The organism is Amycolatopsis azurea DSM 43854 (assembly GCF_001995215.1).
Taxonomy (GTDB): domain Bacteria; phylum Actinomycetota; class Actinomycetes; order Mycobacteriales; family Pseudonocardiaceae; genus Amycolatopsis; species Amycolatopsis azurea.
On the sequence record NZ_MUXN01000014.1, the window covers coordinates 1 to 56,906 of the forward strand.

General features: G+C 69.3%; 50 protein-coding genes. 15 read left to right on the plus strand and 35 right to left on the minus strand.

Annotated features, from left to right (window positions below; genetic code table 11):
* Nucleotides 1–432: 432 nt before the first annotated feature.
* From B0293_RS18570 to B0293_RS18580, 3 genes are all read right to left on the minus strand, one after another.
* Nucleotides 433–1,029, minus strand: coding sequence for a response regulator transcription factor (locus B0293_RS18570; RefSeq protein WP_003073605.1), 597 nt, complete (start codon nt 1,027–1,029; stop codon nt 433–435).
* Between the two features lie 130 nt (nt 1,030–1,159).
* Entirely contained in the window at nt 1,160–2,008 is an 849-nt protein-coding gene (locus B0293_RS18575; protein WP_005153827.1) for a hypothetical protein, read from the minus strand.
* A gap of 9 nt (nt 2,009–2,017) precedes the next feature.
* Nucleotides 2,018–2,932, minus strand: coding sequence for a MerR family transcriptional regulator (locus tag B0293_RS18580; RefSeq protein WP_209437257.1), 915 nt, complete (start codon nt 2,930–2,932; stop codon nt 2,018–2,020).
* A 230-nt stretch (nt 2,933–3,162) separates the two neighbouring features.
* Between B0293_RS18580 and B0293_RS18585 the strand changes: the two genes are divergently transcribed.
* A complete protein-coding gene (locus tag B0293_RS18585) occupies nt 3,163–3,483 on the plus strand; it encodes a WhiB family transcriptional regulator (protein ID WP_007031108.1) in 321 nt (106 codons plus the stop codon).
* Nucleotides 3,484–3,923: 440 nt separating this feature from the next.
* On the opposite strand, the gene groL is transcribed toward B0293_RS18585, so the two are convergent.
* Both groL and groES read right to left on the minus strand, forming a co-directional pair.
* A complete protein-coding gene (gene groL, locus B0293_RS18590) occupies nt 3,924–5,537 on the minus strand; it encodes a chaperonin GroEL (protein WP_005153800.1) in 1,614 nt (537 codons plus the stop codon).
* A 100-nt stretch (nt 5,538–5,637) separates the two neighbouring features.
* A complete protein-coding gene (gene groES / locus B0293_RS18595) occupies nt 5,638–5,931 on the minus strand; it encodes a co-chaperone GroES (RefSeq protein WP_007031106.1) in 294 nt (97 codons plus the stop codon).
* A gap of 314 nt (nt 5,932–6,245) precedes the next feature.
* Here groES and ubiA point away from each other — a divergent pair, with 314 nt between their 5' ends.
* Complete coding sequence (gene ubiA / locus B0293_RS18600) at nt 6,246–7,109, plus strand: 4-hydroxybenzoate octaprenyltransferase (RefSeq protein ID WP_005153796.1); 864 nt, start codon at nt 6,246–6,248, stop codon at nt 7,107–7,109.
* 34 nt (nt 7,110–7,143) lie between these two features.
* On the opposite strand, the gene B0293_RS18605 is transcribed toward ubiA, so the two are convergent.
* The gene (locus B0293_RS18605; protein WP_005153795.1) at nt 7,144–7,806 is read right to left on the minus strand and encodes an HAD family hydrolase; all 663 of its coding nucleotides are present in this window, start codon (nt 7,804–7,806) and stop codon (nt 7,144–7,146) included.
* 141 nt (nt 7,807–7,947) lie between these two features.
* On the opposite strand from B0293_RS18605, the gene B0293_RS18610 reads away from it, so the two are divergent.
* A complete protein-coding gene (locus B0293_RS18610) occupies nt 7,948–9,843 on the plus strand; it encodes an N-acetylmuramoyl-L-alanine amidase (RefSeq protein WP_005153793.1) in 1,896 nt (631 codons plus the stop codon).
* A 69-nt stretch (nt 9,844–9,912) separates the two neighbouring features.
* Here the strand turns inward: B0293_RS18610 and B0293_RS18615 are convergent, their stop codons facing one another.
* Together B0293_RS18615 and xrtP are read right to left on the minus strand one after the other, a co-directional pair.
* Complete coding sequence (locus tag B0293_RS18615; RefSeq protein WP_005153791.1) at nt 9,913–11,301, minus strand: glycosyltransferase; 1,389 nt, start codon at nt 11,299–11,301, stop codon at nt 9,913–9,915.
* A complete protein-coding gene (gene xrtP / locus B0293_RS18620; protein ID WP_039916378.1) occupies nt 11,301–11,804 on the minus strand; it encodes an exosortase P in 504 nt (167 codons plus the stop codon). Before xrtP ends, B0293_RS18615 begins: the two co-directional genes overlap by 1 nt.
* A gap of 427 nt (nt 11,805–12,231) precedes the next feature.
* On the opposite strand from xrtP, the gene B0293_RS18625 reads away from it, so the two are divergent.
* The 3 genes from B0293_RS18625 to wecB all read left to right on the plus strand — a co-directional run bounded on the left by B0293_RS18625 (nt 12,232) and on the right by wecB (nt 14,455).
* Entirely contained in the window at nt 12,232–13,008 is a 777-nt protein-coding gene (locus tag B0293_RS18625) for a choice-of-anchor P family protein (protein WP_039916377.1), read from the plus strand.
* A 21-nt stretch (nt 13,009–13,029) separates the two neighbouring features.
* Nucleotides 13,030–13,209, plus strand: a complete 180-nt coding sequence (locus B0293_RS18630) for an LPXTG cell wall anchor domain-containing protein (protein ID WP_005153783.1) — start codon at nt 13,030–13,032, stop codon at nt 13,207–13,209.
* A 94-nt stretch (nt 13,210–13,303) separates the two neighbouring features.
* Nucleotides 13,304–14,455, plus strand: coding sequence for a non-hydrolyzing UDP-N-acetylglucosamine 2-epimerase (wecB, locus tag B0293_RS18635; protein ID WP_005153781.1), 1,152 nt, complete (start codon nt 13,304–13,306; stop codon nt 14,453–14,455).
* Here wecB and tsaD read toward each other — a convergent pair.
* The 3 genes from tsaD to tsaB are packed head-to-tail and all read right to left on the minus strand — an operon-like array spanning nt 14,452 to nt 16,639.
* Nucleotides 14,452–15,498 (minus strand): tRNA (adenosine(37)-N6)-threonylcarbamoyltransferase complex transferase subunit TsaD, encoded by a 1,047-nt coding sequence (tsaD, locus tag B0293_RS18640; RefSeq protein WP_005153780.1) that lies wholly within the window; start codon nt 15,496–15,498, stop codon nt 14,452–14,454. The genes wecB and tsaD overlap by 4 nt on opposite strands.
* The gene (rimI, locus tag B0293_RS18645) at nt 15,498–15,977 is read right to left on the minus strand and encodes a ribosomal protein S18-alanine N-acetyltransferase (protein ID WP_039916374.1); all 480 of its coding nucleotides are present in this window, start codon (nt 15,975–15,977) and stop codon (nt 15,498–15,500) included. Before rimI ends, tsaD begins: the two co-directional genes overlap by 1 nt.
* Nucleotides 15,974–16,639 carry a tRNA (adenosine(37)-N6)-threonylcarbamoyltransferase complex dimerization subunit type 1 TsaB gene (gene tsaB / locus B0293_RS18650; RefSeq protein WP_005153775.1) on the minus strand — a complete coding sequence of 222 codons (666 nt, stop codon included), beginning with the start codon at nt 16,637–16,639 and terminating at the stop codon, nt 15,974–15,976. Before tsaB ends, rimI begins: the two co-directional genes overlap by 4 nt.
* Nucleotides 16,640–17,036: 397 nt before the next feature.
* On the opposite strand from tsaB, the gene B0293_RS18655 reads away from it, so the two are divergent.
* From B0293_RS18655 to B0293_RS43095, 3 genes are all read left to right on the plus strand, one after another.
* On the plus strand, nt 17,037–18,458 hold the full coding sequence (locus B0293_RS18655; RefSeq protein ID WP_005153774.1) for an acyl-CoA synthetase: 1,422 nt from the start codon (nt 17,037–17,039) through the stop codon (nt 18,456–18,458).
* Nucleotides 18,455–19,786 (plus strand): carboxyl transferase domain-containing protein, encoded by a 1,332-nt coding sequence (locus B0293_RS18660; RefSeq protein WP_005153771.1) that lies wholly within the window; start codon nt 18,455–18,457, stop codon nt 19,784–19,786. Before B0293_RS18655 ends, B0293_RS18660 begins: the two co-directional genes overlap by 4 nt.
* A gap of 464 nt (nt 19,787–20,250) precedes the next feature.
* Nucleotides 20,251–20,673, plus strand: a complete 423-nt coding sequence (locus tag B0293_RS43095; RefSeq protein ID WP_143254599.1) for a hypothetical protein — start codon at nt 20,251–20,253, stop codon at nt 20,671–20,673.
* Between the two features lie 155 nt (nt 20,674–20,828).
* On the opposite strand, the gene tsaE is transcribed toward B0293_RS43095, so the two are convergent.
* The 8 genes from tsaE to glmS all read right to left on the minus strand — a co-directional run bounded on the left by tsaE (nt 20,829) and on the right by glmS (nt 30,435).
* Nucleotides 20,829–21,293: a tRNA (adenosine(37)-N6)-threonylcarbamoyltransferase complex ATPase subunit type 1 TsaE gene (gene tsaE, locus B0293_RS18665; protein ID WP_005153767.1), complete on the minus strand. Its 465-nt coding sequence runs from the start codon at nt 21,291–21,293 to the stop codon at nt 20,829–20,831.
* Nucleotides 21,293–22,390: an alpha/beta fold hydrolase gene (locus tag B0293_RS18670; protein WP_005153765.1), complete on the minus strand. Its 1,098-nt coding sequence runs from the start codon at nt 22,388–22,390 to the stop codon at nt 21,293–21,295. The genes tsaE and B0293_RS18670 overlap by 1 nt, the downstream gene beginning before the upstream one ends.
* Nucleotides 22,387–23,526 carry an alanine racemase gene (alr, locus tag B0293_RS18675; RefSeq protein ID WP_005153763.1) on the minus strand — a complete coding sequence of 380 codons (1,140 nt, stop codon included), beginning with the start codon at nt 23,524–23,526 and terminating at the stop codon, nt 22,387–22,389. Before alr ends, B0293_RS18670 begins: the two co-directional genes overlap by 4 nt.
* A gap of 28 nt (nt 23,527–23,554) precedes the next feature.
* The gene (locus B0293_RS18680; protein ID WP_005153761.1) at nt 23,555–24,646 is read right to left on the minus strand and encodes an ABC transporter ATP-binding protein; all 1,092 of its coding nucleotides are present in this window, start codon (nt 24,644–24,646) and stop codon (nt 23,555–23,557) included.
* 4 nt (nt 24,647–24,650) lie between these two features.
* Nucleotides 24,651–26,078, minus strand: a complete 1,428-nt coding sequence (xylB, locus tag B0293_RS18685; protein WP_005153759.1) for a xylulokinase — start codon at nt 26,076–26,078, stop codon at nt 24,651–24,653.
* Nucleotides 26,068–26,883, minus strand: a complete 816-nt coding sequence (locus B0293_RS18690; protein ID WP_005153757.1) for a DeoR/GlpR family DNA-binding transcription regulator — start codon at nt 26,881–26,883, stop codon at nt 26,068–26,070. Before B0293_RS18690 ends, xylB begins: the two co-directional genes overlap by 11 nt.
* Before the next feature lie 234 nt (nt 26,884–27,117).
* A complete protein-coding gene (locus B0293_RS18695; RefSeq protein WP_077241335.1) occupies nt 27,118–28,557 on the minus strand; it encodes a bifunctional ADP-dependent NAD(P)H-hydrate dehydratase/NAD(P)H-hydrate epimerase in 1,440 nt (479 codons plus the stop codon).
* A 15-nt stretch (nt 28,558–28,572) separates the two neighbouring features.
* Entirely contained in the window at nt 28,573–30,435 is a 1,863-nt protein-coding gene (gene glmS / locus B0293_RS18700; protein ID WP_039919713.1) for a glutamine--fructose-6-phosphate transaminase (isomerizing), read from the minus strand.
* A gap of 129 nt (nt 30,436–30,564) precedes the next feature.
* Between glmS and B0293_RS18705 the strand changes: the two genes are divergently transcribed.
* Nucleotides 30,565–31,389: a dienelactone hydrolase family protein gene (locus tag B0293_RS18705; protein WP_005166852.1), complete on the plus strand. Its 825-nt coding sequence runs from the start codon at nt 30,565–30,567 to the stop codon at nt 31,387–31,389.
* A gap of 206 nt (nt 31,390–31,595) precedes the next feature.
* On the opposite strand, the gene B0293_RS18710 is transcribed toward B0293_RS18705, so the two are convergent.
* The 5 genes from B0293_RS18710 to B0293_RS18730 form a co-directional block, all read right to left on the minus strand.
* Nucleotides 31,596–32,153, minus strand: coding sequence for a hypothetical protein (locus tag B0293_RS18710; RefSeq protein WP_005166849.1), 558 nt, complete (start codon nt 32,151–32,153; stop codon nt 31,596–31,598).
* 28 nt (nt 32,154–32,181) lie between these two features.
* The gene (locus B0293_RS18715; RefSeq protein WP_005166847.1) at nt 32,182–34,587 is read right to left on the minus strand and encodes a collagen-like domain-containing protein; all 2,406 of its coding nucleotides are present in this window, start codon (nt 34,585–34,587) and stop codon (nt 32,182–32,184) included.
* Complete coding sequence (locus B0293_RS18720) at nt 34,587–34,901, minus strand: hypothetical protein (protein WP_005166844.1); 315 nt, start codon at nt 34,899–34,901, stop codon at nt 34,587–34,589. Before B0293_RS18720 ends, B0293_RS18715 begins: the two co-directional genes overlap by 1 nt.
* A 138-nt stretch (nt 34,902–35,039) precedes the next feature.
* The gene (locus B0293_RS18725) at nt 35,040–35,345 is read right to left on the minus strand and encodes an acyl carrier protein (protein ID WP_039919711.1); all 306 of its coding nucleotides are present in this window, start codon (nt 35,343–35,345) and stop codon (nt 35,040–35,042) included.
* Nucleotides 35,335–37,035 (minus strand): fatty acyl-AMP ligase, encoded by a 1,701-nt coding sequence (locus B0293_RS18730; protein WP_052014621.1) that lies wholly within the window; start codon nt 37,033–37,035, stop codon nt 35,335–35,337. Before B0293_RS18730 ends, B0293_RS18725 begins: the two co-directional genes overlap by 11 nt.
* A 15-nt stretch (nt 37,036–37,050) precedes the next feature.
* On the opposite strand from B0293_RS18730, the gene B0293_RS18735 reads away from it, so the two are divergent.
* Nucleotides 37,051–37,983 (plus strand): cytochrome P450 family protein, encoded by a 933-nt coding sequence (locus tag B0293_RS18735; protein WP_005166839.1) that lies wholly within the window; start codon nt 37,051–37,053, stop codon nt 37,981–37,983.
* A 4-nt stretch (nt 37,984–37,987) separates the two neighbouring features.
* Here the strand turns inward: B0293_RS18735 and B0293_RS18740 are convergent, their stop codons facing one another.
* The 6 genes from B0293_RS18740 to rplM form a co-directional block, all read right to left on the minus strand.
* Nucleotides 37,988–38,470: a hypothetical protein gene (locus tag B0293_RS18740; protein WP_005166838.1), complete on the minus strand. Its 483-nt coding sequence runs from the start codon at nt 38,468–38,470 to the stop codon at nt 37,988–37,990.
* 29 nt (nt 38,471–38,499) lie between these two features.
* Nucleotides 38,500–41,004, minus strand: coding sequence for a WXG100 family type VII secretion target (locus B0293_RS18745; protein WP_005166837.1), 2,505 nt, complete (start codon nt 41,002–41,004; stop codon nt 38,500–38,502).
* A complete protein-coding gene (locus B0293_RS18750) occupies nt 41,001–41,312 on the minus strand; it encodes a hypothetical protein (RefSeq protein ID WP_005166836.1) in 312 nt (103 codons plus the stop codon). Before B0293_RS18750 ends, B0293_RS18745 begins: the two co-directional genes overlap by 4 nt.
* Nucleotides 41,313–41,448: 136 nt before the next feature.
* Nucleotides 41,449–42,783 (minus strand): phosphoglucosamine mutase, encoded by a 1,335-nt coding sequence (gene glmM / locus B0293_RS18755; RefSeq protein WP_005166835.1) that lies wholly within the window; start codon nt 42,781–42,783, stop codon nt 41,449–41,451.
* A gap of 257 nt (nt 42,784–43,040) precedes the next feature.
* Nucleotides 43,041–43,544 carry a 30S ribosomal protein S9 gene (gene rpsI / locus B0293_RS18760; RefSeq protein WP_005166834.1) on the minus strand — a complete coding sequence of 168 codons (504 nt, stop codon included), beginning with the start codon at nt 43,542–43,544 and terminating at the stop codon, nt 43,041–43,043.
* A 14-nt stretch (nt 43,545–43,558) separates the two neighbouring features.
* The gene (gene rplM, locus B0293_RS18765) at nt 43,559–44,011 is read right to left on the minus strand and encodes a 50S ribosomal protein L13 (protein WP_005166833.1); all 453 of its coding nucleotides are present in this window, start codon (nt 44,009–44,011) and stop codon (nt 43,559–43,561) included.
* Nucleotides 44,012–44,286: 275 nt separating this feature from the next.
* Between rplM and B0293_RS18770 the strand changes: the two genes are divergently transcribed.
* Nucleotides 44,287–45,177 carry a hypothetical protein gene (locus B0293_RS18770; protein ID WP_005166832.1) on the plus strand — a complete coding sequence of 297 codons (891 nt, stop codon included), beginning with the start codon at nt 44,287–44,289 and terminating at the stop codon, nt 45,175–45,177.
* 2 nt (nt 45,178–45,179) lie between these two features.
* Nucleotides 45,180–45,935, plus strand: a complete 756-nt coding sequence (locus B0293_RS18775; protein WP_005166830.1) for a DUF4333 domain-containing protein — start codon at nt 45,180–45,182, stop codon at nt 45,933–45,935.
* A 121-nt stretch (nt 45,936–46,056) separates the two neighbouring features.
* Here B0293_RS18775 and B0293_RS18780 read toward each other — a convergent pair whose 3' ends face one another.
* From B0293_RS18780 to B0293_RS18800, 5 genes are all read right to left on the minus strand, one after another.
* Complete coding sequence (locus tag B0293_RS18780; RefSeq protein WP_005166829.1) at nt 46,057–46,341, minus strand: WXG100 family type VII secretion target; 285 nt, start codon at nt 46,339–46,341, stop codon at nt 46,057–46,059.
* A gap of 54 nt (nt 46,342–46,395) precedes the next feature.
* Nucleotides 46,396–46,716, minus strand: coding sequence for a WXG100 family type VII secretion target (locus B0293_RS18785; RefSeq protein WP_005166828.1), 321 nt, complete (start codon nt 46,714–46,716; stop codon nt 46,396–46,398).
* A gap of 232 nt (nt 46,717–46,948) precedes the next feature.
* Nucleotides 46,949–47,311 (minus strand): hypothetical protein, encoded by a 363-nt coding sequence (locus B0293_RS18790; RefSeq protein ID WP_005166827.1) that lies wholly within the window; start codon nt 47,309–47,311, stop codon nt 46,949–46,951.
* Nucleotides 47,312–47,323: 12 nt separating this feature from the next.
* Complete coding sequence (locus B0293_RS18795) at nt 47,324–49,279, minus strand: type VII secretion-associated protein (protein WP_005166826.1); 1,956 nt, start codon at nt 49,277–49,279, stop codon at nt 47,324–47,326.
* 68 nt (nt 49,280–49,347) lie between these two features.
* On the minus strand, nt 49,348–53,355 hold the full coding sequence (locus B0293_RS18800) for a type VII secretion protein EccC (protein WP_005166825.1): 4,008 nt from the start codon (nt 53,353–53,355) through the stop codon (nt 49,348–49,350).
* A 470-nt stretch (nt 53,356–53,825) separates the two neighbouring features.
* Here B0293_RS18800 and eccD point away from each other — a divergent pair, with 470 nt between their 5' ends.
* Both eccD and B0293_RS18810 read left to right on the plus strand, forming a co-directional pair.
* Nucleotides 53,826–55,190, plus strand: coding sequence for a type VII secretion integral membrane protein EccD (gene eccD / locus B0293_RS18805; RefSeq protein ID WP_005166823.1), 1,365 nt, complete (start codon nt 53,826–53,828; stop codon nt 55,188–55,190).
* Between the two features lie 23 nt (nt 55,191–55,213).
* The gene (locus B0293_RS18810) at nt 55,214–56,872 is read left to right on the plus strand and encodes a S8 family serine peptidase (protein ID WP_005166822.1); all 1,659 of its coding nucleotides are present in this window, start codon (nt 55,214–55,216) and stop codon (nt 56,870–56,872) included.
* Nucleotides 56,873–56,906: the final 34 nt, after the last annotated feature.

A 56,906-nucleotide genomic window follows, 5' to 3' on the forward strand; every position in this document is an offset into this window, starting at 1 on the left:
CAACAGCAGCGGCGACCGGCTCATCCAGTCCGTCCCCCACATTGGCCATCGCAGACAACAGTCCCAGTGTTACGTATAGGCGTGCAAAGAGTCCGGCGTGTGACTTCGGGGGCCACTACCGGTGACAGCTACCGTACCGCTCAGACCCGCCGTCTTTGTCGACGGCCTTCATCGGCGTGCCGCCTCGACGGCGAGCACGCTGAAACCCGGGTCTTCACCGGTTCCCTTCGCTCTTGGTCGAAATCTCGACGAGCCGGAACACAGCGGGGTACGACGATCCGCCCGGAGGCGGACGCGCTCGGGCAAGAGTGCCCGAGCGGTGAGCATAAAAGCGCGAAGCGTGACGGGAAACACAGGTACGGGCCAGGGGTACTCCCCCGGCCCGTTCGTCACCCGTCGTGCAATCCAGCCAGCGAAATCAAGAATGCGTTGTCAGGAAACAAGTCCACGGCGGAATCCGTGGGCGACCGCCTGTGCGCGGTCTCGAACGCCGAGCTTGCGGAACAAGCGGCGCGCGTGGGTCTTCACGGTGTCCTCGGACAGATACAGCTCGCGGCCGATCTGCCCGTTGCTCTTGCCCTGGCTCATCCCGCGGAGCACCTGGAGCTCGCGCTCGGTGAGCTGGACGCCGGGGTCGGACGGCTGCCGCGGCGCCGGCACCGAGGTGCTGGCGAGCGTGTGCGCCAGTGCGGCGACCAGCTCGGGACGCGAGGCGTCCCAGCGCAGGTAGCCGCGGGCTCCACCGGCGATGGCGGCGGCGATGCTGCCGGCGTCGTCCGGTGCTCCGAACACGATCACGTTCGCTTGGGGGTTCGCCGAGACGAGCCGCCGGGTGGCTTCGACGCCGGTCGGGACAGCGCGCTGGGTACCGACCAGCACGACGTCGACCGGCTGACGGGAGTACCGGGCCAGCAGCTCGTCACCGTGCGCTACGCAGTCGATGCGACTGACCCCTGGGACCGCGGACATCACTCGAGTGAGCCCTTCGCGGACACTGCGTCGGTCGTCGCAGATCAAGACCGTCGTCACGGGGTTTCCTTCCTGCAGCCGGGTGACATTCCACTTCCCCTATCGGACGCTTTAGCCCGAACCTTGACACGATCCGGTGGCTTTTTTTGAAGTTTCTTAGCCCGGTTGCCGGAATGGGCCCTCCAACAGGCTAGACGCCCTCGGAGGGGACCCATGGAGATTCCCGGGCGAGCCACCTCCCGCAAGGATCTGCGCGCCGTAACACTGCGTGCAACAGTTCGGCACCTCTGAATCGATACTCATCGGCGTGTCCTGCCTCGAAGTCGGCCGCGACCAGCCACGCCACCCACAGAAGTGAATTGAATTCGTATTTCTCGGCGGTTTCGCGCGCGCTCTCCACCAGCGCTTTCGCCGTGTTCCGGTCATCGGAACTTCGATTCGCGATGGTCACGCCGAGTACCAGCTGCGATTTGACGACATGGCGGCACGCGCCTCGGGCCCGCGCCGTTTCCAGCGCCATTTCCGCAGGTGCGATCGCCGCGCCGGAAAGGTTACCCGCCAGTTCGATTTCCGCGCCCACCCAACCGGCCCTGGTCCGGCTACGCCAGTTGCCGGTGTGCGCCTCCGCACGCGCCAGCAGCCGCCGGGCGGCGGTCAGCCTGCCGCGCCCGAGGTTGTCGGCGGCGAGACCGAGGAGGGCGTCCGCCCGCGCGCCCTCCGCGTCCAGGCCGTCGGGGTCGGGCTCGCCTCGCGGTACCGCGATCGCCAGCGCGAGCGCCTCGCCGTCGAGGACGAGGGCCGCCGCGTGACCGCCCAACTGGCGCCGATGCGACGCCAGTGTGCTCGCGGCCAGCGACGCGAGCACCGGGTCTTCAGACGTGCGCAAACCGGTCAGCAGGGTGGCCGCCGCCGCGTACCTGCCGCGGGCGCCGAGCCCGATCGCGGCGAGCAGCCGCCCGCGAGGCGACGCGGGCACCGCGAAGGGGTTCGGGGGCGGCAAGCCGTCGCCGAACGCGGCGGACCGCAAGGACTCTTCCATCGGTCCTTTCTATCGCCTCGCACCGACAAGAACGTGCTCGATCCGGTCGGCGGCCGTCGTCAGTTCGCCGAGCAGTTCGATCTTGTCCGGGAGCGTGGCAGGATCCCAGCCCGGGCCACAGGCGAACAGCCTGCTGCGCTGGCGGCCGCGGGACACCCTGGCGAACAGGCGCGGGTCCGCGGTCGCGCGCCGTCCCGACCACAGCACCACCGCCGCCGGGACACTGCGGCGGACCGTCACCGCGAGCACCTCGGCCGGCAGCGAGGCGCCGAACAGCTGCGCGCCGATCCGGCGACCCCCGAGCGCCGCGGCGAGCGCGTACATCGGCAGGTTGTCGCGCTCGTCCGGGACGCAGGTCAGCAGGACCGGCCGCTGGTTGCGCGGTTCGCGAAGCACCGGTGTCGCGCGGACCAGGGCGGCATAGACGCATTCGGCGAGCAAGTACTCGACCTCCGCGCCGGCGCTGACGCCGCGCCAGCGGGCGCCCAATGCGGTCAAGACCGGAGACACGACACCGGACCAGGCGGGCAGGACACCGAGTTCGCGGATCGTGTCGGCGAGCATGCGCTGGACCGCGCCGAAGTCCATCGCGAGCGCGGCCGTGCTCAGGCGTCTGGCGAGGCGCGACGGGACGTCGTGTTCGTCGGCGGGCGGCGCGACGGCCCGCTCGTCCACTTGGACCACGGAGGTTTCCGGGGTCTCGGTGGCCGTCCGGGGCATCTGCTCGAGCGCGTACTTCGCCGCTTCAGCCGTCGAGGCGCCGCGGAGCAACGCGCGCTGCATCAGTTCGAGACGGCCGATGTCGGAGCTGCCGTAGCGGCGGTGACGGCCGTTGGTGTGGCGGCTCGGTCCTACGCCGTATCTACGGTCCCAGGTGCGCAGGGTGGACGGTGCGACCCCGAGCCGGCGAGCGACCGAGGCCACCGGCAGGGTGGGTTCTTCACTGCTGATCCGAGATCCCACTCGACCCAATATCCAGGCAGGCCGGGACGGGGGCAACCGGAACGGAAAGTACCGCTCACACATCCGGGGGATGCCTAACGGCTGAATCGTCTTGAATCCCTTGAACAAGTATTGGCGCGCTTCTAACGTTACCGCCGTTGCACCGAATGGAGTATCCGCAGCGCAGCAGAGCAGGTAAACGCTTCGACCGGATGACGGAGGCGGTCAGGATGGCGGACACACGCAGGCTCCCGGGACCCAACGCTGATGTGTGGGACTGGCAGCTCGAAGGGTCGTGCCGAGGCATGGACAGCGCGTCCTTCTTTCACCCTGACGGCGAGCGCGGGCCGGCCAGAGCCCGCCGCGAGGCGAGGGCCAAAGCCGTGTGCCTGGCCTGCCCGGTGCTGGCTATGTGCCGGAACCACGCGCTCGCCGTGCACGAGCCGTACGGGATCTGGGGCGGGCTGTCGGAATCGGAACGCGAGCACATCATCAAGGCGGACAAGCGCACATTGAGCATGTCGAACGGCTGAACCGGCCGAGTCGGCAACGCGGAAGGGCGGCATCCGGGTGGGGTGCCGCCCTTCCGCATGTCCACCCCCTTGCTTCGCCCCCCTTTGCTCCGCCCCTTGCTCCGCCCCGCTCCGCCGCCGCGCGTCGCGATTAGCCCGCGAAAGTCGCCCTGCCCGGCCCCGGGTCTCACAGGTCGCCGACCTGCGTTTAGCCCCCTAATCGCGACGCGCGCCGGGCCCAGCTCGCCCGCCCGCCGGATCGCGATTAGCCCGCGAAAGTCGAGTCCGCCCACTCGCGCTCTCCGGCGCCCGGGATCGCGATTAGCCCGCTAAACGCAGGTCGGCGTGGGAAACCGAGGCGTCGCGATTAGCCCGCGAAAGTCGCTCCGGCGAGGGCAGGGGTCGAGACAGCAAAGCGGGGCGGCACTCCGGGTGGAGTGCCGCCCCGCTTCGGGGTGGAACTAGTGCGCGTGGCCGTGACCGGCCGCGGCGGGCTCCTCTTCGGCCGGCTTCTCGACGACGGAGCTCTCCGTCGTGAGCACGAGCCGGGCGATGGAAGCGGCGTTCGCCACCGCGGACCGGGTCACCTTGACCGGGTCGACGATGCCGGCGGCCAGCAGGTCGGTGAGCTCACCGGTGGCGGCGTTGAAGCCGTGCCCCCAGTTCTGCTCCTGGACCTTGTTCACGATGACCGCGCCCTCGTGGCCCGCGTTGGTCGCGATCCAGAACAGCGGGGCGGACAGCGCGTCGCGGACGATGCGCACACCGGTCGCTTCGTCGCCTTCGAGGCCGAGGCCGCCCTCGAGCTCCTTGACCGCGTGCACGAGCGCCGAGCCACCACCGGGCAGGATGCCCTCTTCGACGGCCGCCTTGGTCGAAGCCACGGCGTCCTCGATGCGGTGCTTACGCTCGTTCAGCTCGGTCTCGGTGGCCGCGCCGACCTTGATCACCGCGACACCGCCGCCGAGCTTCGCCAGCCGCTCCTGCAGCTTCTCGCGGTCCCAGTCGGAGTCGGTGTTCTCGATCTCCTTGCGGATCTGCGAAACGCGCCCGGCGATGTCGTCCTTGGTGCCGGCACCGTCGACGAGCGTGGTGTCGTCCTTGGTGACGACGATCCGGCGCGCGTTGCCCAGCTGGGCCAGCGTGGTCTCGGACAGCTTGTGCCCGATCTCGGCCGAGATGACCTCGCCACCGGTGACGACCGCGAGGTCGTCCAGGAACGCCTTGCGGCGGTCACCGAAGAACGGTGCCTTGACCGCGACGGCGGTGATCGTCTTGCGCAGCGAGTTCACGACGAGGGTCGACAGCGCCTCACCGTCGACGTCCTCGGCGATGATCAGCAGCGGCTTCTTCGCCTCGACGACCTTCTCCAGCACCGGGAGCAGGTCGGCCAGGGCCGAGATCTTCTCGCGGACCAGCAGGATGTAGGCGTCCTCGAGGATCGCCTTCTGCTCTTCCGGGTTGGTCGCGAAGTGCGCCGACAGGAAACCCTTGTCGAACTGCACACCCTCGGTGATCACGAGCTCGGTCGCCAGCGTGGACGACTCCTCGATCGTGATGACGCCGTCTTCGCCGACCCGCTCGACGGCCTCGCCGAGCAGCGCGCCGATGGCCGCGTCACGCGAGGTGACGGTGCCGACCTGGGCGATGTTGTCGCGGCCCTTGACCGGGGTCGCCTTCTCCTTGAGAACCGCGATGACCTTCTCCGCGGCGGCCTCGATGCCACGGCCGACGGCGGTCGGGTTGGCACCGGCGGCGACGTTGCGCAGGCCGACCTTCACCAGCGACTGCGCGAGCACGGTCGCGGTCGTGGTGCCGTCACCGGCGACGTCGTTGGTCTTGGTGGCGACGCTCTTGGCGAGCTGGGCGCCGAGGTTCTCGAACGGGTCGTCGAGCTCGATCTCGCGAGCGACGGTGACGCCGTCGAGGGTGATGGTCGGGCCACCGAACTTCTTGTCGAGCACGACGTGGCGACCGCGCGGGCCGAGGGTGACCTTGACCGCGTCGGCGAGCTTGTTCACCCCGCGCTCGAGCGCGCGACGAGCGTCCTCGTCGAAACTGATCTGCTTGGGCATGGCCTGTTCCGCTTACCTTCCAGTTCTAAAGCACGGAAAACACGAACGCCCCGTCCCCCGGCAATGCGGGGCCCGGGGCGTCATGCGCTGAGAGCGGACGTCAGTTGATGACGGCCAGCACGTCGCGAGCGGAAAGGATCAAGTAGTCCTCACCGTTGTACTTCACTTCGGTGCCGCCGTACTTGGAGTAGATGACGACGTCGCCGACGGAAACGTCGAGCGGGACGCGGTTGCCCTTGTCGTCGATGCGGCCCGGGCCAACGGCCAGAACCTTGCCCTCCTGGGGCTTCTCCTTGGCGGTGTCGGGGATGACGAGGCCGGAAGCGGTCGTCTCCTCGGCCTCACTCGTCTGGACAACGATCTTGTCCTCGAGCGGCTTGATGTTCACGCTCACCGGGTTGACCTCCACGGTCGTCGAAAGCGTTGGCAGGATGAGTTACGGCTCCTACCACCCCCGCCGTCGCGGGTGCCGGGGCGTGTTCGGGCCGTGCAATTAGCACTCTAGCCATGTGAGTGCCAGCTTCGCAAGGAGGGTCCGCTCACCCTGTCGAAACTTGGCCTCCGAGCGCCTGACCGGCCGTTTTCCCGCGACTGTCTCGCCGGGCGTGCCCGTCTGATTACAGCGCCTTGCCCTCGAGGGTCGAGTTCGGACCTCGCACGCGGAGGTGCCCCTACCTTCGGATCGACGCACGCCGAAGGGGAGGAACGATGTCGCTGCTCCTCGCGCGGAACAAGGTGCCGGTTTACCTGCGCCTGATGCGGGCGGACAAGCCGATCGGCGCGCTGCTTCTCCTGTGGCCGACGCTGTGGGCGCTGTGGATCGCCGGCCCTCCGTCGCCATGGATTCTCGCCGCCTTCGTGGCAGGGGTCTGGCTGATGCGCGCGGCGGGTTGTGTGGTGAACGACTACGCGGACCGCGGGTTCGACGGTCACGTCAAGCGCACCGCGAATCGTCCACTGCCCAGCGGCGCGGCGACGGGCAGGGAGGCGCGCGGTCTGTTCGGCGTCCTGGTGCTGCTTTCCTTCCTGGTGGCCATGACGCTCAACCCGCTGACCGTCGCGCTCTCGGTGGTGGCGCTGGTGCTGGCGTGCGCGTATCCCTTCGCGAAGCGGTACACACATCTGCCGCAGGTGGTGCTGGGCGCGGCGTTCGGCTGGTCGATTCCGATGGCTTTCGCCGCCACAAGCGGATCCCTGCCGCCGGTTTGCTGGCTCCTGTTCCTCGCCAATCTCTTGTGGGTCGTCGCGTACGACACGCAGTACGCCGCCGTCGACCGGGACGACGATCTGAAGATCGGCGTGAAGTCCACGGCGATCCTGTTCGGCCGCCACGACAGGCTGGCCGTCGGCGTCCTGCAGGGCGCGATGCTGGTGCTCATGGTCGTGATCGGCCGGGTGAGCTCGCTCGGCTGGGAGTTCCACCTCGCCGTCGTGGTCGCGGGCGCGTTGTTCATCCACCAGGGCAGGCTGACCGCGCGTCGCGAGCGGGATGGCTACTTCCGGGCGTTCATGAACAACAACCTGGTCGGCATGGCGCTCTTCCTGGGCCTGCTGCTGTCAGATCGCGTTTAGGGGGCTAAACGCGAGTGGGGCGGCCGGATCGCGATTAGGGGGCTAAACGCAGGTCGGTGAGGGCGCTCACCAGGGCATCGGGGTGGAGGGCGGCGAGGGTCCGGCGTTTGGCGGGCGTCGTCGCGAGAGCGACCGAAGCGACTCCGGCGGCGCGAGCGGCCACGACGTCCGCGGCCGAGTCGCCGACCATGACGCACTGCCGAGGCGAAGTACCGAGCGCCTTCACCGCGGCGTCGATGAGCGCTGGATGAGGCTTCAGGTGCGCGGGATCGCTCGTCGTCCGGGCGCTGATCCGGCGGAGGTCCTCCGCGAGTTCGTGCAGCCCCAGGAAGGACCTGATCGCGTCGACGGAGTTGTTGCTGACGATCGTCACCGTGAACCCCTGCGCGACCCACTCGCGAAGCACCTCCACGACACCGGGAGCCGGCGAAACCTGCGCGACGGCCTCCCCTTCGAACCGGCTGAGCTGCCGCTCGACGACGTACGCGGCGTTCGGACCGCACGAGGCCGCATACCGGAGCACGTCGAACGGATCGGCGGAAGTACTCACGTCCGCGGGCAGATCGGGTTCGACGAGCCGCTTGAGCCTGTCCGCCACCTCGCCCGCCGCCAGCTCGGCGAACACGTCGCACACGGGACCGTCGAAGTCGAGGAAGATGTGGTCCTTCGCCTGCAGAAGCTCCTTCACCCCGGTCATGCCTCCACCTTGCCACCGACTTGCGTTTAGCCCCCTAATCGCGATCCGGAGGGACCTTACGAAGGAGGCCTGTTTCTGGTTAGGTTCCGACCATTGGGGTCGGTCCTGTTCAGCAGACCTAGTCACTGGGGGTATACGCCCATGCCGCGTCCCTTCCGTCCCGTCGCCCTCGAGCCGCTCCGGCGCCGGTCCAAACGGACCGCCGGGCTCGCGGTCCTCGCTCTCGCCGCCGGTCTCCTCGCCGCCGTCCCCGCCGAAGCCGCCCCGGCGGATCAGCAGCGGCAACGGGACTTCGCGTCCGCCGCGAAGGAGTTCGGCGTCCCTGAACACGTCCTGCTCGGCGTCTCCTTCCTGGAGTCGCGCTGGGACTTCAACGCCGGAACCCCGAGCACGTCCGCCGGTTACGGCCCGATGCACCTGACCGACCTGCGCGAAGCGGGCACCGGCACGCATCACGACGAAGGCGGGGAGGACCCTCGCGGCGACGACGCCCGCCGTCCGAAACTGCCTGTGACACCGGCACCGAAGCCTCCCCCGCCCGGTCTCCAGACCATCGACGAGGCCTCCTCGCTGATCGGCCAGGACGTCGCGACGCTGCGCACGAACCCCACGCAGAACATCCGCGGTGGCGCCGCTCTCCTGGCGAAGTACCAACGCGAAGCCGGTGACTGGTACGCCGCCGTCGCGCGCTACAGCGGCGCGAAGGACGAAACGGGAGCAAGGTCCTTCGCCGACGAAGTCTTCGACACCATCTCCAAGGGCGTCAGCCGCAAGACCGACGACGGCCAGAGCGTCAGCCTCGCCGCCACGCCGGTGAGCCCCGCGCGCGCTCAGGCGGAAGACCCGAAGACCGAGTGTCCGAAGAAGGTCTCGTGTCTTTCGGTGCCGGCGCCGTACCAGGAGTTGCCGAACAACGACTACGGCAACCACGACAAGGCGGACCGGCCGAAGAGCCAGAAGGTCGAATACATCGTCATCCACGACACCGAGGGCTACTGGAACACGGCGATGGACCTGGTCCGGGACCCGACGTACGTGAGCTGGCACTACACGATCCGCTCGTCCGACGGGCAGATCGCGCAGCACGTGCCGACCAAGGACGTCGCCTGGCACGCGGGCAACTGGTACGTCAACGCGAAGTCCGTCGGCATCGAGCACGAGGGCTTCGCCGCGAAGGGCACTTGGTACACGGAGGCGATGTACCGCACTTCCGCGAAGCTCGTCGGCTATCTCGCGCGGAAGTACGACGTCCCGCTCGACCGCGCGCACATCATCGGCCACGACAACGTCCCGGGCACGATCCCCTCGACCATCAAGGGGATGCACTGGGACCCGGGCCCGTACTGGGACTGGTCGCACTACTTCGACCTGATGGGCGCTCCGCTGGCGGGCTTCGGCCGCCCCGGTTCGCCGCTGGTGACCATCACGCCGGACTTCGCCACGAACCAGCCCGCGTTCACCGGCTGCGAGGGCGGCGGAAAACCTTGCCCGGCAAGGGGTTCCGGTTCGGTCGTGCTGCGCAGCGAGCCGAACGACTCGGCGCCGCTACTCAAGGACATCGGCCTCCGCCCGGACGGTTCGGCGAGCACGATGGACGTCTCCGACGTCGGCAGCCGGGCCGAGACCGGCCAGCGGTACGTGGTCGCCGAGCGGCGTGACGGCTGGACGGCGATCTGGTACCTCGGCCAGAAGGGCTGGTTCCGCGACGCGCGCACGACCAGCCCGGCGTTCGGCCTGGTCGTCACGCCGAAGCCCGGTCTCGCGACCGTCCCGGTGTTCGGGCGCGCGTATCCCGAGGCGGAGGCCTACCCGGCGAACGTGCCGGTGCAGCAGGTCGTCCCGCTGCCGTACACGTTCTCGGCCGGACAGCGGTACTCGCTCGGCAACGTGGTCGGCTCCGAGTACTTCTCGGCGACGACGTTCGACCCGGCGAACCACGTGGTCGTGAAGGGCAAGACGCGGTACGTGCAGATCCAGTTCGGACACCGCATCGCCTTCGTGAAGGCGGACGACGTCCGGATCGTGCCCGCCTTCTGACCCAGCTCGCTCCCCGCGCCCGGATCGCGTTTAGCCCGCTGCTAAACGCGATCCGGGCGCGGGAGCGGGTCAGGAGTCCAGGGCGACCTTGACGCCGGGGGCGTGTTCGGTGTTCCGCCGCGTCTTCGCCCAGCCGTTCCGGCCGCGGACCAGACGGAACAGCGCGCGCCACGACGTGATGTAGAACGTGTAGATGTAGAGCGCGTAGGCGAAGCCCATCCCGAGCCCGCGCAGCAGATTGCGGCTCTTCAGGCATTTGAACTGATAGATCGGGCCCCAGACGATGAACGGCAGCAGCCCGAACGAGCCGTAGATCGCGAACAGGATCCACGCGCCGTCGTCGGCGAACCACGTCCAGACCTGCGCCGGATCCCCAGCCGTGCTGAAGAGCAGCAGGATGAACGGGATCGGGTACAGCAGCGAGCCGAGCAGCTGCATCCACGGCTGCGCGAGGTAGTACATCATCTCCGCCGCGCCCAGCGTGCTCACATGCGGCGAGTCCCAGATCCGCCGCAGATACCGCGAACACTGCATCGTGCCCTGGCCCCAGCGCGTGCGCTGCACCAGGAATCGCCGCAGGCTGTACAGACCTTCTTGCTTCACATGGGAATCCGGGGTGTACCCGGTCCGCCAGCCCGCCGTCAGCAGGTGCACGCCGAGTTCGAAATCCTCCAGCAGCGAACCGCGCCACGGCTGTTCGTCGTCCCCGGCGATCGAGTCCAAAGCGGACAGCCGGGTGAACTGACCGTTGCCGCCCATGGAGATCGTGCCGGTGAACCCACGCGAGGTCTGGATCGCCGCGATGGCCGTGCGGAACTCGAGATCCTGCATCTGCGCCAGCTTCAGCCCGAAAGCGCGTGAGAACCAGTTCTTGCCCGGCGGACGGCTGTCGGCGTTGCCCATCCAGACATCGAGTTGCACAGCGCCGACGCTCTCGTCGCCGAACAGATGGTCGGCGGCGCACACTTCGAGACAGTTCTCCGCCGGGCGGCCGTCCGCGTCGACGACCACGACGACCACATCGTCACGGCTCGCGTCCGAACCCATCCAGAAGTTGAGTGCCTGATAGGCGGCGTTGAGCGCGTCGCCCTTGCCCGTCCGCGCCTCCGGACGGCGCCGCGGAACGAGGTGCAGATACGGGTCGTAGCCGCCGTTGCGCCGCCAGATCGACTTGACGACCCGGGCCGTGCGGTCCTCGGAGTCGTCGTCGACGACCCAGACGTGCGCGTGCCGGAACGTCGAACGCAGGTACCGCACCGTTTCGCGGATGACGGTCTGCTCGTCCCGGCACGGGACGAAGAAATGCCAGGTGAAGTCGGCGGCGTCGCCGACGGGCGCGGGTTTGCGCCGGAGGTACGGCACGACGATCACGACCACGTACACGATGAACGCGACGCTCATGGTGAGCGCGAACGCCTGGGTGATCGCGAGCAGGATCTTGACCGAACCGGCGCCCATCAGACGGCCTCGCGCTCGGCCCGCGGCTTGCGGGTGCCCAGCCAGACGAACAGCACGAGAGCGACCGCGCCACCGAGGACGCTGACCATCGAACCGAGCAGGGTGTGACCCCAGTAATAACCTTCGTCGATACCCATCACGTGCACGAGGCCGACGATCGCCAAAACCCTCATCTGATTGACAAGAATGACCACCGCCGCCGATATGGCCAACGAGACGAACAGCCTCTTCGCATTCCGCGGGCGGAAATACAACATGACGGCGGTCACCAACAACAAGGGCAGCAACATGAATGCCGAAGAGCATTCCGGCGTCATTCTTAACCCGAGTGGAGTATCGCCGGACAACCCAAAGTAGACAGTCTCACGTTCACTGGCGACGTAGACACCCGATGAGGTGATAACCCTCAGTATCAGTCCCGAAAGCTGCACTTCGAACACCCGATACAGGCGCTCGGCCAGCACCAGACCGACCGCGACGGCGATCACCGCCAGCACCGCCATACGCAGCGGAAACCGGCTGGAACCAGGCAAAGGGGCGCTCGCAACGGCCACGGTGACCCTCTCAGGAAAGGCGCAGCAGACGACGGGATCGGCGAAGCGGACAGGGACCTCGCCGACGAGAGTAAGTCAGCGGGAACCGGCCCTTTCGACCGGGGTTCGCATTAACAACGTGATCATGGGCCCTTTCGGCACGATCGTGGAGAAACTGACTAGGCCGAAGGAGTGACGTCTTCGTCGACCTGCGGCGAAGCCTTGTAAGACCACCTGATCCGGTGATCCTCGCAGTTTTTCGTTCAATTTGAGAAACACTCGGCGATAGACGATCCGCGAGCCGAGTCAGGCCAGCTGAGGATTCGTCCGCGACGGTTGCGCCCTCCTGCCGACCGAAGATGAAAGAAAACCCCCACGAATCAATTCGGAGGACCAGTTGAAGAACACGCACCTCTTGCGACGAGGCGGACTGCTCGCCGCTGTGGTGGCGAGCGTGGCTCTCGCCGGTGCGGCGCCCGCCTCGGCGGCCCCCGGTGACGGCTCCGCGTATGGCGTCAAGGTCGATGTGAAGCTCCTCGGCCTCGACGCGGTGAAGGCCGGGCCGCTCGCCGAAGCGAAGACCGCCGGACCGACCACCAACAGCCTCGCGAAGGCCAATCTCACCGGCATACTCACCGCCGGCGCGATCAACACCGAAGCCAAACGCGACGACAACTCCGGTGCCGTGACGGCCAAGGCCAGCACCGCCGATGTCGGTCTGCCGCTGCTCAAGGGCGCCCTTGGCGACGTCGGCGTCAAGGTCGTCGAAGCCACCTGCACCGCGACCCAGAAGGGAGTGCAGGGCGCGACGAACCTGGTCGGGGCGAACCTCGGCAGCGCGGGCGCGGTCGACGCGACACCGGCGCCGAACACCCAGGTCAAGGTCGGTCTCGGCAACGCCAACGTCGCGACGATCATCCTGAACGAGCAGATCAAGAACGGCGATGGCAGCCTCACGGTCAACGCGATCCACGTGAAGCTGCTCGGCGACGCGCTCGCCCCGCTCGGTTCCGGCGACGTGATCGTCTCGTCGGCCACCTGCGGCCCGGCCGGTCTGCCCGTGCCGCTCGCCTCGGGCGCGGGACTGTGGATCGGTCTCGGCCTGCTCGGTGCCGTCGCCGTTCCGGTCGGTATCCGCGTCGTTCGCCGCCGTCGTCCGGCGACCACCGCCTGACCAGGGTGAAGTGAGGTCGAGATGTACAAGTTGCCTGGCGCCGGAGTCGGCGTCGCCGGTGGCGGGGTGGGTGCCCTCGCCGCCACCGGTGCCGATGTCGGCTGGTGGCTGGCGGTCGGCGTGATCCTGCTGGTTCTCGGAACCATCGCGGTCGTCGCCGGCTACCGCCGCACGAAACGGCTCGGCCAGACCGGGAGCTGACTCCAGCGGCCGCCGGCGTGGGCCCCTTGCACGCCGGCGGCCGCCACCCGCGTTTTGCGGGACACTCGAAATCGTGGACGAGGAGCGCGAACGCGTGGATGTGATGTTGCTGGCCGGGACCCGGCCGGAGGCGGTCAAACTCGCTCCGCTGGCATCGGCGCTGGCGGAGCATCCGAACCTGCGGCCCTTCTTCGTCCATAGTGGACAGCATCAGGGAATGGTCGAGCAGGCGCTGATCCCGTTCGGCCTGCCGGTCGACGCCTGGCTCGACACCCCGCCCAGGACCACCGGCACCCAGGCGGAACTGGTTTCCGGGCTGCTCCCCGCGCTCGACCAGGTGCTACGCCGGGTCGCGCCCGCGGCGGTCGTCGTCCAAGGCGACACGACGACGGGACTGGCGGGCGCGCTCGCCGCGTTCTGGCTGGGCATCCCGGTGGTGCACCTGGAAGCGGGTCTGCGCACGCACGATCTCGCCGCGCCGTTCCCCGAAGAGGGAACCCGGCAGATGATCTCGCGCATCGCCGCCCTGCACCTCGCGCCGACACCGGGCGCCGCGGCCGCGCTGCGCACGGAAGGTGTTCCACGCCAACGGATCGCGGTCACCGGCAACACCGTCGTCGACGCCGTGATCGCGATCGCCGAGCGTGATCTCCCGGCGCGGGACACCGCGCTCGCGTTGCTGGAGATGGAGATCTCCGAAGCCGGCGAACGCCTCGTTCTAGTGACGTCGCACCGGCGGGAGTCCTGGGGCGAGCCGCTGAGCCGCACGCTCGCGGCCATCGAACTGATCGTCGCGGAGCACAGCGACGTCCAGGTGCTGTTCCCGGTGCACCCCAATCCGGCCGTGCGGGAGCAGGTCATGACCGCGCTCGGCGGGACACCGCGGGTGACGGTCACCGAGCCGCTCGAATATCCCGATCTCGTGCGCGCGCTGCGGCTGGCCGAGCTCGTCCTGACTGATTCCGGTGGTATCCAAGAGGAAGCGCCGACCTTCGGCACACCCGTCCTCGTGCTCCGCGACGTCACCGAACGACGCGAAGCGATCGAGGCGGGTTGCGCGTGGCTGGTCGGGACGGACACCGGTCTCATCGCCGACACCGCGGCGAAGATCCTGCGCGGCGATCTTCATCCGGCGCACGCCGGAAACCCTTACGGCGACGGCAATGCCGCCGCACTCTCGGTGGCGGCGCTGGAGGAACTGCTCAACCTCGCCCCGGCGCCGCGCACCACCGTCGAACTGCGCTAGATCGAGACGATCTGGACCGGCAGCGCCGGATTCGCGGAGAAGTCGAGCGACGCCCGCGGACGTCCTGCGGCGACCACGTGCGCGCCGAGCGCGGCGATCATCGCGCCGTTGTCCGTGCACAGCCGCGGCCGCGGGACCCGCAAGGTGATCCCGGCTTCCGCACAGCGCTCGGCGGCGAGTTCGGACAACCGTGAATTCGCCGCCACGCCACCGGAGATCACCAGCGTGTCCACGCCGTGTTCCTTGGCCGCCCGGATCGCCTTCATCGTGAGAACGTCGGCGACGGCTTCCTGGAACGACGCGGCGACGTCGTCGACGGGGATCTCCTCGCCGCGGCGCTCCGCGCCCTCGACCCAGCGCGCGACGGCGGTTTTCAAGCCGGAGAAGGAGAAATCGAACTTGGCGTCCCGCGGTCCGGTCATGCCGCGGGGGAACGCGATGGCCGCGCCGTCGCCGTTCTTGGCGGCCTTGTCGATGGGCGGGCCGCCGGGATATGGGAGGCCGAGAACGCGGGCGACCTTGTCGTAGGCTTCGCCGGCCGCGTCGTCCACAGTGGACCCGAGTTCGGTGATCTCGGACGCGATGTCGTCCACCAGCAGCAATTGCGTGTGCCCGCCCGAGACGAGCAGGGCGAGGCAGCGCTCCGGCAACGGTCCGTGCTGGAGCGTGTCGACGGCGATGTGCCCGGCCAGGTGATTGACGCCGTAGAGCGGGATGTCGAGTGCGGCGGCGTACGCCTTGGCGGCGGCGACGCCGACCAGGAGCGCGCCGGCGAGACCGGGTCCGGCGGTCACCGCGATGGCGTCCACATCGGACAGTTTCAGCCCGGCCTTTTCGAAGGCCCGCTCGACCGTCGGGACCATCGCCTCCAGGTGGGCGCGGCTGGCGACCTCGGGTACGACGCCGCCGAAGCGGGCGTGCTGGTCGACGCTGGAGGCGACCTCGTCGGCGAGGAGTTCGACCGTGTCGTCGTCGTGCAGGCGGACGAGACCGACGCCGGTCTCGTCGCACGAACTCTCGATGCCCATGATGATGCGCGGCATCAGCCCGCCACCTCGTCTCGGACCTGGGCCCGCGGGCGGGCCATCGTGTAGGCGTCGGCGCCGGAGGGCTGGTAGTAGCGCTTCCGGAGGCCGATGCGTTCGAAACCGTGCCGCTCGTAGAGCGTGATCGCCGCGTCGTTGTCGGTGCGGACTTCGAGGAAGACCGGCGCGGCGAGTTCGTCCGCGCGGGTGAGGAGCGCCTTGAGCAGGACGGTGCCGATGCCGTTGCGCTGGTGGCCGGGATCGACGCCGATCGTGTGGACGCTCGCCTCGTAGTCGCCGCGGCGGCCGACGACGGCGAGCCCGGCGTAGCCGATGACCTCGTCGCTTTCGTCCGGACGGGCGACCAGGTAGTAACCGCCGCCGTCGAGTTCCGCGTGGAAAGCGTAGGCGGTCCACGGCGAATCGCCGGGGAAGAGGATCTTCTCTATCTCCACACAGCGGGGGATATCCTTGCGGCGTAAGGGTTCCAGCCTCACGGCGTGGTCACCTTCTTGCGCGCGGCCGGTTCGACGGCGTCCGGGCGGCGGAGGTAGAGCGGGGTGAGCGGGGCGGGCTCTTCGCCGCTCTGGATCGCTTCCCGGGCGGCTTTGACCAGCCCGACGGGTGACGGGAAGCGCGGCTCGATCGGCTGGACGCCGAGGGCGTCCGCGTAGAGGAGGGCGCCGTCGCCCGCCGCGACCTTGATGGTCGTCTCGAGGTCGGCAGGTCGCTGGACGTGCGGGCCGTCGGCGCGGGAACCGTCGGCGGCGTACGCGGCCCAGTAGACCTCGCGGCGCCTCGCGTCGGTGAGGACGAGGAAGGGCGCTTCGCCGGGGGCGACGTCGGCGGCGATCGCGTCGAGGCTGCAGACCGGGTAGGCGGGGATGCCGAGCGCGTGGGCGAGCGACGCGACGGTGGCCATGCCGGCGCGGAGGCCGGTGAAGGGGCCGGGGCCGACGCCGCAGACGATGGCGTCGAGGTCGCGAAGCGTGACGCCCGCGGCCTTGACGGCTTCGAGGGCGTGGGGCGTGATCAGCTCGCCGTGCGCGCGCGGGTCGACCGTGACGCGGTCTCCGCGTGGCTCGAGGGCGTCGCCGTCCAGGGCGACGAGGCCCGCGGTGACCGCCGGGGTCGAGGTGTCGATGGCCAGTACCAGCACGGTTACCCAGCCTACGACCAGCGCCCCGGATCGCGTTTAGCGGGCTAATCGCGATCCGGTGCCGGGCCCGCTCCCCCAGCGCCGGAGCGACTTTAGCCCCCTAATCGCGATCTGTCGGGCCCCTCCCGCCAGCCCCGCGACCCCGGCACCGGATCGCGATTAGGGGGCTAAAGTCGCTCCCCTCGCTCAGCCCGCCGGATCGCGATTAGGGGGCAAAACGCGATCTGTGAGGCCGGAGGGCCGAGGGCCGCCGGAGCGCGGTTAGCCCGCGAAAGTCGCTCCCGGCGCTGGGTGTGAAGCAGGTCGCAGGGGTCAGGGAGGGGAGGGCGGTACGGTCCGGTGAGGGGCCCCTCGGCTCCACGCGCCCCGGCCGTCGGAGTCGAGCAGGAGGTCACACGTGCCCGATCGGTTGTTCCCCACGCTGGCGAGCGGCTCCGACAAGGAGGCCCTCCGCTTCGGCGACGCCTCCCTGACCCACGCCGACGTCGCGGCCGTCGCCGGCACACTCGCCCGCGACCTGCCGAGCGGCCGTATCGCCATCTGGGCGACACCGACGGTGCACACCAGCGTCGCCGTGATCGCCGCGCTGCTCGCCGGAGTCCCCGCCATCCCGCTGAACCCGAAGATCGGCGAGCGCGAACTCACCCACATCCTCGCCGACAGCGAGCCCGTCCTCGTCCTCGCCGCACCTGGCGCCGACCTCCCCGCGGGTCTCGCCGATCTCCCCCGCCTCGATATCGCCCTCGAAGGCACACCCGGCGATCTCCCCGCGGAACCGGACGCCGAAGCCCCGGCGCTGATCGTCTACACCTCCGGGACGACCGGCCCGCCCAAGGGTGTCGTCCTCCCCCGCCGCGCGATCTCGACCACTCTCGACGCGCTCGAAGACGCCTGGGAATGGACCGCCGACGACGTCCTCGTCCACGGCCTCCCGCTCTTCCACGTCCACGGCCTGATCCTCGGCATCCTCGGGCCGCTCCGGCGCGGTGGATCGGTCCGGCATCTCGGCCGCTTCTCGACCGAAGGCGTCGCGAGCGAACTCGCCAACGGGGCGACGATGATGTTCGGCGTCCCGACCATGTATCACCGCATCGCGGGCGAGGTCGGCGACGACCGGGCGCTCGCCGACGCGTTGCGGGGCGCCCGGCTGCTCGTCTCCGGATCGGCCGCGCTGCCCGTCCACGACCACCAGCGCATCACCGCCGCGACCGGCCAGCGCGTGATCGAGCGCTACGGGATGACCGAGACCCTCATGAACACCAGCGTCCGCGCCGACGGCGAGCGTGTCCCCGGCACCGTCGGCGTCCCCTTGAGCGGCGTCGAGCTGCGGCTGGTGGACGAGGCGGGCGAGCCGGTCGAGGAACTGGAGACCGTCGGCGAGATCCAGGTCCGCGGGCCGAATCTGTTCACCGAGTACCTCAACCGTCCTGACGCCACCGAGGCCGCCTTCGACGACGGCTGGTTCCGGACCGGCGACATGGCGACCCGCGACGCGGCCGGTTATGTGAAGATCGTCGGCCGGAAGGCGACGGATCTGATCAAGAGCGGCGGCTACAAGATCGGCGCGGGTGAGATCGAGAACGCGCTCATGGAGCACCCCGGCGTCGCGGAGGTCGCGGTGACCGGCGAGCCCGACGACGACCTCGGCGAGCGCATCGTGGCCTGGGTGGTGCCCGCCGGGGAACGCCCGGAGGAGGCGGAACTCGCCGACCACGTCTCGCGGTTGTTGTCGCCGCACAAGCGTCCTCGGGTGGTCCGCTATCTGGAGGCGTTGCCGCGCAACGACATGGGCAAGGTCATGAAGCGGGCGCTCGGATGAGCAGGGCCTCCGCGCGGGCGGTCGTCGAAGAGGTCGCGACCGGTTTCGAGGACTTGGACGTTCCACGGTCCGCTGAGCCGGACGACGGGCCGATCGAGTGGCCGGGCTATCGCGCGGCGCGCGAAGCCGCCGAAGAGCGGACTGGCGAAGACGAGTCCGTGCTTTGCGGAACAGCCAAGATCGGTGATGTCGAAGCGGTCGTGATCGCCTTCGAGTTCGGCTTTCTGGGTGGGTCGATCGGTCAGCGGACCGGTGATCGCGTCGAGGCGGCGTTCGCGCGGGCGGTGGAGTCTCGATTGCCGGTGGTGTCGCTGATCGCGACCGGCGGCAGCCGCATGCAGCACGGGATGCGCGCGCTTTCGCAGTTGCAGCGCATCGCGCGGGCGGCCGCCGGCGCCCGGTCGGTGCCGCAGATCTCGGTGCTGCGCGATCCGACCACGGGCGGCGGCTGGGCGACACTCGGCGCGAGCGCAGACGTCGTTCTCGCTCTGCCCGAAGCACAGGTCGGTTTCGCCGGTTCCCGGGTACGCCCTGCCGACGCGCCCGCGGAGGCGTACACGGCTGAAGCGAAACTCGCGTGGGGCCAGGTCGACAGGATCGTGCCACCCGCGGACCTTCCCGCGACGCTGGAACGGTGGCTGCGCTTGCTGACCTCTCCGACGGCGGAGGCCGCTGAGCCTCCGGGCGCTCTCGGATCGGCGCGCTTGCCCCAAAGCGGATGGGCCGCGGTTCAGGCGGCGCGCGCCGCCGATCGGCCGAGAGCGGCGGAGTACCTCGACGCGTACTTCGACTGGCGTGAGGATGTCTCGGGCGATAGGTGCGGCGGAGTCGACTCAGGCGTCCTGTGCGGCTTCGGCTGGCGAGACGGTCGCGCGATCGCGTACGCGGCGCAGTGCGGGACGCCGACGTTGCCCGCGGGATTCCGTACGGCGGCGCGCCTCGTACGGCTCGCGTCGAGGCTCGGGATCCCGGTGCTCACCCTCGTCGACACCCCTGGTGCGGCGAACGACGCGGAGGCCGAGCGGGCCGGGGCCGGTGCGGCGATCGCGGAACTGTTCGAGGCCGTGGCGAGCGCGGCCGTACCGATCACGACGTTGGTGATCGGGGAAGGCGGATCCGGGGGTGCGCTCGCGTTCGCGGCGCCGGGGTCGACCTGGGTGACGCCCGGCGCGTACTTCTCGGTCACCTCGCCCGAGGCGGCAGCGGCGATCCTCAAGCTGCCCGCCGACGAAGTCCCCGCTCTCGCGGACCGGCTGCGGCTACGCCCCCAGGACCTGGTCGCCCTGGGCATCGCACGCTCCGTCGTCGGCCCCGCGGATCGCGTTTAGCCCGCTAAACGCGATCCGTGGGAAGCGACAAACGGTCGGAGATCGGCGTTGAGCGGGCCCGCCATTTCGAGCGGGGTCATCTGGGTGTGTAAGTGCGGCCGCCGAACATCCGGTACCGAACATTTCTTTTCTCATGAACAACACCAGAACACTCGATAGCGCGAAAGCGGAACACTCTGCGTATCCCTATTCGAGCAATGAGACGAAGTGGCGTGCCCGCAACTACTCTTTCGGGTGGCGGTAGCACAACCCGATGACCTGGGGTGAATTACGCTGACCGCTCAGCGCAGGATTCAGCAACCTTTCACCTACCGCCCCGTAGGTCCGGGAAATTCGTCCACAATGGCTTGTGTTGCGGATCGGCAACGACCGAATGCCGCACCAAAAGGAAGCGGCTCCCCGTGCCGGGGGAGCCGCTTTGAAGTTCAACAGCTCCATCTACCAGTTCTATGGAGGCGTCAAACATGCCCAGCGTAGCGCCGTGTTCCGGCGGTATGCCAGAGGAGCCACCCCAGCCGCAGGCGATGAACCCGGATACGAACCAGGATCACCACGGCGGGTGTCACCCGGCAGAAGTCAGTCTCGACGAATTGCTCGATTTGGCGAGTGAACCGGTCGGCATGGTCACCGACCCCGCGTGTCGTCGAGTCCATTTGCGTCCGGCCGCCCAGTGGCCCGATTTCTGGCGAAGCACGTTCTTCGGCAGCCGGGAAAACACCGGCCGCGTCCTGCTCTATTGGTTCGCGTTGATCACCGCGCTCGTCGCGTTGACAGCTGTGGCCACACCGGCCGCGCAAACCAGCGTGATCGGCTTGTGCGGATTGTGGTGGCTTCACCATCGGCGCGGACGAGGCGGCCCACAGGCTGAACCGGCCCCCACCGTCTAGACAGGGTGCGCATGCCGCTGTGGGACCCAGCGGCATGCGCACCCCCAAGCCCTCTTGGGGCATGGAGGGGACGCTTCGCCGGCACGGCCCTGACGCGGCATCCGGGTGAGATCGCGTTTAGGGGGCTAAACGCAAGTCGGCGGCCCAGGTCGCGATTAGCCCGCTAAACGCAGGTCGGGCGTGCGGGTCGCCCAGGTGCCGTGCGGCTCCAGGGTGACCTCGCGGACGTCGTCCTCGCGGCGGTCCAGGCGCACGACGAGGTAGTCGTCCGAAAGCCGCTCCGCCGCCCCTTCGCCCCATTCGACGACCAGGGCGGACCGCTCCAGTTCGGTGTCGAGGTCCAGGTCGTCCAGCTGCGAGAGATCCCCACCGAGCCGGTAGGCGTCGACGTGCACCAAAGCGACCCCGGCCTCGCCCGCCGGATGCACCCTGGCGATCACGAACGTCGGCGAACTGACGCGCCCGCCGACCCCGAGACCGTCCGCGATCCCGCGGGTCAACGTCGTCTTGCCCGCTCCGAGCGGCCCGGCGAGCAGCACCAGATCGCCCGCGCGCAGCGAACGTCCGAGCTCCCGCCCGAAGGCAATCGTCGACTCGGGAGTCGGGAAAGCGAAATTCATCAGCGTTGCCACCACCACGTTCGCAGTTCGGAAGTCTCACCATCGGTGCCCGTGCATCGTTGCACCAAGTCGATCAGGTGGCTGTTCACCAGTTCGGGTTGTTCCAGCTGCACCATGTGCCCCGCGCCGCGCACGCGCACCAGCTCCGCGTCCGGCAGCTCCGCCGCGATCCGCTCGGCGTGCGCGATCGGCGTGAACCGGTCGGAATCCCCGCCGACGACCAGTACGTGCGCGTGCTTCAGCCCGGCGAGCGCCGCGTACCGGTTGTGACTGCCGAGCGTGTCGACGAAGTTCACGAGTCCGCGCACCGGCGTCACTTCGAGCATTTCCAGCATGAAGTCGACGAGCCGCGGCGACACGTCCCGGCTGCCGAAGGCCAGCCTGCGCACCGCCTGCCGGGTCAGCTGACCGCCTGCCGCGCGCACGAACTCGACGAGCCCGGGCTGCCAGCCGGCCAGCCCGCCAACGCCTCGCGTGAGCGGGTTGTACTTCGAGAGCAGTGATCTCGGAAGTCCCCGGGCACCGACCTCGCCCGCCGCGGTCGCGATGAACGCGACACCGCCGACGCGGTCGTCGAACAGCTCGGGATGCTCCGCGGCGAGTTCCATGATCACCATGCCGCCCATCGAGTGCCCCATGAGCACGATGGGCCCGTCCGGCACCACCGAGCGCAGGACCATGTCGAGGTCGCGCGCCAGCTGTTCGATGGTGCTGGTCTCGGCGGTCGCGGCGCCGGATTGCCCGTGCCCGCGATGGTCGTAGTAGACCTGACGCACCCGCGGCAGCTTCAGCGACGCGAGGTCTCGCCGCTGGAAATGCCAGCAGCGCTTCGACAACGCGAAACCGTGCACGCCGACGACGGTCAGCTCCGGTTCTCCCCCATCGGCCGGGTCGATCTCTTCGACCGCGAGCGGCGTGCCGTCCTCCGCCGCCACTGTCGACGTCCGATCCGGTTCAAGATCCCCCAACGGCTCGTCCACGAACGGATCCTCACTCTGCCGCCGCTGCTGTGCGGCGACGGCGATCGCGGCGGCGGTGCCGGTGGCCACGGCTCCGACACCGCCGACGATGGCCAGCAGTCGTCGTGAAGGTGTCACGAGCCCGCCTCCAGATACGTCCGGTGGATCCGCGGCCGGTACATCGAGGTCACGATCTCGTAGTCGATCGTCCCCAGCTTGTCGGCCCATTCCCGGGCCGTCGGCTCGCCGGAATCGCCCTGGCCGAAGAGGGTCACTTCGCTGCCGACGGCCGGTTCGTCGTCTCCGCAGTCGACGATCAGCTGATCCATGCAGACGCGGCCGACGACCGGCCTGCGCTTTCCGTCGAGCCACACGTCCATCCGCCCGGAAAGCGTCCTCGGCACGCCGTCGGCGTATCCGACCGGGACGAGGGCGAGGGTGGTGTCGCGCTCCGCCGTCCAGGTGTGGCCGTAGGAGACCGATTCGCCGACCGGAATCCGTTTCGTCAGCACGACCGACGACTTGAAGGTCATCGCCGGACGCAGGTCGTCGTCGGTGGGCACCGGGTTCAGCCCGTAGATCGCGATCCCGGGACGCACGAGGTCGAAGTGCAGTTCGGGCCTGGTCAGCACGGCGGCGGAGTTCGCGATGTGCCGCATCGGGTCCAGGCCGGCCGCGCGGGCGATGTCGTACGCCTCGTCGAACCGTTTCGCCTGCGCGTCGATGGAGGGGTGACCGAGGTCGTCGGCGCAGGCGAGGTGCGACCAGATCGCGACGACCTCGATGAACGGCTTCGCGGCCGCCGCGGCCTCGACCAGCGCCGGCCATTCCGCAGGTGGGCAGCCATTCCGGCTCAGCCCGGTGTCGATCTTGAGGTGCACGCGCCCGATCGCGTTTAGCCCGCTAAAGTCGCGTGCCCGGCGCACGCCGTCGGCCACGCGGGCAAGCTCGGCGAGGGAGCTGACGGCGACGTCGATGTCTTCGGCGACCGCGGGCGCGAAGTCGGCTTCGGGAGTGTCGAGCCAGCTGAAGAGCCGGACCCCGATCCCCGCGCGGCGCAGCGCGAGCGCCTCGCCGAGGGAGCAGGTGCCCAGCCAGGTGGCCCCGCCCTCGACGGCGGCACGGCCTACCTCGAGCGCTCCGTGGCCATAGCCGTCGGCCTTGACGACGGCCATCGTCTGGGCGCCGGGGGCGCGGGAGGCGAGCAGGGCGACATTGTGCCGGATGGCGGACAGGTCGATGACGACCTCGGCACGCGGGAAACTGGCGGTCATAACGACCACCAGTTTCCCACGAACCGGCTCAGGACAGGCGCGCCCCGTCGGTGGCGGAGAACACGTGCAGCTCGTCGGGACGAATCCGCAGGCGCAGGGTGTCGCCCATGGCCGGCGGTGTGCGCGGGTCCACACGGGTCACGACGTTCGACTTCGTGCCCTCGGCGTCACTCTCGGCGAGCTTGCCGTAGACGTACGCGTCCGAGCCGAGCTCCTCGACGAGGTCGACCTTGATCGGCAGCGTGCCGTCCTCGCTGGTGGTCACCTCGAGCGACTCCGGACGGAAGCCGAGGGTGACCGTGTCGCCTTCGGCCTTGGCGAGGATCTCGCGGGTCAGCGGCACGCGAGCGCCGCCGAGCTCGGCACCGTCTTCGGTGAGCTTCGCGGTGACGAGGTTCATCGCGGGCGAGCCGATGAACCCGGCGACGAAAGCGTTTGCGGGCTTGTCGTACAGGGCGCGCGGGGTGTCGCACTGCTGGAGGAGACCGTCCGAGAGGACCGCGACCCGGTCACCCATCGTCATGGCCTCGACCTGGTCGTGCGTGACGTACACCGTGGTGACGCCGAGGCGGCGCTGGAGCGCGGCGATCTGCGTACGGGTGGAGACACGCAGCTTCGCGTCGAGGTTCGACAGCGGCTCGTCCATCAGGAAGACCTGCGGCTCACGCACGATGGCGCGGCCCATCGCGACACGCTGGCGCTGACCGCCGGAGAGCGCCTTCGGCTTGCGGTCGAGGTACTGCTCGATGTCGAGCAGTTTGGCCGCGTCGAGCACCTTCTGCTTGATCTCGGAGGCCGGGCGGCCCGCGATCTTCAGCGCGAAGCCCATGTTCTGGCCGACGGTCATGTGCGGGTACAGCGCGTAGTTCTGGAACACCATCGCGATGTCGCGGGCACGCGGCGGCAGCTGGGTGACGTCACGGTCGCCGATCCAGACGGCGCCTTCGTCGATGTCCTCGAGGCCGGCGAGCATCCGCAGGCTGGTGGACTTGCCACAGCCGGAAGGCCCGACCAGCACGAGGAACTCGCCGTCGGCGATCTCGAGGTCGAGTGCGTCCACAGCGGGCCGTTCGGAGCCCGCGTAGCGCCGGGTCGCCTTGTCGTAGGTGATCGTGGCCATCGGTTCAGTCCTCTTTCGGTTTCGCGGAAATGCCGTGCCCGAGTTCGCGGGCTTCGAGATGCCGTTGCTGGATCCGGTGCCCCTCGGCGCGGTCCGCCTCGGTCGGCTCGAGTGGGGTGTAGCCGTGGTCTTCCTGCCAGCGGGGAGGTTCCGTGCTGGAAGCGAGGGCCCAGGCCGCCTGTCGCGCGGCACCGACCGCGACGTACTCGGCGACCTCGGGGATGACGACCGGCACGCCGAACACGATCGGCGCGACCGCGCGGACGGCGGCCGATTGCGCGCCACCGCCGATCAGGAGGACGCGGCGGACTTCGAGCCCCTGCTCGACCAGGGCGTCGAGACCGGCGGCGAGGCCGCACAGCATGCCTTCGACGGCGGCGCGGGCGAGGTTCTCGGGCGTCATGTTCGCGCGGTTCAGGCCGAAGAGCGTGCCCTTGGCGTCCGGGAGGTTCGGCGTCCGCTCACCGTCGAGATACGGAAGGAACGTGAGGCCACCGGAGCCGGGCGCGGCGGCGAGCGCCAGCTTGTCGAACTCCGCGAGCTCGACACCGAGCATCGCGGACGTGGCCGTGAGGACGCGGGCGGCGTTGAGAGTGCAGGCCAGCGGGAGGAAACGGCCGGTGGCGTCGGCGAATCCGGCGACGATTCCGGACGAGTCCGCGCTCGCGGTCTCGGAGACACCGAAAACGGTTCCGCTGGTGCCCAGCGAGACCACGACGTCACCGGGCACGAGTTCGAGACCGAGCGCGGCGGCCATGTTGTCGCCTGTCCCGGCCGAGACGAGGATCCCGTCCGGGGTGTGGCCTGCGGTTTCGGCGGGGCCGATGACCTTGGGCAGTTCGGGAGTGCGCCCACCGAAGGCGTGCGCGAGGAGGTCTTGGCGGTAGGTGCCGGTGGACGGCGAGAAGTAGCCGGTGCCGGAGGCGTCACCGCGGTCGGTGACCGGTTCGGCGTCCTGCCCCAGCAGCCGCCAGGTCAGCCAGTCGTGGGGCAGCAGCACGCGGGCGACGCGATCGGCCAGCTCGGGTTCGTTCTCCGCCATCCACCGCAGCTTCGTGACGGTGAAACTGGCGACCGGCAGCGAGCCGACGGACTTCGCCCAGTTCTCGGCGCCGAGTTCGCCGCCGAGGTCTTCGGCCGCCTTCGCGGACCGGGTGTCGTTCCACAGCAACGCGGGCCGGACCACCTCGCCCGCTTCGTCGAGGGTGACCATGCCGTGCTGCTGACCGCCGATGCCGATGGCGCCGACGCCGTCGAGCAGGCCGTCGGTGGCCTCGCGGAAGGCGTCCCACCACGCGGCGGGAGCGACTTCGGTGCCTTCGGGGTGCGAAGCGCGGCCGGTGCGGACGATCTCGCCGGTATCCGCGTCGCAGACGACGACCTTCGTCGACTGGGTCGACGAGTCGATTCCGGCGACCAGGTCAGATTTCATATTCCGGCCCTTCCGGGTCGCATTCGACCTGCTCGATGGCCGTTCCGGCGTTCAGCGCGGCCTCGATCTCCTCGGTGGGCGTCAGATCGTCGGTGATCAGGAGGTCGTAGTCGCCGATGTCGCCGTGCGCGAAGGTGGCGGTGCGGCCGAACTTGGAGTTGTCGACGACCAGCACGTTGTGGCTCGCGGTGCGCAGCGCGGCCCGCTTGAGCGCGGCGTAGTCCTGGACCGGGTGGAACAGGCGGCCTACCGCGACCGCGGCGACCGAGACGAACGCGATGTCGGCGTGTGTGCGCTCGAGGAAGGCGAGGACGTCCGGGCCGGCGCACGAGTCGTACTCGTGGTGATAGCGGCCGCCCGCGAGCACGACCTCGACGCTCTTGGCCGGGCCGAGGATGCGGGCGGCTTCGAGCGAGTTGGTGATGACGGTGAGGTCTTCGATCTGGCCAAGGCGGCGGACGAGCGGGAAGAGCGTCGTCGAGTCGTCGACGAAGACCGTCTGGCCGGAGTGGACGTGCGCCGCGGCTGCCTCGCCCAGCGTGTCCTTCGTGGCCTGGTTGAAGGTGTCGCGGAAGCGGGCGGCCGACTCCATGGTCGTCGCCGGGTAGGCCTCGACCTTGCCGCGGAGTTTGCGGAGGAGGCGGCGCTCGGCGAGGTCGTCGAGGTCGCGGTGCATCGTCATCAGGCTGACGCCGAACCGGGTGGTGAGGTCGTCGATGCGGGCCTCGCCGATGGCGATGACGTGGTCGAGGATCTCCTGGCGCCGGTGCTCGACGGCGGCGTCCGAAGGCCTGGTCTTAGACATGGGCGACACCGTTCACGACCCGGACCATCACGGTCTCGGCGGGGTGGGTGTCGGCGCTCACACCTGCTTCTTACCAGATTATTCGCCCGGAGTTAACACGTAACTCGATAACTCTCGCATTTCCCCTCACCTCCCCCTGGGGCCCGCCGACTTGCGTTTAGCCCCCTAATCGCGCTCTGCGGGCGGGTGCCATCAGAGCCCGGTTAGGGGGCTAAACGCAGGTCGGGGCCCTGGTCAGGAGGCTGGGGAGAGAAGGGACCGGAGGGCGGCCGGGACGGCGGCGAGGATGCCGGACGCCGAGGTGGGGGCGCCGTCGGCGGCCAGCGACCCGGCGAGCGAGTGGACGTGCGCGGCGGCCCCGGCCGCCAGCCACGGATCGAGCCCGGCGGCGAGCAGCGCGCCGACCAGACCGGACAGCACGTCCCCCGAACCGGCCGTCGCGAGCCACGAGCCCCGCGGCGTGTTCACCAGCGCGCGCCCGTCCGGCGCCGCGACCACCGTGCAGTGCCCCTTCAAGAGCACGACGGCGTCGTACTTCCGCGCGGCCGACCGCGCCGCCGCGACCCGGTCCGCCCCCGGCGGCGAACCCATCAGCCGCTCGAACTCCCCCGCGTGCGGGGTCAGCACGAGCGGCGTGTCCGGATCCCGCGCGTCGAGCACGTCGGGCGATCGCGCGATGATCGTCGTCGCGTCGGCGTCCGCGCACACCGGCACGCCACGCCCGAGCACGAACCGCAGCACGTCCCGCCCCTCGTTCCCGGTCCCGATCCCCGGCCCGACGACCCACGCCTGCACCCGGCCCGCGTCGGTCACCGAACCCGTCGCGACGACCTCGGGCCAGCGCCCGCGCACCACGTCCGCGGCATGACCGGCGTACCGCACCAACCCGGACGTCGCCAGCGCCGCCGCACCGGCCGCGAGCACGGCCGCCCCCGGATACGTCGCGGATCCGGCGGCCACGCCGACCACACCCTGGCTGTACTTGTCGTCGCCCGGACCGGGCACCGGCCACGCGGCGGCGACATCCGCCGTATCGAGCCGTCGCAGGTCAGGGTCGCTGAGGCTCAGACCGATGTCCACCAGGGCGATCTCGCCGCAGGACGCGGGCGCGAGGGCGTGCACCGGTTTGAGCGCGCCGAAAGTGACCGTCCGGTCGGCGACGACCGCCGGACCGTCGACCGCGCCGGTGTCCGGGTCCACCCCGCTCGGCAGATCGACGGCCAGCACCGGCGAACTCACGTGCTCCAGCAGCGCCGCGGCGTCCGCTCGCAAAGGACCTCGCGCCGAGATACCGACGATTCCGTCGAGGACGAGGTCCGCGCGCCTGATCCACTGTGGACCGTCCTCAACGGACACAACCTTGCCACCAGATCGCTTCAAGGCAGCCAAACCCGCACCGTGAGCGCGTTCGGGCTTCAGCAGGATCGCGGAGACGGCGACATTGCGACGACGCAGGAACGCGCCCGCCCAAAGGGCATCGCCGCCGTTGTTGCCCGACCCGACGAGCAGTGTCACCCGCCGTCCGGACACCGAACCCGTGTGCTCGGCCAGCATTTCGGCGGCGTGCACCGCCAGACCGAAAGCCGCGCGCCGCATGAGCTCGCCGTCGGGCGTGACGGCGAGCAACCGGTCTTCCGCCGCGCGAATCCGTTCCGTGGTCCAGATTCCCTGCACGACGCCTCCGGTCTGCTACTCGACGGTGACCGACTTCGCCAGGTTACGCGGCTTGTCGACGTCGTACCCGCGCGTGCGGGCGATCTCGGCGGCCAGCACCTGCAACGGAACGGTGGAGACCAGCGGCTGGAGCAGCGTCGGGACGGCCGGGATCTCGATCAGCTCGTCGGCGAACGGGCGGACGGTCTCGTCGCCCTCCTCCGCGATCACGATCGTGCGGGCGCCGCGCGCCTGGATCTCGCTGATGTTCGACACCAGTTTCGAGTGCAGCACCGCGCGTCCCTTGGGCGACGGCATCACCACGACGACGGGCAGGCCTTCTTCGATCAGCGCGATCGGGCCGTGCTTGAGCTCGCCGGCGGCGAAACCCTCGGCGTGCATGTACGCCAGTTCCTTGAGCTTCAGCGCGCCTTCGAGGGCGACCGGGAAACCGACGTGACGGCCGAGGAACAGCACGGCCTTCGAATCGGCGATCCGGCGGCCGAGGTCGCGAACCTGGTCCACAGTGGACAGAACCTTCTGCACTGCGGCGGGCATGGCCTCGAGCTCGGCGAACTCGCGGGCGACCTCGTCCGGGTACTTGGTGCCGCGAGCCTGCGCGAGCGCCAGGCCGACCAGGTAGTTCGCCGCGATCTGCGCGAGGAACGCCTTGGTCGAGGCGACGCCGATCTCCGGACCGGCGTGCGTGTAGAGGACGGCGTCGGATTCGCGCGGGATCTGCGCGCCGTTGGTGTTGCAGACTGCCAGGACGCGGGCCTTCTGCTCGCGCGCGTGGCGGACGGCTTCGAGGGTGTCCGCGGTCTCGCCCGACTGGGAGACGGCGACGACCAGGGTCGCGCGGTCCAGCACCGGGTCGCGGTAGCGGAACTCGCTGGCCAGCTCGACCTCGACCGGGAGGCGGCACCAGTGCTCGATCGCGTACTTGGCGACGAGGCCCGAGTGGTACGCGGAACCACAGGCGACGACGAAGACCTTGTCGACGTCACGCAGGTCCTGGTCGGAGATGCGCTGCTCGTCGAGGATGATCCGGCCGCCGTCAAAGTGGCCGCGCAGCGTGTTGGCCAGCGCCTCCGGCTGCTCGTCGATCTCCTTGAGCATGAAGTACTCGTGGCCGCCCTTTTCCGCGGCCGAGAGGTCCCAGTCGACGGTGAACGGCTTGGCCTGGGCGGCGTCGCCGTGGAAGTCGGTGACCTCGTATCCCTCGCGGGTGATCACGACGAGCTGGTCCTGGCCGAGTTCGACGGCCTCGCGGGTGTGCTCGATGAACGCGGCGACGTCGGAAGCGACGAAGTGTTCACCCTCGCCGACGCCGACGACCAGCGGCGAGGAGCGGCGAGCGGCGACGATGGTGTCCGGCTGGTCGGCGATGGTCACGACCAGGGTGAACGCGCCCTCAAGGCGGCGGCAGACCGCAGCGACGCTCGCCGGGAAGTCGCCCTTCGTGTCGCCCTCGGTGTAGGCGCGGGAGATCAGATGGGCGGCGGTCTCGGAGTCGGTGTCGCTCGCCATCTCGACGTTGTCGGCCTCGAGCTCGGCGCGCAGGGCGGCGAAGTTCTCGATGATGCCGTTGTGCACGACGGCGACGCGCTGGGAGGCGTCGCGGTGCGGGTGCGAGTTGCGGTCGATCGGGGCGCCGTGGGTGGCCCAGCGGGTGTGGCCCATCCCGGCGGTGCCGTAGAAGGCGTCCCTGCCGACGGTGTCGAGCTGGGTCTCCAGGTTGGCCAGGCGGCCCGCCTTGCGCTCGACGTTCAGCGCGCCGGAGCCGTCCAGAACGGCGACGCCCGCCGAGTCATAGCCGCGGTACTCCATCCGGCGAAGCCCGCCGATGACGACGTCCAGGGCCGGGCGGTGTCCTACGTATCCCACGATTCCACACACGGCCGCCAGCCTAACGACGGTAATCCGGCCCCTTCGCCCGGGCGGCGCGCACTTGCGTTTAGCGGGCTAAACGCGACGCGTGGGGCGGCGCGCGGGCCGGACGGGGGTGCGGGCAGTAAGGTCACGAGCATGGCCAGCAAGCCCAAACAGCTGCTCGCGGAGCTGTCCCACCCAGGTCCGCACGAGGTGCTTCGCGGCAACCTCGCCCTGGTCGGACTGCCCGGTGTCGTGTTCACGCCCCGTTCGGGGCTCGGTCTGCCCGCGATCGCGTTCGGGCACGGCTGGCTTCAGCCCACCGGAAGCTACCGGCACCTGCTCCGGCACCTCGCGAGCTGGGGCATCGTCGCGGCGGCTCCCGCCACCCAGCGCGGACCGCTGCCGTCGCACCGGCTGCTGGCCGGCGACCTGCTCACCACTCTCGACCTGATCACGACGGTCCGCCTCGGACCGGACGGCATCAGCGTCGACCCGGCGAAGCTCGGCCTCGCGGGGCACTCGACGGGCGGCGGTTCGGCGGTGCTGGCCGCCGCGCAGGCCGCGGAGAACGATGATCGGCCGCGGATCCGCGCCGTCGCCACCATCACCCCCGCGCAGACGCTGCCGCCCGCGACGGTGTCGGCCCGGTCGGTGACCGTGCCCGGCCTGCATCTCGCGGCGGGCGAAGACCTGGTCGCGCCGCCGGTCGGGCACGCCGAAGCCATCGCGGACGCGTGGGGTGGGCCGGTGCAGCTGCGGACGCTCGGGAAGTCGTCGCACCTCGGCGTCACCGAGGGCAGGCACTGGAGCCAGCTGCTGCTGCACGGGAAGCCGCACCGCGGGACCCAGCAGCTGACGAGGGCGCTGTTCACCGCGTTCTTCCTCACCCACCTGACGGGGACGACGAAGTACCAGCCCCTGCTGGACGCCGACGTCAAGCGCGCCCCGATCGCGGTCGCCGACGAACCCGCCGCCTGAGCGCGTTTAGCCCGCTAAACGCGATCTCGCCCACCGGATCACGTTTAGCCCGCGAAAGTCGACACCCTCGCCGCGTCGCGTTTCGCCCCCTAAACGCGACGCGCCCGAGCCGGATCGCGGTTAGCCCGCGAAAGTCGACGCGGGCGAAGGGGCGAAAAGAAGGGCCCGGCTCTGGTGAGCCGGGCCCTGAAGTGCGGTCAAGCGGGTCAGTCGACCATCCACGAGTTGTTCGAGAAGTCGTCGTCGTCGAAACCCTTGTCGTCCCGGGCGTGACGCCCCCGGCGACGCGCAGGCGTACCGGACGCCCCAGGAGCTTCAGTCGCCGCAGCGGGCGGCGGGGGCGTCGGCGCCGCCGCGGGCGGGACGTCCACCGTCGCCGGCATCCCGGGCACGCCCGGCGCGACCGGGAGTGGCGGCGGAGGCGGGGGCGCGGGCCGCGAAGCGTCGGCACCCTGACGGGCACCGAACTCGGCGAACCGGGCGTCCGGCTTGTCGTCGTCCTCGATGTCGAAGCCGATCGTGTGGTTCCGGTCGGCGGTCGTCTTGCCGGTCAGCCAGCCGCCCGCCTCCTTGCTCCGCTTCCCCAGTTCCTGCATGTGGGCGGCGTACTTGTCGTGGACGGCGGCGTCCTTCTGCATGGTTTCCATCGCCTGCGCCTTGGCGTCGGCGAGGTGACGTTCCCGCAGCCCCCGCTGCTCCAACTGCTCCGTGATGGCGGCGTCCTGCCTGGACATGGCGGCCGCCAGCCGGTCAACAGCGCTCATCGGTCCTCCCTCGTTCCCCGGCTACCGATCATCGCTCGTAGCTGATCGAGCGGTCGCCGCCCTCGTCGTCGAGCGACCCGCTGATCCGGCCGCCCGCACCGCTGGTCTCGAAAATGCCACCTTCGACGCGGTACTGGCTCGACCCGCGCTGCGTGTCACCCCCGCCGCCACCGGCCGCGCCGCCCATGGCGCCCATTCCACCCATCATGCCGCCCATCCCGGCGGAAGAGCTACCGGCACCGGCACTGGCAGCCGCGGGCGCCGCGTCCATACCGCCGGGAGCCGCCCCGAGACCGCCGTCGGCCGCGGCCGGCTGCGCACCGCCCCCGGACTGCATGCCCGGCTCCAGCGAACCGGCTTCGTTCAGCGACCCCGCCGAACCACCTTCGCCGACACCACCGAGCGCGCCTTCGAAGCTGCCGCCGCCTCCGCCACCGCTGGCCGCCGGCACGGTGCCATCGCCACCCGCGCCCGCCGCGACGCCACCGGAAGCGTCCGCGGACGCCCCGGCCGTCCCTTCGGCACCGACACCGACCTCGACGCCGCCCGGAGCGCTGAAGCCGCTCCCGCCACCGCCGCCAGGTGCCAGGCCATCGGCCGGGGCGGGCATGGTGCGGACCTCTTCGGGCTTGCCGGGCTGCGGGTTGCCGGGATTCCGGTCGTCGAGACCGTTCTTGATCTCGTCCTTGTCGATGACGTCGCCGGGCTTGAGTTCCTTCTTCTCACCCTTTTCGTCGAGGGTGTAAGTGGTCGGCTCGCCCTTGCCGTCGTCGACGGTCACCACGGTCGGGCCGTTGGGACCGTCCGGCTGCTCGGCGGTGATCTTGAGGTTGCCGTCCTGGATGTGGATCTTGCCGTCCGGACCGGGCCGGTAGACGCCGTCCTTGCCGGGCTCGCCTTCCTTGACCGCGCCCTGCGGACCGAATTCGCCGTCCTTGCCCTTGCCGTCCTTGCCCTCTTCGCCGGGCTTGCCGTCTTCGCCCTTGGGGTCGTCGAAGTCGAGCTTGTAGTCCTTCTCGTTGCCCTTGCCGTCGTCGACCTTGATGTCCATCTTGCCGTCTTTGTCCGGCTCGGACATTTCGATCTTGTTGTCGCCCTTTTGGACGGTCATGGTGTCCTGACCGTCGATGCCGTCCTTGATCGCCTCACCCGTCGCCGGGTCGATCGGGTACGGCTTGCCGGTCTCGGGGTCCATCTCGAGCGGCTTCCCGGTGACCGGGTTCGTACCCTCGGCGGGCTTGTCCTCCGGTTTCGGCGCCTCGGGGACCGAAGCGGCAGGCGGCGTGCTGGTGCCGCCACCACTTCCGCTTCCACCGCCGCTGCCGCCGCCGGTGTTCCCGCCACCACCGGTGTTCCCACCGCCGCCGGTGTCGTTGCCCTTGCCCTTGCCGTCGTCGGCGGGCGGCTTCTCGGACCCTGCCGCGGGGAACGGGTTCGTGTAGTCCTCCATGAACCGCGACAGCTCGTGGTACTGCGTGTTGATCGTCTCGGTCGCGTTCTTGCAGAGCTTCTTGAAGTTCTCGTACCGCTCGCCGAACTCCTTGGCGAACGATCCCTTCAGCCACTGCTTCGCGGCCCCGATCGCGTAGTCCTTGTTCTCGTCGTTCAGCTTGCAGTCGTCGTGACGCAGCCGTTCGGCGAGGTTGTTGCCCGGACACGCGGAGTCGAGCCAGTACGCGACGTCCATGAGCTTTTCTTTGGAATCGACCTTGCCGTTCGCGATGTCGACGACCTGCTTCGCGATGTACAGCGGTGCCGTCGCGACCTTGTCGACCCGGAGCTTCAGCGTTTCGTCGACCTTCAGCTTGAGCGCGCTGTAGATCTTGTCGATGGTCGAGGGCACCAGTTTGATGGTGCCCTCCATCTGCGCGATGAGTTCTTTCGCGTCGGGCTGGATCCGCTGGTCGTATTTGACCTTCGCGGCTGTCGCGCCCTCGCCCTTCCAGTCGTGGAAGAGCGTGGTCAGCGCCGAACTCGCGTCCTTCTGGGTCTGCTCGACGATCTTCTTGGCGTCGGAGAGGTCCTCGACCTCGTCGAACATCTTCTGGAAATTGATCTCGCGGTTCTCGTGGAACCGGTCCCAGATGTCGGTCTTGTAGCTGATTTCGCCCGACTTCTCCGGCATCTTGTTCCAGACCTGCTCGGCCCAGTCGGAGAAGAAGTCCAGTGCCGGCTTTCCGAGGTCGAGCACCTGGTCGGATTTGGTGGTCGCACCCCCCGCGGCGGGCCGGGACATGGAGTCGAGGTCCTTGTCGGCCTGTTTCGTCTCGTCCGCCTGCTTCTTGTCCCCCGCGGCGTTCGAGTCGCGTTCGGCGACGGCCTTCTTGTAGGCCGCTTCCCTGTTCCACGGCAGCATCAAGGCGTCTTTTGTGCCCTGAGTGACGTAGGGATCCTTCAGCATTTCGTTGATCTGTGCCTGCGTCGGTTCACTCATTACTGGGCTCCCGCCTTGTTGGCAGCCGCGGCGTTCGCCTGGTCGGACGAGGTGTAGCGGGTCGACGCGGTGCTGACCCCGCCGGCGAGCTGGGTGAGCTGGCCCGCGTAGCCCTTCATCGCGTCGGAAATGGCGAGAATCCCAGTGGCGTAGCCCTTTTGGTAGTCCTTGTGGACCCGGCCGAAGTTCTCGGGCGCGACCTGGGTCGGCCCCACCTTCCCCGCCTCGGACGTCGTTTTCTCAGCCGCGCGCTCCAACGACGTCGACGCCGTGAGCATCGCCTCTGAATCGGCTTTGTAGCCCCCGTCCGGCATGACCGGTGCCCCCTTCGTCCCGCTGTATCCGCCTCGTTGTCCTACCTACGACGCACGCCGACGACATCAGGTGCCGTCGCATATGCACACAGAATGTACCCACCGGTCACCGAGGCCGCAGGAACATTCACACCTTTGCTAACTCAAACGATTCCGGCGCAAGAAGCCTGGTAGACCGCGTTTTCGCGGTTTCGCCCCGGACTCGACGGCTTCGGCGAGAACCGTCGCCGCGCCCCGGATGTCGACCAGGCGGTCCAGCTCGTCCAGGTCGATGTCGATGCCGAACTCCACCTCGACCGTCGCCAGGAGCCGGACCCGGCGCCGGGAGTCGACGCCCATCTCGGCGAAGGGCGTGTTCTCGTCGATGGTGTCCGGATCGACGTCGAAGGTCTCGCAGACGAGGGCCTTGATCTCGTCGACGTACTCGCTCCCGTCAGCTGCCATGGAGGGATTCTGTCCCATCCGCCGTCCAATACCGCGTTCTGGCCGCGGAACGCGCGACCTTGCCGCTGGACGTCCTCGGCAGCCCGCCGGGTTTCACCAGGAAGAAGGCCTTGAGCCGGATGTCGTGCCGGTCGGCGACGGCGCGGGTGGCGGCCCGCGCGATCTCGGCTTCGTCGAAGTCGGGGGCCTTCCGGGCGCGCTCGGCGACCACGACGACGCCCTCTCCGTCGTCGAGGTCGACCGAGAACGCGGCGACCCGCTCGGGGCCGAGGAGGGGGTGAGCGGCGGCGACCGTCTCTTCGATGTCGTGAGGGCTGTGGTTGCGGCCGTCGATGATGATCAGGTCCTTCATGCGTCCGGTCACGGAGAGCCTGCCGTCCCGGATCGTGCCCAGGTCCCCGGTGCGGAGCCAACCGCCTTCGCCGTCGAGCTCGGCGCCGAACACCTCGGCGGTCAGCTCCGGGCGACGCCAGTACCCGGCGGCCACGTTGGGCCCCTTGACCCAGATCTCGCCCGCGTCGACTTTAGCGGGCAAAACGTGCTCCGGCGGGGCGACGACGCGGACCCGCTGACCCCGGGGCCAGCCGATCTCGACGACCTCCCGGCCGTCCACTTCGGTCACCACCGGGCCGCTGGAATCGCCGCTGGCGACGTAGACCGTCGCCTCGGCCAGACCGTAGGACGGCCGGAACGCGCCGCGCGGGAAGCCGTGGGGTTCGTACGCGGCGAGGAACTCGCGGACGGTCGCCGCCCGCACCGGCTCACTGCCGCTGAGCGCGATCGACACCGTCGAGAGGTCGTACTCGGCGCGCTTCGGCTCGGGCACGGCCTCGGTCACCAGGTCGTACGCGAAGTTCGGGGCCGCCGTGAGCGTGTTCGGATACGCCGACATCAGCAGCAGCCAGCGTTCCGGGCGCCGGATGAACTCCAGCGGCGCGATGAACACCGTCCGGCCGCCGGAGTGCATCGTCCCCGCGACCAGTTGCGCCAGCCCCATGTCGTGGAAGAACGGGATCCAGCCGACGCACGTGGTGTGCTCGCCGACGTCGTAGGCGTCGCAGATCTGCCAGCACGCGGCCGAAAGCGCCCGGTGCGTGACGATCACGCCGGCGGGCGATCGCGTGGTGCCGGAGGTGTACTGCAGGTAGGCGGGGTCTTCGGGAGAGACCGGCGCCGGCCGGGACCGGTCCGCCGGGTCCAGCGGCAGGGTGTCGACGGCGACGATCTCGCGGGGAGCGGGCACCGGCTCGGCCTCGGCGAACTCCGTCAGCCGCTCGACCAAGGCCTCCGACGTCAGCCAGATGTCGGCGTCGCAGTCGTTGAGCACCCCGACGAGCCGCTCGCGGTGCGCGCGGACGTCCGGAGCGGACAACGGCACCGCGACAGCCCCGGCGTACAGCGCGCCGAAGAACGCGACGACGTAGGAAAGGTCCTGGCGCGCCGTGATCGCGACGCGGTCTCCCGGCTGGATCAGTTCGCGCAGCTTCGCGGCGACAGCGCGGACGTGGACGAGGAGCTCGGCCCAGGTCAGCGTGTCCTCGACGGGTTCGTGCCGGTTCGAGCAATCGAGATGGGTGTACGCGGGGCGCTCGACGTCGGCGCGCTCGAGCAGGCGGAGCACGAGCGGGGTCCGCAGCACTTCGTCGGGCACTTCTTTTGTGGACACGGACACATCCTCCGGCCGCGGCATGGGCATCATACGAGCGTGGACGACTTCTTCGTGCTGGACGATCCGGCGGACCGCGTCAAGGCCCTGCGCGACCGCGAGCTCAGCTCGAACCCGGGTGGTGCGGCCGCCGAGACCCCGAACCTCCTGCTGATGGACGGCGCGGACCACCGGCGGCTGCGCGCGGTCGTCAAGGAGGTCATCGCCCTGGTGGAGCCCCTGCCGGACGCCGTGCTCGCCGACCTGCGCGTCACGATTAGCCCGCTAAAGTCGAGTGCGCGCTTCGACCTGGTGGCCGATTTCGCCAGGCCGGCGGCGGCCAGGGTGACGGAGGCGGTGCTCGGCACTGTCGAGCCGCTCGGCGAGAAGCTGCTGACGAACCTCACGGAGACCGCCGCGAATCTGGACGTCTGGTCGGGAGGGCCGGGCGGAGCCGACAAGGCCGCGATCAGGGTCGCGATGTTCTTCCTCAAGGCGGAGGCCGTCGAAGGCGGCGGGCTGGCGCTGCTCCGCGAAGCGCACGAAGCAGGCCGCATCACCGAAGACGAGCTGATGATCACGCCGGTGATGCTCGCCCACGCGGCGTACGAGAACTCCATGAACTTCCTCGCCTTGGCCGGTCTCGAACTCCTACGCCGCCCGGACGTCCTCGACGACGTACGCGGCCTGATCCACGAGATCGCCCCCACTCGCTTCGCCGCCCGTCGCGTGATCGCGCCGTTCTCGCTGGCGGACAAGGACTTCGCGACCGGCGACAAATTGGCCATCCCGCTGGGCCCCGCCGCCGAACTCGCGTTCGGCCTCGGGCGGCACACCTGCCCCGGCTCGCGGATCGCGGTCGCCGAGGGCGAAGTGGCGCTTCGCGCGCTCGCCGAGATCCTGACTCCCGACCACGTCGCCGAAGACGTGCGGTACAAGACGCACGCCGTCTTCCACGGTGTCGAGCGGGCGATCGTGACGCTGCGGAACTGACCGCTCAGGTCGCCAGCCAGTCGGTGTTCGCGAAATCGTCGTCGTCGCCCCGCGCGGCCGCGCGACGATGCCGCCCGGCCGGACGCTCTTCCGGAACCGGCGCGGGAGGCGGTGGGGGTGGCGGCGGCGACGGCACGGGCGGAGCAGGCGGCCGGAACGAGACCGGCGGCTCGTCCGCCGTGCGGTACCCGGCGCGCCGCTCGTTCTCGGTCTCGTCCTCCTCGAACCCGAAGTCGCCGTCGTCTTCGACCTTGTCGGCGAGGGTCGCTTCGGTCGCCCAGCCGCCCGCGGCCTTGGCCTTGCGGTTGCGCTCCTGAAGCCGGACGATGACGCCGCCCTGGATCTTCGCCTGCTTGTCGAACTTCTCCTTGCTCTCGGCGAGAGCCTCTTCGCGGCGCTTGTCGAGCAGAGCCATCCTCGCGGAGTTCTCGCTCTCCAGATCCGCCAATCTGCTCTTCATCGCGGCAAGCGCGTCCTCGGAACTCACGGTCAGTCCTCCCTCGCTGATGCCGGACGCTAGCGGAAGCCGATCACGCCGTCGTCGTCGAGAGAGCCACTGATCCGGCTGCTCGACGTCGCGGTTTCGAAGAGACCGCCGTCGACGCGATAGCCGCTCGAGTTGCGCTGCTGGTCCTCGCCGCCACCGCCGCCCGCTCCGGCACCGCCCATCATGCCGCCGCCCATCATGCCCATTCCACCGCCCATGGCCGCGGCGGTCTGATCGCCGGTCCCGCCCGGCGCCGAGCCGAGCCCCGAGGTCGAGGAAGTCGCCGCGCCGCCACCGGCACCCGCCGGGTCGGAGGTCTCGCCGAGGCCGTCGTCGTCACCGAGGGGGTTGCCCAGCGACTGGGGTGACGTCGAGTCCGAAGCCGTCGCGGGCGTGGTCTGCTCAGCGGCGGCCGCCGGGACCTCGGCCGCGGTCGGAATCTCGTGCGTCCGCACGCTTTGGTCACCGGCGTGGGGCGCCGACGAGGTCACTTCGGGCGCGGCCTGCGCGTGTTCCCGCGCCGCCGCTTCCACCGGCTGCCCGGGAACGGCCTCCGCGGCGTGCCTGCCGGCCGGAACAGCGGCGTCCGGACGAGCGTCGGGGGCGCCGCCACCGGCTCCAGCGGCCGTTTTGGCCGTGGGGCTCTCTTCGCCGAGGGTGTACGTCGTCGGCTTGCCGCTGCCGTCTTCGACCGTCACGCGCGTGGGTCCATCAGGCCCGTCCGGCCGCTCGGCGGTGATCTTGAGACCGCCGTCCTCGATGTGGATCTTGCCGTCCGGCCCGGGCTTGAACGCCTGATCGTCGGCGCGCGGAGCGTCCGGCGGTTGTGCGCTGTCGCGATGGATCGCGCCGCCCGCCGTGGCGTCACCGCCGGGTCCGCGGTTCGGGGTGTCGTCCGGCAACGGCCGTGAATCGCCGAAGTCGAGCTTGTAGTCCTTCGCCTGCCCCGTGCCGTCGTCGACCGAGATCCCCATCTTGCCGTCCTTGCCGGGCTCGGCCATGGAGATCTTGTGATCGCCCTGCTCGACGGTGACGGTCTCCGGGCCCTCCGGTTTGACGGCCTCGCCGGTGCGCGGGTCGATCGGGTACGCCTCGCCGGTCTCCGGGTCGAGCTCGAGCGGCTTGTCCGTGACGGGGTTGATGTTCGGATCCGGCGGGCTCGGCGGCGCCGGAGGGGCGGGCGGCTTCGCGTCACCGATCGGGGTCGTGTTGCCGCCCCCACCACTGCCGGTGCCGGGACCGGAACCGCCGGTACGACCGCTGCCGTCGTCCGACCCACCGCCGGATTTGAAGCCGCTGTCCGTCGTCCCCGCCGCCGAGTCGAGCCCGACGAACGGGTTCTCCTCGAGCTTGCTGAAGAAGTCGGTCAGGCCCTGCCAAGCTCCGGCCACGGCGGTGTGGGTGTTGCCGCACATGGTCCGGAAATCGGTCAGGTACTTCGTGTAGAAGGTGTTGAAGGTTCCCGACAGATAGCTTTTGACCTGACCGATGATGTGATCGATCGTCTCGTCGTCGAGGTCGCAGTCGTCGTCGTTGATCATGTCGCGCGACTGCTGGTCGAGGAACTTCGAGCAGTGCTTGAAGTCGTCCTGGCTGGCGTTGCTGCCGAGCTCCGCGATCCGGATGATCCGGTCCAGGTCCTGCGGGGTGACCTGGCCGAGCGAGTCGCAAGAGGCCTTGATCATCCAGTCGGCCTTGTCGCGGCAGAACTTCGCGACCGAACCGGCCGCCGTCATCATCGCGACGGCCGCGTGCTCCGCGCCGTCCGAGACGACCTTCGTCTTGGCCTCGTAGTTCTGCTGGTAGGTCCGCGCCTGGTCGGCGGCGGCACCCTCCCAGCCGCCGAGGTTCTTCTTCATCTCCCCGGAGACGTCACCCGACGAGGTCGCGACCGCGTCCTTGAGCTTCGTGAATTCGTCGGCACCGGCCGCGAACTTGCCGAACGGGATCTTCCGCTGCTGGTCGTACAGCTCACGCAGCTGGTTGATGTCGGCCGGAGTGCCGGAATGCACCGCCGCGACCGAACGGTTGTAGAGCGGAACGAAGATCTCGATGTTGTGGAACGACGGCTTGCCGAAGTCGAGGATCTGATCCGAGGTCTCGGCCGCCGGGTTGGTCGCCGAAGCCTTGGAAGCCATCTGATCGAGGCCGGCCCTGGCGTCGGTGTTGGCCTTCTGGTTCGCCTGACGGTCCTCCGCGGCGAACTTGTCGACATAGCCCTTTGCGTTGCCGTACGCGACCTGGACGCTGTCTTCGAGGCTGTTGATCAACTGGGTGTCGGAAAGCATCCCGCCCCAGACGTTGTTCCCGTTGAGATCGCCTTCGCTGATCTTCATCTGCGCCTTTACGGCGTCACGGAAACCGTTCTTGTCCTCATCGCTGGCGAAGCCGACCTCGTCGGGGTCCTCGTCCTCGATGTAGTCGATGTACTGGAGAGCGAGATCACGGCGGACGTCCCACGGGATCCGCTCGTCGTTGATGATCTGCTCGACCTCGGCGCGGGTCGGGAGGTCGTCCTCTTCCTTGGCGGTCACCGGCCGCTCGCTTTCACGGCCTGGCTCGTGTCGGCCTCGTTGGCCTCGTACTTGCCGCCCGAAGCGTTCAGCTTCTGCGCGAACAGGTCAGCGGCCTTGAGGTAGCTGTCGGCCATGTTGGCCAGCCGCGTGACGGCGGGCCGGTACGGTCCGTAGCTGTCCTGGTGCCCCTGGCCGAAGTCCATCGCGATCAGCTGGATGTCCTTGACCGCGGCGAGCGGCTGTTCCAAAGCGTGTTTCGGAATGTCGCTCAGCGCCTTGGCCGCCTGCGTCAACGCCTGCGGATCGACCTTGTGGCCGCCTGCCATGTCTCCCCCTCACCTCGGGCGACGATCTTCGTCGAAGATCAGACGTCGCCCAAGCACTCCCGGTGCCGCTCCTTGCACACGGAATGTACCGGGCCGGTAACCCGTGCGCAGCGACTTGCGAAGATCGTGGGAGGGCTTACGAGGCGGAGGAGACGACTCCCGCGAGCCTGTCGGCGGCCGCCTGTGCGGTGTCGTGCGCGGGCGCCTCGACCATGACGCGGACCAGCTGCTCGGTGCCCGACGGGCGCAGCAGGACACGGCCCTCGTCGCCGAGTTCGGCCTCGACGGCGCCGACGGCGTCGCGGACCGCGGCCGAGACGGCGACCGCCGCCTTGTCCGCGACCGGGACGTTCACCAGCACCTGCGGCAGGCGGTTCATGACGGCGGCGAGGTCGGCGAGCGACTTGCCGGTGGAGGCCATCCGGCTCATCACGCGCAGCGCGGTGAGGAGACCGTCGCCGGTGGTCGCGTACGCGGGGAGGACGACGTGGCCCGACTGCTCGCCGCCGAGCGCGAACCCGCTCGCGCGGAGCTCTTCGAGGACGTAGCGGTCGCCGACGGCGGTGGTGACGAGGTTGATGTCGTGCGCACGCATCGCCAGGTGCAGGCCCAGATTGCTCATAACGGTCGCGACCAGGGTGTTCTTGGTCAGCTCGCCGGTCTCGGCGAGAGCGAGCGCGAGGACGGCCATGATCTGGTCGCCGTCGATGAGCTCACCCGAGGCGTCGACCGCGACACAGCGGTCGGCGTCACCGTCGTGCGCGATCCCGAGATCGGCGCCGTGCTCGACGACGGCCGCGCGCAACGCGTCCGGGTGATTCGACCCACAGTACTCGTTGATGTTGACGCCGTCCGGGTCGGCGTGGATCGCGACGACCTCGGCGCCGGCCTTGCGGTAGACCTCGGGGGCGGCGAAGGACGAGGCGCCGTTGGCGCAGTCGACGACGACGCGCAGGCCCGCGAGCGGGTGCGGGGTGGCCGACAGCAGGTGCTGGATGTAGCGGTCACCCGCGTCGGGGACGTCCTTGACGCGGCCGACGCCGATGCCGGTCGGGCGGGTGACGGGAGCGGCGAGACCGGCCTCGATCTCGTCCTCGATCCCGTCGGGGAGCTTGTGGCCGCCCGCGGCGAAGAGCTTGATGCCGTTGTCGGGCATGGGGTTGTGGGAGGCGGAGATCATCACGCCGAGGTCCGCTTCGAGCGCGCCGACCAGGTACGCGACGGCGGGCGTCGGGAGGACGCCGAGGCGCAGCACGTCGGCGCCGGCGGAGGTGAGGCCCGCCACGACGGCGGCCTCGAGCATCTCGCCGCTGGCGCGCGGGTCACGGCCGACGACCGCGACCGGACGGTGCGAACGGTCGTGGGCGGCGAGGACGCGGGCGGCGCTGGCGGCGAGCGAGAGCGCCAGCTCCGGGGTCAGCTCCTCGTTGGCGAGGCCACGTACGCCGTCGGTACCGAATAGGCGAGCCATCTGTCGACCTCCTTGAAAAACCACCACGACAACCTAGCCAGTCTCCCTGCCTGCTTCCCCTCGCCCCCGGCTTCGCCTTTAGCGGGCTAAACGCGACGCGCGCGACTTTAGCGGGCTAAACGTGAAACGGGTGGGGCGTATGGGGCGGGTGTGACAGCTGGGACTGGGGGCAGGCGGGGCCCGAAAGGACCCGGAAACACGGAAGCGCCCATCCGAAAGACGGATGGGCGCTTCCGCGGGTTGCGCCAGAGGCGCGATCAGCGCTTGCTGTACTGCGGAGCCTTACGGGCCTTCTTGAGGCCGTACTTCTTCCGCTCCGTGGCGCGGGCGTCACGGGTCAGGAAGCCGGCCTTCTTCAGGGCCGGGCGGTCGTCGGCGTCGACCTCGACGAGCGCACGGGCGATCGCGAGACGCAGCGCGCCGGCCTGGCCCGAGATCCCGCCACCGTGCAGGTTGGCGAAGATGTCGAACGAGTCGGGCTTGTCGACCGTCACCAGCGGCTCACGGATGAGCTGCTGGTGCACCTTGTTCGGGAAGTACTCCTCGAGCGTGCGGCCGTTGAGCTTGAACTCACCGGTACCGGGAACGACGCGCACCCGGACGACGGCTTCCTTGCGGCGGCCGACGGTCTGGGCGTTGCCACCGGCGGCACGCGACGGGCGCGGGGCGGCGGGGGTCTCGCTGGTCGCGACGGCGTCGCCGACCGGAGCGGTCTCCGTGGCCGCGACGGCCTCGGTCACGGTCTCCTCGGTGCTGGTCACAGACTGTTCCTCACTCACTGCGCGACCTGCGCGATCTTGGTGATCTCGCGCGCCTGCGGCTGCTGCGCGGCGTGCGGGTGCTCGGCGCCGGCGTAGACCTTGAGCTTCTTCGCCTGGGCGCGGCCGAGCTTGTTCTTCGGGAGCATGCCCTTGACGACCTTCTCGAGCAGGTGCTCGGGCTTGGTGTCGAGCAGTTCGCCGAAGGAGCGCTTACGCAGACCGCCGGGGTAACCGCTGTGCCGGTACGCGAACTTCTGCTCGCGCTTGTTTCCGGTGAGCGCGACCTTCTCGGCGTTGACGATGATGACGAAGTCACCGGTGTCCACGTGCGGGGCGTAGGTCGGCTTGTGCTTGCCGCGCAGCAGCGTGGCGACCTCGGTCGCGAGCCGGCCGAGCACGACATCCTCGGCGTCGATCACGTGCCAGGCACGAGTGACGTCGCCGGGCTTGGGGCTGTACGTGGGCAAGGGTCTACCTCGTCGTCAACATTGCGTGTGGGTTCTGTGCGGGCCTAGCGCTTACGCGCCGCAGCGCACAACGACATATGAAGATACCCCCACGCCCGACCCTACTGCGAAGCGGGGGTCGGTCCGGGGTCCCATACTAGGACCGGCGCCCGGCGGGCGCCCCGCAACTGTACCCCGCCGGTGTGGCGGAACCGCCCACGGCATCGTCCTTCCCGGGAGAGGATGAGACGATCCGGACGCGCACCGCGCGCGGGGACTCGATCAGGGGAACGGCGATGAACAAACGGCCAACGACCATCTTGTGCGTGCTGGGCGCCGTGCTGGCGCTCACCACAGCCTGCGGCCAGGCGCGTGCGGGCACCGCCGTGCCGAAGGGCGACGACGCGGCGACCTACGTCGGCACGAAGTTCGAAACGGCGATGAGCAAGCTGCAGGACACCATCGGCGACCAGCGTGACGTCACCAGCGAATCGGGCGCCTACTTCCGGTTCGACGAGAAGTACGTCCGCAGCACGATCTCCTCGGCCCGCACCGGTTCCCCGGAAGCACGGGTCAGCCGTCAGCGCTCGCAGAAGAACCCGGACGACAGCATCGACTGGTACACCCCGGCCGACGGGCCCGTCGAGTACGTGTACCTCGGGCCGGTCTACAAGAGCCTCGCCCCGACGCCGTGGGTTTCGATGCTGAAGTCCGAGGCCGGGCTGACCATTCCCTGCGCGTGGGTCGGGATCATCCACGCCTGCAAGATGGCCGACGCGATCGCCGTGTCCTACAACGCGGACAAGAAGGTCGTGAAGGGCGCGAAAAGCCTCCCGGACAAGCGAACCGAGCTGACCGCCGACGTCCCGTTCGGGAAGTTCATCGAACGGCGGGTGGAAGTACTGCCGCCGTCGATCAGCGGGGCGATCACGGACGAGATGAAGAAGGCCCCGGTGCGGACCACCGTCTCGCTCAACCCGGACGGGACGCTGAGCCAGATCGTGATGGAGGCGAAGATCGAGGGCGGCGGGCACAAGATCGAGCTGCGCTACGACTTCCGCTTCACCGGCAAGGCGACCGTGCAGGACCTGCCGAAGCTGCCGGACGCTTCGCAGATCACCGTGCTGCCGGACAAGGCGGCCAAGGACGACTTCAACCGCCGGTTCAACGAGTTGAAGGGCGTCTGAGCATGACCGACCAGCAGCCTCAGCAGCCGCAGCAGCAGTGGTGGCAGCCGCCCGCGAATCCCGCGAACCAGCAGCAGGGCTGGCAGCAGGAAGGCCAAGCCACCGGACCGCATTCCGGGCAGTGGCAACAGAACGATCCGAACGCCGCGACCACCGGCTCCTACACGGGACAGTGGCAGCAGACCGGCCAGCCCGGCGTCACCGGCTCGTTCTCCGGACCCTGGCAGCAGAACGCGGCCCCGGCGCCGGGAACGGCTTGGCAGCAACCTCAGCAACCGCAGCAATCCCAGCAGCAGCCGCCCGCGCCGCAGCAGGATTGGCAGGCACAGCAACAGAATCCGCCGCAGGGGCAGTACGGCGGAGGGTTCCAGCCCGCCCAGCCAACCCAGTCGTCGCAGTACGGCGGGCTCGGCGCTTTCGGCACCGAACCCGCGAAGAAACCGAAGGTCTCCAAGAAAACCTTGCTGATCGGCGGGATCGCCGTGGCCGTGGTGGTCGCGGGCGGTGTCGGGGCTTGGCTGCTGGGCGCGTTCGCCGGCGACAGCCTCGATCAGAAGTCGGTCCAGGACGGGGTCACCCGCGTGCTCAACGAGCACTACGGGGAGCCGGACGTGAAGAACGTGGCGTGCCCGTCCGGTCAGCCGGTGGAGAACGGCACCACGTTCGACTGCTCGATCGATCTTTCGGGACAGCAGAAGAAAGTCACCGTCCGGGTACTGAACACCAGCCCGGAATTCGAGGTCGGCGCACCGCACTGACCGGGACACGAGAGAGCCGCGGCGGGAAACTCCCGTCGCGGCTTTTCCTTTGACACAAACGAAACGGCGGGCTCGGCATCCGAAGATGCCTGCCCGCCGTTGCTCGTTCGGAGCGTGAGACTCAGAACAGGCCGGTGACGCCCTGCTCCGTGCTCTGGTAGCCGTCGGCCAGCTGCGGCAGCACGCCGGCGACCTGCGCGAGGAGCTGCTTGAGCTCGTCGAACTTGTTGTCCCACTCCTGCTGAGCGGCCAGGTACGCGGTCTGCGCGTCACCCTGCCAGGTGTTGACCAGCGGAGCCAGGTCGCTCTTCAGCTGACCGAACAGGGACTCCAGCTCGCCACCGGTCGCGGTGCAGTCGTCCGCCGCCGCGTGGATCGTGGCGTAATCGACCTTCATCTCGGCCATGATTTCCTCCAGAATTCAAAGAAAGTTTTGGGGTGATGGAACAGGTGGAGCAGATCAGCCGAGGACGCCGAAGCCCTTGTTGACCGAGTTGATCAGTTCCTGCTGCTGCTGCTCGGAAGCGTTGTACTTCGAACCGGCCTGCTCGAGCAGTTCACCGATGTTCTGGAGAGCCTGGTTGAGCCCCCGGCCCGCTTCGTCGAAGCGCTTCATCACGTTGTTGAACGCAAGAGCCGCGTCACCGGTCCAGCCCGCGCGGGTGGCCTCGATGTTGTCGCGAAGCTTGCTCAGGTTCTGGTCCATCGAAACGCGAACCTCGGTCACCCGCTTCTCGGACTGGGTGAACTGTTCGACGCTTCCTTGAAAACCAGCAGCCATGGGAGCTACCCCCTTCGTTCGTGGTTATCCGTACTTGGTGAAGTTCGTTTGGTACGGACCTACGACGGAGACACTGCCACGTCTGGTTCCCTCTTGTCGCTCCTTGGTTTCAAGTAGTTGCTTGCGTTAACGCTCCCGGCGGGAACCGAACGCGGAAACCCGGCGAGCGCACCGCGATTCACGTGAAGAAAAGGGCTTTCACCAGGGGATTTCGCAAGTGCACAGTGATCGCTCAATCGGCACGGCGCATGATTCGCGACTGCGAAAAGTCCTCGTCGTCGTCACTCACACGTGGCCGTCTGGCCGCCGGTTCTGGCCGAAAGGGAACCAAGTCCGCCGCCGAGGGCAAAGCGGGAACCGGGAGACCGGCGCCCGCGCGGAACCGTTTCGCGGCGTTCCGCAGGACGCTCGGGGTCGGCGCGGTCTCGCCGCCGGCGAGCCGTCCCTTGCCGAATTGCTTCGCCAGTTCGGCGTTCTCGCCGCGGCGTCGTTCGTAGCGGGCCTTGGCCGTCCGGGCGACCTGTCTGGCATAGGTGACCGCGTCGCGTCCTGTTCGCGCGAAGTTTTCGGCGGGGGTCTCGGATTCGGGTGGCATACGCCTCCCCCTTCAGTTGACGACCGCCATCGTTTTGACGACCTGTTCGCAGGCCGCGCTCACCCGGGGTTCGAGCGGTGAGCCGGTGCCGTACTGGCAACCGATGTGGACGCGGAACTTTCCCTGGGCGACGACGTACCAGTCGACGCGTGCCTTCGGCTTGGTCTCGCGGTAGTAGACGACGGTCCGGCCGGCGTAGTTCGCGGAACCGTTGAAGCCGCTGTATTTCTTGGTCGGCTCCCGTTCCGCGCTGCCGGCGAGTTCGTCGACGAGTTTCTGTCTGTCGACAGTGGCGTCGTAGTTCATCACGTACTCCTGGGCGACCACGAGATCGTCGCCGGTGAGGGAGTCGCTCGGATGGATCACCACCTGACGGTCGGCGACGCGATCGTCGGTCTGCGTCCAGTCCGGCGGCGCGATGAAGCGGTAGTCGTACTGGGCGAGCGTCCGGCCCTCCGGCTCGGCCTCCCCGCTGTTGACCGCGTAGAGGACACCGCCGACGACCGCCGCCACGGCGACCGCGGCCGCCGCGATGATCCAGGGCGTCTTCTTGCTCTTCCCGCCTCGCTCGGCGGGCTTGGTGTCGCGGGAGGGCTCACCCGGCCGCCACGGCGGGGGCTGCGGTGGCGCCATCCCCTGCTGCCCCCTCGGGGGCGATGGCGGCCCCTGCTGCCGCGTCGCGTTTAGCGGGCTAAACGCGCTCTGCGGCAGTGGGCCCGACGCGGGCTGCTGGGGGCCGGGAGGGAACGGGGGGCGCCGGTCGGCGGGGGCCGGTGCGGGAGCGCCGACCCGGGAGACCGCGGAGCCCGCCAGCGAGCCCGTCCGGTCCGGGTCGATCAGCACCGCGCGCAGGGCGCCGCGGGCGACCACGGTCTCGGGCTGGTCCAGGGTGGTGGGCACGACGCCGGTCCGCTCGTGCACCAGCCGGGACACCATCGGGATCCGGCTGGACCCGCCCACCAGGAAGATCGCCGTGAGCTGTTTGGGCCGCAGCCCGGAATCGCCGATCGCGCCCACGGTCAGTTCGACCGCGCGGCCGAGCGGGCCCGCGATGAGCCGCTCCAGGTCCTCCCGCGTCACGTGCGCGTCGGCGAACGGCGGAGGCATCGGGACGTCGGTGTACGCGTGCCGGGACAGCGTCTCCTTCGCGCCGCGTACGTCCTGCCGCAGCACGCGGCGACGGCGGCGATCGGTGAGTTCGCGGCCTTCGACCAGCTTCCGCCATTCCGGCGGATCGACGGACGACACCAGCGAACCCACGTGCTCCAGGAGCGCCTGATCGACGTCCGCCCCACCGAAGCTCGGATCCCCGCGGGTGGCCAGCACCTGGAACCCGGCGCGTTTAGCGGGCAAACTGCGATCCGCCGGGCTGCCGGGCATGCGCTGGACCACGGAGACGTCGACAGTGCCGCCGCCGAGGTCGAGGACCGCGAGGGCGTCGCCGGGGCGGCCGCTGAACTCGACGGTGCGCTCGGAGTTGAGGTCGGCCGGGGCGAACGTCGCCGCGTGGTAGACCGCCGCGGCGACCGGCTCCGGCACGAGGGCGACCTGACGCGCGAGCCCGCCCGCCGCCTGCCGGAGCAGACGGGTCCGGGTCGCGCCCCAATCGGCCGGGTGGGTCAGGACGAGCAGTTCCACCTCGGCGTCACCGGCGAGCCGGCGCGCCTCGGTCACCGCGCGTTTCAGCACGGCGTGGACGACATCGGTCACGCGGAGGACGTTGTCGCCGAGGAGCAGGTCGCCTTCGTCGATCCGGCGCTTCGGATTCGGCTCGTAGCGCGACGGATCCACCGCCGCCTGCCGTTCCGCCTCTTGGCCGACGAACAGCGTCCCGTCCGGCGCGGCGTAGACCGCCGACGACATCAGGGGCTGCCCGTCCACCACGACGACCTGCGGTTCGCGGCCGTTGATCGAAGCGACTACGCAGGTACTCGATGTCCCGAAGTCCACCGCTACCCGCACAGTCACCAGCCACTCCCGCAGATCGTCGTCGTCACCACACGCCCGTCCCGTACCTCACCTGGTTCCGCGGGAGGTCAGTCCGGCTGGATCCACGAGACCTGCATGAGCTGCTTGCCGTGCTTCCGGGTGACGAGGTTTCCTCGTCCCGGAGGCATCTGGCTCGGCTTCACGTTGGCGACGAGGTTGCCCTCGTCCCGCGAGCCGTTCATGACCATACCGGGCGCCGCGATCTCCCTGAGCTTGCCGAGGATCGGGTCGAACATGGCCCGGCTCGCGCCACCGCTGCGGCGCACGACGATCATGTGCAGACCGACGTCCTTCGCCTGCGCGAGGAACTCGGCGAGCGGCTTCAGCGGGTTGCTCGTCTGCGTGGCGACCAGGTCGTAGTCGTCGACGATGATGAACAGCTCCGGGCCGGTCCACCAAGACCGGGTCTTCAGCTGTTCCTGCGTGACGTCCGGACCGGGGAGGCGCCGGGTCATCGACCCGTGCACGTCCTTGACCATGCTGTCCAGCTGCGCGGCGGACACCGCGTAGCCGAGCAGCTGGTCCCCGCCGACGAAGCCGAGCATCGTGCGCCGGTAGTCGACGAGGATGACGACCGCTTCCTGCGTCGTGTACCGCTCGGTGATACCCCGGGTGATCTGCCGCAGCAGGTTCGTCTTGCCCGACTCGCCGTCCGCGAACGCGTAGAAGTGCGAATCGGCGGCGAAGTCGAGGTAGATCGGCTGGAGGTCTTCCTCGTTGACACCGATCGGCACCAGCTTCGTGGCGCGCTTGGAGTCGATGGACAGGACCTCGTCGTAGGTGACCATCTCCGGCAGCAGGCGGACCTGCGGCGCCGGGCGGCCCCGCCACGCGGCCTTGATCTTCGCCACCGCGTCGGCGACACCGGCGGCGACGTCGTCCGGGTTGCTCGATCCGTCGATCCGCGGCAGACCGGTCAGCAGGTGCAGCTTGTCCCTGGTCAGACCGCGGCCGGGACGGGCGGCCGGGACGTTCACCGCGACCCGGCGGTCGATGTCCGACTCGCTCGGGTCACCGAGGCGCAGCTCGAACCGGGAACCGATCATGTCCTTGATCGCCGGGCGGATGTCCGCCCACCGGTTCGCCGCGATGATGACGTGCACGCCGTAGGAAAGACCCTGGGTGGCGAGCTTGGTGATCGAGGTCTCCAGCTCGTCGAAGTCGTCCCGCAGCGCCTTCCAGTTGTCGACGATCAGGAACGCGTCGCCGAAGGCGTCTTCTTCGGGCTTGATCTCGCCGCGCCGCTTGCGGTTGCGGAACTCGTTCATCGAGTCGATGCCCATCGCACCGAACCGGCCTTCCCGCTCGGTGAGCAGGGTGGTCAGCTCGGCCACGATCCGGCGGGCCTTGTCGGGCTCGCGCCGGGCGACGGCGACACCACCGACGTGCGGCAGGCCCTGGAGACCGGCCAACGTACCGCCACCGAGGTCGAGAGCGTAGAACTGCGCTTCCTCGGGGGTGTGGGTCAGCGCCATCGACATGATCAGCGTCCGGAGCATGGTCGACTTGCCCGACTGCGGACCGCCGACGATCACACCGTGCCCGGCACCACCGGAGAAGTCGGCCCACAGCAGGTCACGACGCTGCTCGTACGGGCGGTCGACGATGCCCATCGGCACCTGCAGCCGTCCGTTGCCGAAGAACCCGACCGGGGAAAGACCGCGGTCGTCGGTGGGGTTCAGGTTCGGCAGCAGGGTGTCGAGCGAGTTCGGCTCCTTGAGCGGCGGGAGCCAGACCTCGTGCGCGGGCGGGCCCTGGCCGATCAGCCGGGACACGATCACGTCGAGCTCACTGGGCTCGACGGCCTCCTCCGACTTGGCCTCTTCCACCGGCGCGGCCTCGATCTGCTGCGGCTCCGGTTCCTTCGGCAGTTCGACGAAGTCCGGGACGAACAGCTGCGGGCGCTTGTCGGCGCGGACCACGGTCGCGACCGGGCCCGCCGCCTTGATGCCCGCGGGCCGGTACGGGCCCGAGACGTACGAGGCCTTGAAGCGGACCAGCGTCGAAGTGTCGTACTTGAGGTAACCGCCACCGGGGACGGACGGCAGCTCGAACGCGTCGGGCACGCCGATCGCGGCCCGGGATTCCGCGGCGGAGAAGGTCTTCAGACCGATGCGGTAGGAGAGGTGCGAGTCGAGACCGCGCAGCTTTCCCTCTTCCAGCCGCTGCGACGCGAGGAGCATGTGCATCTGCAGCGACCGGCCCAGACGGCCGATGGCGACGAACAGGTCGATGAAGTCCGGCTTCGCGGCCAGCAGCTCGGAGAACTCGTCACAGACGATGAAGAGCGCGGGCAGCGGGTCGAGGTCGGCGCCGTTCTCGCGGGCCTTCTCGTACTCCCAGACGTTCTTGAAGTTACCGCCGTTCTTCAGCGCTTCCTGGCGGCGGTTCATCTCACCGGCCAGCGCGTCCTTCATACGGTCGACCAGCGTGACTTCGTCCGCGAGGTTGGTGATGACCGCGGAAACGTGCGGGGCGGCGTCCAGACCGAGGAACGTCGCACCACCCTTGAAGTCGACGAGGACGAAGTTCAGCGTGCTCGACGAGTGCGTGGCGAGCATGCCCAGCACCAGCGTCCGGAGGAACTCCGACTTACCGGAACCGGTCGCCCCGATGCACAGGCCGTGCGGGCCCATGCCCTCCATCGCGGCTTCCTTGATGTCCAGCTCGACCGGCTGGCCGTATTCGCCGACGCCGAACGGGACGCGGTAGCGGTCCCGCACCGGGCGCGGCCGCCAGGCCTGCTGGACGTCGAAGGTCATCGGGTCGCCGGGGATGCCCAGCAGTTCGAGCAGACCGGGGTTGGACAGCAGCGGCTCTTCCTCGGCGGCGTCCTGCGCGGCGGTGCCGACGCGGTACGGGGCGAGGAGGCGAGCGAGGGCTTCGGACTCGACGACGCTGAGCGTGTCCGGGCGGCCGAACCACTCGACACCGCCGGCACTGCGCGCGCCGAGACGGTCTTCCTCGACGACCAGCCGCAGACCGCGACGGGCCGCGAGGTTGCCGATGGAGTCGGAAAGGTCGATCAGGGTGACGCCGACCAGACCCTCTTCGAGGATGATCTGCTCTTCGCGGGTGACCTCGGCGTCGTCGACGATGATGACGATGTGCGGCTGGTCCGGGGCGGGCGTCGCGTTGCGGGAGAACCGCTGGCGGTCACGGAGTTCCTCGTCGAGCCACTGCTCGATCTGCGCGAGGGAACCGGCCATCATCCGCAGCTGGCCGATGCCGTCGGCGAGCGCCGGGTGCTGGGCGTGCGGCAGCCACTTCGCCCACTCCCACTCCTCCTTGGCGCGGCCCGCGGTCGCGACCGCGATGAGGACGTCGTCGGGGCTGTGGAAGGTGACCAGCTGGGCCAGCATCGCGCGGGTGAGGCCGCGGGTGAGGCCGCGGTCGCCCTGCATGCTGACCGCGGCGAACCCGCGGAGGGTGATCTGGGTCGGCAGGTCCGGGACGATCGAGTGCGCGCGGACGAACCGGCGCAGGGCCAGCGTGGCGATCGGCTCCAGTTCGTCGACCGGGCCGGTCTGCGGCGGCACGAGCCGCGTCGCGAGACGGTGCGAGCTGCGGCCGACGCGGAGGTGGAGGAAGTCCTGGTCGTTCTGGCGGCGTTCCCACATGCGGCGGCTCGCGGCCAGTGACCACATCGTCTGCGGGTCGGGGTGGACCCACTCGAGAGCGGCGCGCTGGTCGACCATGGCCTCGCGGGCCCTGTCGCGCATCTGGCCGAGGTAGCGCAGGTAGTCCTTGCGGTCCTCGTCCATCTCGGCCTTTTTGGCGCCGCCGCCCTTGCCCCCACCGCCGGCCATCATGCCGACGGTGCTGAGCACCATCATGCCGCCCATCATCATCATCATGGGATTGCGTCCACCGGTGGTGAACATGAAGACCATCATCCCGAGGGAAGCGACGATCATCACCGCCGGGAGCAGCTTCATGACGATGTTGCCCGGGATGGTGCGCGGCACCTCAGGCGGCGGTTCGAGATGCACCTCGCCGCCCGGCGGCCGCGGCGCCGCCAGGCGCGGTGACTTCTTGAACTGCAGCGTGCTCATCGAAGGACCCCTCTTCAAACTCGACGATGGCGGCCACCGTTGGTGCGCGTACGGGTGCGCGAGACAACCTATCGAACGTGGCCGGTGAAATCCGGACAACGCCGAGAACGGCCCCTGCCGGGACCATACGCATGCCCGGAAGTCTAGGGCTCCGGCTCCGCCGACGTGCGTTTAGCGGCCTAAGTGCGATCCGGCGCCCCGACGCCCGACGTGCGTTTAGCCCCCTAATCGCGATCCGGGCTCTGGGGGCGACCGAGATGCTTAGGGCCGCTAAGCGTCACGGTTAGCCCGCTAAAGTCGCCGCGCCGGCAACCGGGCACAGGGGGTCCGGAGGTCGTCTCTCTTACTTTTGCCGGTCTTTTTCCGACAGTCGATGATGTGGGCACCCGGGTTCGGTATAGGTTCCCCGGGGACCAGACTCTCAGGGCAGGGGGAAGGCAGTGGCAACGGGCACGACGGTATTCAGCAGGGTGACGGTGGTCGCGCCACGCACCCGGATCGACGTGGCTTTGCCGGCTGACGTCGCGGTGGCGGATCTGCTGCCCATGCTGTTGGAGATGGCGAAGGAGGCGACGCCGGACGGCGGCGCCCGCCACGGCGGCTGGGCATTGGCGAAGCTGGGCGACGCGCCGCTCGACCCGAGCCGGACCCTCGCGTCCCTCGGAGTCGTCGACGGCGAACTGCTCCAGCTGCGCAAACGCAACGAGAACCCGCCTCCGCCGCTGTACGACGACGTCGTCGACGCGATCGCGGAGTCGTCCCCGGACAGCTTCCGTCCGTGGACCAAGGAGACGGCGCGCCGCTTCGGGCACATCGCGGGCGGCCTGGCGCTGTTCTTCTCGGCCCTCGCGCTCTTCACCAGCGGGTCGTTCTACGGCGGCAACGCGCTCGCAGCCGCGATCGCGGGCGGTGTCGGCGCGATCGCGTGCGTCGCCGTCGGCGCGACACTGGCCAAGGCCTACCAAGCTGAGGCGACGGGCGTGCTGATCGCCGCGACAGGCGGCCTCCCGCTGGCATTCGTCAGCGGCTTCTACATCGTGCCTGGGCTGTCCCTGTGGGCGAACCTGCTGCTCGCGAGCACTCTCGTGATCATCGTGGCGGCGGTCTGCATCCTCGTCATCGGGCACGGGATCACCACCTTCATCGCGGCCGCGACGACGGCGACGATCTCCGCGCTGACGTTCCTGGCCGCGACACTGATCGACACCCCGATCGCCGGGATCGCCGCGGGCGCCACCGCGTTCTCGCTGGCCTGCATCTCGCTCCTGCCGCGCGCGACGATCAAGCTCGCCGCGCTGCCGACACCGCACGTCCCCGGCAGCGCCGAAGAACTCAAGGAAGACTCGGGCTTCCCGGACTACCGCGCCATCGAACGCCGCACCGCGGTCGCGCACGAGTACATGACCGGCCTGCTGACCGGCTGCGGCGCGGCCACCGCGCTGTTCGCGATCATCGCTTCGACGTCGCCCACGGTCTTCGGCCCGATCCTCGGCGTGATCGCCACGTTGGTCCTGCTCCTGAGGGCCCGGGCGTACGCGAACGGCGCGCAGGCCATCGCGCTGCTGACCACCGGCATGGTGTCCGGCGCGGGCATCCTGCTCGGCTGGATGTGGTCGGCGAGCCCGCTGAACCGCGTCCTGTTCGTGTTCGGCGCGCTGCTGCTGATCGGAGCCGGCGCGCTCGTGGTCGGCGTGATCTTCCCGAACCAGCGCTTCTCGCCGCCGCTGCGGCGGACCGTGGAGATCTTCGAGGCCGTCTTCATCGCGACAGTGCTCCCGCTGGCGCTCGGCGTCATGGATCTCTACACGACGCTGCGCCACCTCAATTTCAAGTGACGACCCGATCGGATGATGCTCTGATGGCCGCAGCGCGGAAGTCCAGGGGGACGCGCGTCCGCCACCTCGGCCTCGCCGGACGTACCGGAACGGTGCTGCTGGCGGCCGGTATCGGTGTTCTCTCGCCGGCGTCGGTGGCGCTTCCGGCGTGGGCGCAGCAAAGCAGTGTCGCGCCCGACGCCGGTGGTTACTACGCGACTCCGCCCCCGGTGGACGAGTCCAAGAAGCCGAACGACGAGGGCAAGCCGGACAAGACCTACGAGAAGAAAACCGAGTGCGTCCAGCGCAGCAAACTCGGCGGCGACCAGGTCGACATCAAGAGCCGGCCGTGGGGTCAGGAATACCTGCAGATCCAGAAGGTCCACGAGCTGATGCGCGGCGCCACCGATTCGATCGGCGGCGGCGTCAAGGTCGCCGTGATCGACACCGGCGTCACCGCGCACCCTTACTTCAAGAATCCTGTCGAATCGGGTGGCGACTACGTCGCGACTCCCAGCGGCAAGCAGCCGGGACTCGAGGACTGCGACGGCCACGGCACCGAGGTGGCGGGGATCATCGCGGCGAACCCGCCCGACGCGACCATCGGTTTCCGAGGGGTCGCGCCGGACGCCACGATCATGTCCATCCGGCAGTCGAGCCAGAACTACGAGGAGGCGGAGAAGAAGGCCGAGCCGCCGCCTCCTCCGCCTTCGTCCAGCGCCGCCCCGCCCGGGTCGTCGAACAACCAGCCGGGCTCGGAGCTTCCGCCTTCATCACAGGGAAACGGCGCAGTCGGCGGAGCGGCGGACGGAACGGCGCCGGGGCAGGACAAGGGCGGACGCCAGCAAGAGCAGGGCAAGACCGCGGGCACGCTCAAGACGCTCGCGCAGGCTGTGGTCCGGGCCGTCGACAAGGGCGCCCAGGTCATCAACATGTCGGTCGACAACTGCCGGCAGGCCGACGGCAAGATCACCTTGGGTGAACAGCAACTGCAGGCCGCGGTGAACTACGCCGTCAAGCAGAACGTGGTCGTGGTCGCGGCGGCGGGCAACGTCGGTGACAAGTGCCCGCAGAACGACCAGCCGGATCCCAAGTCCCCCAAGATGATCGTCACGCCGCCATGGTTCTCCGACGACGTGCTGTCCGTCGCGGCGATCGACGACACCGGCGGCGTCGCGGACTTCAGCGTCAACGGGCCGTGGGTCAGCGTCGCCGCTCCGGGCACCAAGATCATCTCGCTGGACCCCGCGGAGGGGTCGAGCAGTCTGGCCAACCTGACCATCGAAGGCGGCAAGGACCCCGGAGCCATCCAGGGGACCAGCTTCGCCGCCCCGTACGTCGCCGGACTGGCAGCCCTTGTGCGCGCGAAGTTCCCCGGGCTGAAAGCCCGTGAGGTGATGAACCGGATCAAGGCGACGGCGCAGCACCCCGCGGCGCCTGGCGGCCGGGACAACTTCGTCGGCTTCGGGGTCATCGACCCGATCGCGGCGCTGACGGCGATCGTGCCGTCGGAGGCGGACAAGGCCAAGGCGGTCCCGCTGCCCGCGAACCTGCCGCCGTCGAACGACCGCGATTCCGCCCCGATGATCGTCGCGCTCGCCGGGACCGGCGGGGGCCTGGTGGCCCTGCTCGTCACGCTGTTCGTGGTGCACTCGGTCCGCCGGAACCGGCCGACCACCGCCACCGGCCGCAAGTCCCCGTAGGACGCACTTGCGTTTAGCGGGCTAATCGTGATCC

What these genes read in the sequence shown, in the direction of transcription:
- B0293_RS18575 (WP_005153827.1), bottom strand. Translation starts at nt 2,008, where the DNA reads ATGGAAGAGTCCTTGCGGTCCGCCGCGTTCGGCGACGGCTTGCCGCCC.
- B0293_RS18585 (WP_007031108.1), top strand. Translation starts at nt 3,163, where the DNA reads ATGACGGAGGCGGTCAGGATGGCGGACACACGCAGGCTCCCGGGACCC.
- groL (WP_005153800.1), bottom strand. Translation starts at nt 5,537, where the DNA reads ATGCCCAAGCAGATCAGTTTCGACGAGGACGCTCGTCGCGCGCTCGAG.
- ubiA (WP_005153796.1), top strand. Translation starts at nt 6,246, where the DNA reads ATGTCGCTGCTCCTCGCGCGGAACAAGGTGCCGGTTTACCTGCGCCTG.
- B0293_RS18605 (WP_005153795.1), bottom strand. Translation starts at nt 7,806, where the DNA reads ATGACCGGGGTGAAGGAGCTTCTGCAGGCGAAGGACCACATCTTCCTC.
- B0293_RS18610 (WP_005153793.1), top strand. Translation starts at nt 7,948, where the DNA reads ATGCCGCGTCCCTTCCGTCCCGTCGCCCTCGAGCCGCTCCGGCGCCGG.
- B0293_RS18615 (WP_005153791.1), bottom strand. Translation starts at nt 11,301, where the DNA reads ATGGGCGCCGGTTCGGTCAAGATCCTGCTCGCGATCACCCAGGCGTTC.
- xrtP (WP_039916378.1), bottom strand. Translation starts at nt 11,804, where the DNA reads ATGGCGGTGCTGGCGGTGATCGCCGTCGCGGTCGGTCTGGTGCTGGCC.
- B0293_RS18630 (WP_005153783.1), top strand. Translation starts at nt 13,030, where the DNA reads ATGTACAAGTTGCCTGGCGCCGGAGTCGGCGTCGCCGGTGGCGGGGTG.
- tsaD (WP_005153780.1), bottom strand. Translation starts at nt 15,498, where the DNA reads ATGCCGCGCATCATCATGGGCATCGAGAGTTCGTGCGACGAGACCGGC.
- B0293_RS18660 (WP_005153771.1), top strand. Translation starts at nt 18,455, where the DNA reads ATGAGCAGGGCCTCCGCGCGGGCGGTCGTCGAAGAGGTCGCGACCGGT.
- B0293_RS43095 (WP_143254599.1), top strand. Translation starts at nt 20,251, where the DNA reads ATGCCCAGCGTAGCGCCGTGTTCCGGCGGTATGCCAGAGGAGCCACCC.
- tsaE (WP_005153767.1), bottom strand. Translation starts at nt 21,293, where the DNA reads ATGAATTTCGCTTTCCCGACTCCCGAGTCGACGATTGCCTTCGGGCGG.
- alr (WP_005153763.1), bottom strand. Translation starts at nt 23,526, where the DNA reads ATGACCGCCAGTTTCCCGCGTGCCGAGGTCGTCATCGACCTGTCCGCC.
- B0293_RS18680 (WP_005153761.1), bottom strand. Translation starts at nt 24,646, where the DNA reads ATGGCCACGATCACCTACGACAAGGCGACCCGGCGCTACGCGGGCTCC.
- xylB (WP_005153759.1), bottom strand. Translation starts at nt 26,078, where the DNA reads ATGAAATCTGACCTGGTCGCCGGAATCGACTCGTCGACCCAGTCGACG.
- B0293_RS18690 (WP_005153757.1), bottom strand. Translation starts at nt 26,883, where the DNA reads ATGTCTAAGACCAGGCCTTCGGACGCCGCCGTCGAGCACCGGCGCCAG.
- B0293_RS18705 (WP_005166852.1), top strand. Translation starts at nt 30,565, where the DNA reads ATGGCCAGCAAGCCCAAACAGCTGCTCGCGGAGCTGTCCCACCCAGGT.
- B0293_RS18710 (WP_005166849.1), bottom strand. Translation starts at nt 32,153, where the DNA reads ATGAGCGCTGTTGACCGGCTGGCGGCCGCCATGTCCAGGCAGGACGCC.
- B0293_RS18715 (WP_005166847.1), bottom strand. Translation starts at nt 34,587, where the DNA reads ATGAGTGAACCGACGCAGGCACAGATCAACGAAATGCTGAAGGATCCC.
- B0293_RS18720 (WP_005166844.1), bottom strand. Translation starts at nt 34,901, where the DNA reads ATGCCGGACGGGGGCTACAAAGCCGATTCAGAGGCGATGCTCACGGCG.
- B0293_RS18725 (WP_039919711.1), bottom strand. Translation starts at nt 35,345, where the DNA reads ATGGCAGCTGACGGGAGCGAGTACGTCGACGAGATCAAGGCCCTCGTC.
- B0293_RS18730 (WP_052014621.1), bottom strand. Translation starts at nt 37,035, where the DNA reads ATGCCGCGGCCGGAGGATGTGTCCGTGTCCACAAAAGAAGTGCCCGAC.
- B0293_RS18750 (WP_005166836.1), bottom strand. Translation starts at nt 41,312, where the DNA reads ATGGCAGGCGGCCACAAGGTCGATCCGCAGGCGTTGACGCAGGCGGCC.
- glmM (WP_005166835.1), bottom strand. Translation starts at nt 42,783, where the DNA reads ATGGCTCGCCTATTCGGTACCGACGGCGTACGTGGCCTCGCCAACGAG.
- B0293_RS18770 (WP_005166832.1), top strand. Translation starts at nt 44,287, where the DNA reads ATGAACAAACGGCCAACGACCATCTTGTGCGTGCTGGGCGCCGTGCTG.
- B0293_RS18775 (WP_005166830.1), top strand. Translation starts at nt 45,180, where the DNA reads ATGACCGACCAGCAGCCTCAGCAGCCGCAGCAGCAGTGGTGGCAGCCG.
- B0293_RS18780 (WP_005166829.1), bottom strand. Translation starts at nt 46,341, where the DNA reads ATGGCCGAGATGAAGGTCGATTACGCCACGATCCACGCGGCGGCGGAC.
- B0293_RS18785 (WP_005166828.1), bottom strand. Translation starts at nt 46,716, where the DNA reads ATGGCTGCTGGTTTTCAAGGAAGCGTCGAACAGTTCACCCAGTCCGAG.
- B0293_RS18790 (WP_005166827.1), bottom strand. Translation starts at nt 47,311, where the DNA reads ATGCCACCCGAATCCGAGACCCCCGCCGAAAACTTCGCGCGAACAGGA.
- B0293_RS18800 (WP_005166825.1), bottom strand. Translation starts at nt 53,355, where the DNA reads ATGAGCACGCTGCAGTTCAAGAAGTCACCGCGCCTGGCGGCGCCGCGG.
- B0293_RS18810 (WP_005166822.1), top strand. Translation starts at nt 55,214, where the DNA reads ATGGCCGCAGCGCGGAAGTCCAGGGGGACGCGCGTCCGCCACCTCGGC.